This window comes from Thioalkalivibrio sp. ALJ1, assembly GCF_000745395.1.
GTDB lineage: Bacteria > Pseudomonadota > Gammaproteobacteria > Ectothiorhodospirales > Ectothiorhodospiraceae > Thioalkalivibrio.
This window is the reverse complement of the sequence record NZ_KN050684.1, coordinates 1,187,744-1,245,414: the sequence shown is the minus strand read 5'-3', so window position 1 is coordinate 1,245,414 and position 57,671 is coordinate 1,187,744. Positions and strand designations below refer to the sequence as shown.

Annotated in this window: 50 protein-coding genes and 1 tRNA gene (2 of these 51 running past the window's edge); 15 read left to right on the top strand and 36 right to left on the bottom strand. The window is 63.3% G+C overall.

The genetic code is table 11. The annotated features are described in order from the left end of the window. From hemE to rpsU, 4 genes are all read right to left on the bottom strand, one after another. Window positions 1–959 carry the 5' portion of a uroporphyrinogen decarboxylase gene (gene hemE / locus F462_RS08110; RefSeq protein ID WP_038053151.1) on the bottom strand. 97 nt of this gene lie to the left of the window's left edge, so 959 of the gene's 1,056 nt are visible here — the first part of the coding sequence; its start codon is at window positions 957–959; its stop codon lies off the left edge, out of view. Between the two features lie 8 nt (window positions 960–967). After that, on the bottom strand, window positions 968–2,374 hold the full coding sequence (locus F462_RS08105; protein WP_038053149.1) for an FAD-dependent oxidoreductase: 1,407 nt from the start codon (window positions 2,372–2,374) through the stop codon (window positions 968–970). A gap of 77 nt (window positions 2,375–2,451) precedes the next feature. Beyond that, the gene (locus tag F462_RS08100) at window positions 2,452–2,898 is read right to left on the bottom strand and encodes a GatB/YqeY domain-containing protein (RefSeq protein WP_038053147.1); all 447 of its coding nucleotides are present in this window, start codon (window positions 2,896–2,898) and stop codon (window positions 2,452–2,454) included. 40 nt (window positions 2,899–2,938) lie between these two features. Further along, a complete protein-coding gene (gene rpsU, locus F462_RS08095) occupies window positions 2,939–3,154 on the bottom strand; it encodes a 30S ribosomal protein S21 (RefSeq protein WP_012981683.1) in 216 nt (71 codons plus the stop codon). Between the two features lie 185 nt (window positions 3,155–3,339). On the opposite strand from rpsU, the gene aroB reads away from it, so the two are divergent. From aroB to F462_RS13375, 9 genes are all read left to right on the top strand, one after another. Continuing rightward, window positions 3,340–4,449, top strand: a complete 1,110-nt coding sequence (gene aroB, locus F462_RS08090) for a 3-dehydroquinate synthase (protein WP_038053138.1) — start codon at window positions 3,340–3,342, stop codon at window positions 4,447–4,449. After that, window positions 4,433–5,623 (top strand): deoxyguanosinetriphosphate triphosphohydrolase, encoded by a 1,191-nt coding sequence (locus F462_RS08085; protein WP_038053136.1) that lies wholly within the window; start codon window positions 4,433–4,435, stop codon window positions 5,621–5,623. The genes aroB and F462_RS08085 overlap by 17 nt, the downstream gene beginning before the upstream one ends. Window positions 5,624–5,633: 10 nt before the next feature. Next, entirely contained in the window at window positions 5,634–7,460 is a 1,827-nt protein-coding gene (locus tag F462_RS08080; protein ID WP_038053133.1) for an AAA family ATPase, read from the top strand. 399 nt (window positions 7,461–7,859) lie between these two features. Then, window positions 7,860–12,323 carry a glutamate synthase large subunit gene (gltB, locus tag F462_RS08075; RefSeq protein ID WP_038053130.1) on the top strand — a complete coding sequence of 1,488 codons (4,464 nt, stop codon included), beginning with the start codon at window positions 7,860–7,862 and terminating at the stop codon, window positions 12,321–12,323. 555 nt (window positions 12,324–12,878) lie between these two features. Further along, window positions 12,879–14,663, top strand: coding sequence for a DNA primase (gene dnaG / locus F462_RS08070; protein WP_038053127.1), 1,785 nt, complete (start codon window positions 12,879–12,881; stop codon window positions 14,661–14,663). Window positions 14,664–14,834: 171 nt separating this feature from the next. Beyond that, complete coding sequence (gene rpoD, locus F462_RS08065; RefSeq protein ID WP_018140152.1) at window positions 14,835–16,745, top strand: RNA polymerase sigma factor RpoD; 1,911 nt, start codon at window positions 14,835–14,837, stop codon at window positions 16,743–16,745. 104 nt (window positions 16,746–16,849) lie between these two features. Continuing rightward, window positions 16,850–16,926: transfer RNA gene (locus F462_RS08060), tRNA-Ile, on the top strand. Between the two features lie 246 nt (window positions 16,927–17,172). Then, entirely contained in the window at window positions 17,173–18,105 is a 933-nt protein-coding gene (locus F462_RS08055) for a retron St85 family effector protein (RefSeq protein WP_038053124.1), read from the top strand. Then, a complete protein-coding gene (locus F462_RS13375; protein ID WP_081911382.1) occupies window positions 18,102–18,806 on the top strand; it encodes a reverse transcriptase domain-containing protein in 705 nt (234 codons plus the stop codon). Before F462_RS08055 ends, F462_RS13375 begins: the two co-directional genes overlap by 4 nt. Window positions 18,807–19,626: 820 nt before the next feature. Here the strand turns inward: F462_RS13375 and F462_RS08045 are convergent. Beyond that, complete coding sequence (locus F462_RS08045; RefSeq protein ID WP_038053117.1) at window positions 19,627–20,055, bottom strand: hypothetical protein; 429 nt, start codon at window positions 20,053–20,055, stop codon at window positions 19,627–19,629. A 312-nt stretch (window positions 20,056–20,367) separates the two neighbouring features. On the opposite strand from F462_RS08045, the gene F462_RS08040 reads away from it, so the two are divergent. The 4 genes from F462_RS08040 (at window position 20,368) to lnt (ending at window position 24,583) form a co-directional block, all read left to right on the top strand. Next, window positions 20,368–21,939, top strand: a complete 1,572-nt coding sequence (locus F462_RS08040; RefSeq protein ID WP_038053114.1) for a TolC family protein — start codon at window positions 20,368–20,370, stop codon at window positions 21,937–21,939. A gap of 161 nt (window positions 21,940–22,100) precedes the next feature. Continuing rightward, entirely contained in the window at window positions 22,101–22,508 is a 408-nt protein-coding gene (locus tag F462_RS08035) for a hypothetical protein (RefSeq protein ID WP_038044967.1), read from the top strand. Between the two features lie 49 nt (window positions 22,509–22,557). Further along, a complete protein-coding gene (locus tag F462_RS08030) occupies window positions 22,558–22,965 on the top strand; it encodes a hypothetical protein (RefSeq protein ID WP_038053112.1) in 408 nt (135 codons plus the stop codon). 82 nt (window positions 22,966–23,047) lie between these two features. Beyond that, window positions 23,048–24,583: an apolipoprotein N-acyltransferase gene (gene lnt, locus F462_RS08025; RefSeq protein WP_208854167.1), complete on the top strand. Its 1,536-nt coding sequence runs from the start codon at window positions 23,048–23,050 to the stop codon at window positions 24,581–24,583. Here lnt and F462_RS08020 read toward each other — a convergent pair. The 8 genes from F462_RS08020 to F462_RS07985 all read right to left on the bottom strand — a co-directional run bounded on the left by F462_RS08020 (window position 24,561) and on the right by F462_RS07985 (window position 34,593). Then, the gene (locus tag F462_RS08020) at window positions 24,561–25,745 is read right to left on the bottom strand and encodes an ABC transporter permease (protein ID WP_026280134.1); all 1,185 of its coding nucleotides are present in this window, start codon (window positions 25,743–25,745) and stop codon (window positions 24,561–24,563) included. The genes lnt and F462_RS08020 overlap by 23 nt on opposite strands. Window positions 25,746–25,753: 8 nt before the next feature. Next, entirely contained in the window at window positions 25,754–26,452 is a 699-nt protein-coding gene (locus F462_RS08015) for an ABC transporter ATP-binding protein (RefSeq protein WP_018140143.1), read from the bottom strand. After that, a complete protein-coding gene (locus F462_RS08010) occupies window positions 26,452–28,218 on the bottom strand; it encodes a PAS domain S-box protein (protein WP_208854133.1) in 1,767 nt (588 codons plus the stop codon). Before F462_RS08010 ends, F462_RS08015 begins: the two co-directional genes overlap by 1 nt. Continuing rightward, the gene (locus F462_RS08005; protein ID WP_371180496.1) at window positions 28,215–29,708 is read right to left on the bottom strand and encodes a TolC family protein; all 1,494 of its coding nucleotides are present in this window, start codon (window positions 29,706–29,708) and stop codon (window positions 28,215–28,217) included. The genes F462_RS08010 and F462_RS08005 overlap by 4 nt, the downstream gene beginning before the upstream one ends. 523 nt (window positions 29,709–30,231) lie before the next feature. After that, on the bottom strand, window positions 30,232–30,558 hold the full coding sequence (locus F462_RS08000; protein ID WP_208854166.1) for a hypothetical protein: 327 nt from the start codon (window positions 30,556–30,558) through the stop codon (window positions 30,232–30,234). A gap of 564 nt (window positions 30,559–31,122) precedes the next feature. Continuing rightward, window positions 31,123–31,824 carry a 2OG-Fe(II) oxygenase gene (locus F462_RS07995; RefSeq protein WP_081911381.1) on the bottom strand — a complete coding sequence of 234 codons (702 nt, stop codon included), beginning with the start codon at window positions 31,822–31,824 and terminating at the stop codon, window positions 31,123–31,125. A 258-nt stretch (window positions 31,825–32,082) separates the two neighbouring features. After that, window positions 32,083–32,955: a DMT family transporter gene (locus F462_RS07990; RefSeq protein ID WP_018141528.1), complete on the bottom strand. Its 873-nt coding sequence runs from the start codon at window positions 32,953–32,955 to the stop codon at window positions 32,083–32,085. Window positions 32,956–33,243: 288 nt separating this feature from the next. Continuing rightward, the gene (locus F462_RS07985; RefSeq protein ID WP_018141527.1) at window positions 33,244–34,593 is read right to left on the bottom strand and encodes an ABC transporter substrate-binding protein; all 1,350 of its coding nucleotides are present in this window, start codon (window positions 34,591–34,593) and stop codon (window positions 33,244–33,246) included. 434 nt (window positions 34,594–35,027) lie between these two features. Here F462_RS07985 and F462_RS07980 point away from each other — a divergent pair, with 434 nt between their 5' ends. Next, window positions 35,028–35,783 carry a GntR family transcriptional regulator gene (locus tag F462_RS07980; RefSeq protein ID WP_038053101.1) on the top strand — a complete coding sequence of 252 codons (756 nt, stop codon included), beginning with the start codon at window positions 35,028–35,030 and terminating at the stop codon, window positions 35,781–35,783. An 89-nt stretch (window positions 35,784–35,872) separates the two neighbouring features. On the opposite strand, the gene F462_RS07975 is transcribed toward F462_RS07980, so the two are convergent. The 23 genes from F462_RS07975 to F462_RS07865 form a co-directional block, all read right to left on the bottom strand. Continuing rightward, complete coding sequence (locus F462_RS07975) at window positions 35,873–36,664, bottom strand: sulfite exporter TauE/SafE family protein (protein WP_244270865.1); 792 nt, start codon at window positions 36,662–36,664, stop codon at window positions 35,873–35,875. 94 nt (window positions 36,665–36,758) lie between these two features. After that, on the bottom strand, window positions 36,759–38,354 hold the full coding sequence (locus F462_RS07970) for a gamma-glutamyltransferase family protein (protein ID WP_038053095.1): 1,596 nt from the start codon (window positions 38,352–38,354) through the stop codon (window positions 36,759–36,761). Between the two features lie 11 nt (window positions 38,355–38,365). Next, window positions 38,366–39,892, bottom strand: coding sequence for a tripartite tricarboxylate transporter permease (locus F462_RS07965; protein ID WP_038053092.1), 1,527 nt, complete (start codon window positions 39,890–39,892; stop codon window positions 38,366–38,368). Further along, a complete protein-coding gene (locus F462_RS07960; protein ID WP_244270864.1) occupies window positions 39,880–40,482 on the bottom strand; it encodes a tripartite tricarboxylate transporter TctB family protein in 603 nt (200 codons plus the stop codon). The genes F462_RS07965 and F462_RS07960 overlap by 13 nt, the downstream gene beginning before the upstream one ends. A gap of 17 nt (window positions 40,483–40,499) precedes the next feature. Beyond that, window positions 40,500–40,982, bottom strand: a complete 483-nt coding sequence (locus F462_RS07955; RefSeq protein WP_038053086.1) for a RidA family protein — start codon at window positions 40,980–40,982, stop codon at window positions 40,500–40,502. A gap of 39 nt (window positions 40,983–41,021) precedes the next feature. Beyond that, complete coding sequence (locus F462_RS07950) at window positions 41,022–42,014, bottom strand: Bug family tripartite tricarboxylate transporter substrate binding protein (RefSeq protein WP_038053083.1); 993 nt, start codon at window positions 42,012–42,014, stop codon at window positions 41,022–41,024. A gap of 453 nt (window positions 42,015–42,467) precedes the next feature. Then, complete coding sequence (locus tag F462_RS07945) at window positions 42,468–42,914, bottom strand: Lrp/AsnC family transcriptional regulator (protein ID WP_038053081.1); 447 nt, start codon at window positions 42,912–42,914, stop codon at window positions 42,468–42,470. Window positions 42,915–43,146: 232 nt separating this feature from the next. Next, the gene (locus F462_RS07940; RefSeq protein ID WP_038053077.1) at window positions 43,147–44,124 is read right to left on the bottom strand and encodes an electron transfer flavoprotein subunit alpha/FixB family protein; all 978 of its coding nucleotides are present in this window, start codon (window positions 44,122–44,124) and stop codon (window positions 43,147–43,149) included. A gap of 1 nt (window position 44,125) precedes the next feature. Further along, window positions 44,126–44,875: an electron transfer flavoprotein subunit beta/FixA family protein gene (locus F462_RS07935; RefSeq protein WP_018865562.1), complete on the bottom strand. Its 750-nt coding sequence runs from the start codon at window positions 44,873–44,875 to the stop codon at window positions 44,126–44,128. 50 nt (window positions 44,876–44,925) lie between these two features. Beyond that, window positions 44,926–46,560, bottom strand: a complete 1,635-nt coding sequence (locus F462_RS07930) for an electron transfer flavoprotein-ubiquinone oxidoreductase (RefSeq protein WP_038053075.1) — start codon at window positions 46,558–46,560, stop codon at window positions 44,926–44,928. Window positions 46,561–46,591: 31 nt separating this feature from the next. Beyond that, window positions 46,592–47,368 carry a ferredoxin--NADP reductase gene (locus F462_RS07925; protein WP_038053072.1) on the bottom strand — a complete coding sequence of 259 codons (777 nt, stop codon included), beginning with the start codon at window positions 47,366–47,368 and terminating at the stop codon, window positions 46,592–46,594. Between the two features lie 5 nt (window positions 47,369–47,373). Then, the gene (locus F462_RS07920) at window positions 47,374–47,724 is read right to left on the bottom strand and encodes a DUF971 domain-containing protein (protein ID WP_038053069.1); all 351 of its coding nucleotides are present in this window, start codon (window positions 47,722–47,724) and stop codon (window positions 47,374–47,376) included. Further along, window positions 47,724–47,948: a hypothetical protein gene (locus tag F462_RS07915; RefSeq protein ID WP_018175198.1), complete on the bottom strand. Its 225-nt coding sequence runs from the start codon at window positions 47,946–47,948 to the stop codon at window positions 47,724–47,726. Before F462_RS07915 ends, F462_RS07920 begins: the two co-directional genes overlap by 1 nt. 6 nt (window positions 47,949–47,954) lie before the next feature. Next, a complete protein-coding gene (fdxA, locus tag F462_RS07910; RefSeq protein ID WP_018141512.1) occupies window positions 47,955–48,278 on the bottom strand; it encodes a ferredoxin FdxA in 324 nt (107 codons plus the stop codon). A 51-nt stretch (window positions 48,279–48,329) separates the two neighbouring features. After that, window positions 48,330–49,289, bottom strand: coding sequence for a HEAT repeat domain-containing protein (locus tag F462_RS07905; protein WP_038054904.1), 960 nt, complete (start codon window positions 49,287–49,289; stop codon window positions 48,330–48,332). An 11-nt stretch (window positions 49,290–49,300) separates the two neighbouring features. After that, window positions 49,301–49,534 (bottom strand): 4Fe-4S dicluster domain-containing protein, encoded by a 234-nt coding sequence (locus F462_RS07900; RefSeq protein WP_017942684.1) that lies wholly within the window; start codon window positions 49,532–49,534, stop codon window positions 49,301–49,303. 12 nt (window positions 49,535–49,546) lie between these two features. Then, a complete protein-coding gene (locus F462_RS07895; protein WP_038053068.1) occupies window positions 49,547–51,292 on the bottom strand; it encodes a fumarate reductase/succinate dehydrogenase flavoprotein subunit in 1,746 nt (581 codons plus the stop codon). Further along, entirely contained in the window at window positions 51,289–52,080 is a 792-nt protein-coding gene (locus F462_RS07890) for a GntR family transcriptional regulator (RefSeq protein ID WP_081610840.1), read from the bottom strand. The genes F462_RS07895 and F462_RS07890 overlap by 4 nt, the downstream gene beginning before the upstream one ends. 58 nt (window positions 52,081–52,138) lie before the next feature. After that, window positions 52,139–53,017 (bottom strand): ABC transporter ATP-binding protein, encoded by an 879-nt coding sequence (locus tag F462_RS07885; RefSeq protein WP_018141508.1) that lies wholly within the window; start codon window positions 53,015–53,017, stop codon window positions 52,139–52,141. 44 nt (window positions 53,018–53,061) lie between these two features. Beyond that, the gene (locus F462_RS07880; protein ID WP_038053064.1) at window positions 53,062–54,012 is read right to left on the bottom strand and encodes an ABC transporter permease; all 951 of its coding nucleotides are present in this window, start codon (window positions 54,010–54,012) and stop codon (window positions 53,062–53,064) included. Between the two features lie 321 nt (window positions 54,013–54,333). Beyond that, on the bottom strand, window positions 54,334–55,107 hold the full coding sequence (locus F462_RS07875; protein ID WP_371180495.1) for a competence/damage-inducible protein A: 774 nt from the start codon (window positions 55,105–55,107) through the stop codon (window positions 54,334–54,336). Window positions 55,108–55,126: 19 nt separating this feature from the next. Continuing rightward, complete coding sequence (gene hemH / locus F462_RS07870; protein ID WP_018141505.1) at window positions 55,127–56,218, bottom strand: ferrochelatase; 1,092 nt, start codon at window positions 56,216–56,218, stop codon at window positions 55,127–55,129. 207 nt (window positions 56,219–56,425) lie between these two features. Continuing rightward, on the bottom strand, window positions 56,426–57,067 hold the full coding sequence (locus F462_RS07865) for an HNH endonuclease (protein ID WP_018874016.1): 642 nt from the start codon (window positions 57,065–57,067) through the stop codon (window positions 56,426–56,428). Window positions 57,068–57,415: 348 nt separating this feature from the next. On the opposite strand from F462_RS07865, the gene F462_RS07860 reads away from it, so the two are divergent. After that, window positions 57,416–57,671, top strand: the 5' end (the start) of a protein-coding gene (locus F462_RS07860; RefSeq protein ID WP_018874017.1) for an NAD(P) transhydrogenase subunit alpha. It continues 878 nt past the right edge of the window; the window shows 256 of its 1,134 coding nt (coding positions 1–256); the start codon lies at window positions 57,416–57,418; its stop codon lies off the right edge, out of view.

Below are 57,671 nucleotides of genomic sequence, written 5' to 3'. Positions count from 1 at the left end.
GTATCGCCTTCGAAGCCGTCCAGAACTCGCAACGTCTCCTCGCGCACCACCGACTCGGGCGCATACAGCACCGACGGGTCCAGATTGCCCTGCAAGGCGACCCGTTCACCGACCCGCCGACTGGCCTCGCCGATCTCGATGGTCCAGTCGATCCCGAGGGCATCCGCCCCAATATCCGCCATGATATCCAGCCAGGCCCCGCCACCCTTGGTGAACAGCGTCACCGGCACGCGACGGCCGTCATTCTCGCGGATCAGGCCATCCACGATCCGCTGCATGTACGCCAGCGAAAACTCGCGGTAGGCCCGCGGGGTCAACGATCCGCCCCAGGTGTCGAAGATCATCACCGACTGGGCGCCGGCGCGGATCTGGGCGTTCAGGTACTCGGTCACCGAGTCCGCAACCTTTTGCAGCAGGGCATGCATCGCCTGCGGCTCGCCATACATCAGGCGCTTGGTCTCGGCAAAGTCGCGCGAGCCCTGGCCCTCTACCATATAGGTCGCCAGCGTCCACGGACTACCGGCGAATCCGATCAGCGGGACCTGGCCATCCAGTTCGCGACGGATCAAGCGCACGGCGTCCATCACGTAGCGCAGTTCCTGTTCCGGGTCCGGCACCGGTAGTTTCTCGATCGCCTCCAGAGAACGCACCGGGTCACGGAAGCGCGGGCCCTCACCGGTCTCGAAGTACAGGCCCAAGCCCATCGCATCCGGGATCGTCAGGATGTCGGAGAACAGGATCGCCGCGTCGAGTGGAAACCGGCGCAGCGGCTGCATGGTGACTTCGCAGGCCAGCTCGGGGTTCTGGCACAGGCTCATGAAGTTGCCGGCCTGGGCACGCGTCTCGCGGTATTCGGGCAAGTAGCGCCCGGCCTGACGCATGATCCAGATCGGCGGCCGGTCCACCGGTTCACGCAGTTGGGCACGGAGCAGACGGTCGTTCTTCAGTGAATTGGGCATCAAAAGGCTCAAACGCCGAGGTATTCGAGGATGCCTTCGGCGGCCTCACGGCCTTCGAAGACAGCGGTGACCACCAGATCCGAGCCGCGCACCATGTCGCCGCCGGCGAAGACCTTCGGGTTTCCGGTCTGGAAGGCATGCTCGCCCGCGACCTGCACGCGACCGCCTTCATCGATACCGATCTTGTAGTCGGCGAACCAGTCGGAGGGCGACGGGCGGAAACCGAAGGCGATCAGGACGCGATCGGCGGGGATGATATGTTCGGAGCCGGGGACCGGCTCGGGTCGACGACGTCCGCGCTCATCGGGTGCGCCCATCTGCGTACGCACGACCTTCACACCCTCGACCTTGCCGTCGCCGACGATCTCCACCGGCTGCACATTGAATTCGAATTGCACGCCCTCTTCGCGCGCGTGCACGACTTCCTTGCGCGAACCCGGCATGTTCTCTTCGTCACGCCGGTAGGCACAGGTCACTGAGGCCGCGCCCTGGCGGATGGAGGTGCGATTGCAGTCCATCGCGGTATCGCCGCCGCCCAGCACGACTACGCGCTGACCAGCCATGTCGATAAACTCGCCGCCATCGTCCTGCGGCCAGCCCATCACCTGGCGGATATTGGAGATCAAAAACGGCAGGGCCGGATACACGCCCTCCAGATCCTCGCCCGGGAAGCCGCCCTGCATGGCCGTATAGGTGCCCATGCCGAGGAACACAGCATCGTATTCCTCCAGCAGGGCATCCATCGCGATGTCGCGACCGATCTCGGTATTCAGGCGGAATTCCACGCCCATGCCCTCGAGGATCTCGCGGCGGGTGCGGATGACCTGCTTTTCCAGCTTGAACGGCGGGATGCCGAAGGTCAGCAGGCCGCCGATCTCCGGGTAGCGATCAAACACCACCGCCTGCACGCCGTTGCGCGCCAGGATATCGGCGCAGCCAAGCCCCGCCGGACCGGCGCCGATCACCGCGACGCGCTTGCCAGTCGGCGTCACATCGGACAGATCCGGGCGCCAGCCGGCCTTCAGGGCCTCGTCGGTGATGTATTTCTCGACCGAACCTATGGTGACTGCACCAAAACCGTCATTCAGGGTGCAGGCGCCCTCGCACAGACGATCCTGTGGGCATACGCGGCCGCACACTTCGGGCAGGGAGTTGGTCTTGTGCGAGAGCTCTGCGGCGGCGAACAGGTTGCCTTCCTCCACCAGCTTCAACCAGTTCGGGATGAAGTTGTGGACCGGGCACTTCCATTCACAATAGGGGTTACCGCAGGCCAGGCAGCGGCCGGCCTGTTGCCCGGCCGTCGCCGGATCGAACTGACCGATAATCTCGCCGAACTCGTGAATCCGGATCTCGGCGGGAGTCTTCTGGGGATCCTGGCGCGGAAGGTCCAGGAACTGCATCGGATTGGAAGCCATGGAACACTCGCTCCGACGGAATCGGGGTAGGGGCCGAAAAGCGGCCCGGGGAGTTCGACCGGAGAGCCGGCCCGTGGTCAGGGCTGCAGGGCGGCGCGGACCTTCTGGCTCACCTGCCCCATGTCCGCGCGCCCGAAGACCCGGGGTTTCAGCACGCCCATCACGCGGCCCATATCGCCTGGAGCGCTGGCGCCCGTCTCGGCAATCGCCTCGCTCACCAGCTGGTCCAGCGCGGCCGCATCCAGCGGCTCGGGCATGTACGCCTCGATGATCACCACCTCGGCGGCCTCGCGCTCAGCCAGATCCTCACGACCACCCTTCTGGTACTGGTCGATGGAATCGCGCCGCTGCTTGAGCATCCGATTGAGGATCGCCAGCACGGCGTCGTCGTCAGCATCGCGACGTTCGTCCACCTCGAACTGAGAGATCTCGGCCTGGATCATGCGCAAGGCACCCAGGCGTTCCTTCTCCCGGGCTCGCATGGCGTTCTTCACGTCATCCTGCAAGCGCGACTTGAGCGTCATCTTGGGGTCCTCGGGTCCGAGCACAAGCCCGAACAAAGGTTCAGTACAGACGCACCCGACGGGTCATATCGCGGGAATTCTTCTTCAGCTGACGCTTCACGGCCGCCGCGGCCTTGCGCTTGCGCTCGGTGGTCGGCTTTTCGTAATACTCGCGACGGCGGACTTCCGCCACCACACCGGCTTTTTCGCAGGTGCGCTTGAAACGGCGCAGGGCAACCTCGAAGGGCTCATTCTCACGAACTCGTACGTGCGGCATACAATCTCCGAAACGGATGCAGGATCATCTCGATCAAAACAGAATCAACAAAACAGGCCGCCAAACACTGCGGGCGACCATGCAGAACTCCCTATGGTAATCCAACCTGCACCGATTGCAAAAGTCCGTGAAGCGATCCGCAGCATCCGACCACACCGGCTTACGCCGTCGCCGGGGCGCACGCTATGATGGCCCGCATGGAAAACCTGAACGTAGAACTGGGTGCGCGCAGCTACCCGATCCACATTGGACCGGGCCAACTGAACGAGCCGCAGCGGCTGCGCCCCGCAGTAGAAGGCCGGCGCGTCGCCGTGGTGACCAACACCACGGTCGCCCCCCTGCATGGTGATACCCTTCGCCGCAGCCTCGCGGATTGCGGCATCAGCGGAGAGCCTCTGTGGATCGAGCTCCCCGATGGCGAACAATACAAGACTATGGCCACGGTCGAGACCATCCTGACGCGCCTGCTGGAGGCACGCCTGGATCGCGGCAGCCGCATCGTCGCCCTGGGCGGCGGCGTGGTCGGTGACATCGCCGGGTTCGCCGCGGCGATCTACCAGCGCGGCATCGACTTCGTGCAGGTCCCGACCACCCTGCTCGCCCAGGTGGATTCCTCGGTAGGCGGCAAGACCGGGGTCAATCACCCACTGGGCAAGAACATGATCGGCGCCTTCCACCAGCCGCGCGCGGTCATCATCGATACCGACACCCTGAAAACCCTGCCCGAGCGCGAGCTGCGAGCGGGTCTTGCGGAGGTCATCAAGTACGGCCTGATTCGCGACGCCGAATTCTTCACCTGGCTGGAAGAACACATCGATCGCCTGCGCACGCTCGATCCGGAAGCGCTCGCCTTCGCCATCCGTCGCTCCTGCGCCTGCAAGGCGGAGGTCGTCGCCGCCGACGAACGCGAGGGCGGCATCCGCGCCCTGCTCAATCTGGGCCACACCTTCGGCCACGCCATCGAGGCCGGCATGGGCTACGGCGAGTGGCTGCATGGCGAGGCCGTCGGTACCGGCATGGCCATGGCCGCACGCATGTCGGAACGCATGGGTTGGCTGGACCGCGTCAGCCGCGAACGCGCCGAGGCCCTGATCCAGCGCGCCGGCCTGGCCCTGGAGCCACCCGCCGCCGTGACCCCGGATCGCTTCCGCGAACTGATGGCGATCGACAAGAAGGTTGCCAGCGGTCGACTGCGCCTGGTGCTGCTGCGCGGGATTGGCGAGGCCGTCCTGACCGACGAGTTCGACCAGACCGCCCTGGACCACACCCTGCACGAGCATGCCCGTGTTGCCTGAAGCGATAGCCACACCTAGCGTCGCCGCCCCCGGCCTGGCGCCCTACGCGAGCGACCCCGCGCATTCACGCGGTCGCGCCCAGGGCGAACCGGCCCCGCGCCACCGCAGCGACTTCCAGCGCGACCGTGACCGCATCGTTCATTCCAGCGCCTTTCGCCGCCTGGAGTACAAGACTCAGGTCTTCATCAGCCATGAAGGCGACCTGTTCCGTAATCGTCTGACCCATTCGCTGGAGGTCGCCCAGATCGGGCGCTCCATTGCCCGTGCGCTACGCCTGAACGAGGACCTGGTCGAGGCCATTGCCCTGGCGCACGATCTCGGCCACACCCCGTTCGGGCACGCCGGGCAGCACGCCCTTAATGCCTGCATGCGCGAGCACGGCGGTTTCGAGCACAACCTGCAGTCCCTGCGCATTGTCGACCTGCTGGAACGCCACTATGCCGACTTCGACGGCCTCAATCTGACCTTCGAGACGCGCGAGGGCATCCTCAAACACTGCTCACCGGACAAGGCCCGGCAGCTAGGCGAGATCGGCGTTCGCTTCCTGCAGAAGGAACAACCAAGCCTGGAGGCCCAGCTCACCAACGTGGCCGACGAGATCGCCTACAACAACCACGATGTCGACGACGGCCTGCGCTCGGGCTTGCTGACCCTGGGCGACCTCGCCGAGGTCAAGCTGTTTCGTGGGTGCCACGAAGCGGTACAGGCCCAATACCCCGGTCTGGAGCCCCGCCGTGTCCAGCACGAGACAGTGCGGCGCATGATCGATGCGCTAGTGGGCGACCTGATCGCGACCACCCAGGCGGCCATCGACCAGCAGCGGCCGCAAAGCCCCGATGATGTGCGCCGCGCCGACACCGCGCTGATCCGTTTCAGCCCGGAGATGCACGCGCAGGCACGTGAACTGAAGGCCTTCCTGCGCGAGAACCTCTACCATCACCACCAGGTACACGGCGTGATGCACAAGGCCCGCCAGCTGATCCACGACCTGTTTGCCGCATTCGAATCGGAACCGCGCCTGATGCCCGAGCACTTCCAGCGCCTGGCCGATGAGATGGCTGCACACGATCCGCACGGGCCGCAGCGCGCGATTGCCGACTACATCGCTGGTATGACGGATCGTCATGCCATCCGCGAACACCACCGCCTGTTCGATCTCGGCTCCCTGACCTGAAGGCCACGCAATGGCGCTCTCCGAACAATGCCTGGAACAACTCGGCCTGCACACGCCGCCGTTTGACGAAGCCCCCGACGAGACCTTCGTCTACAGCGACCCGTTGCTGGACGGCCTGCTGGAGTCCGCGCGGGCGGCCCTGAACGAACCCGGCGCCGTCGTCCTGATGACCGGTGAAAACGGCTCCGGGCGCAGCCTCCAGCTAATGCGCCTGCTGGCGATGCTGCCCGAGCCATTCGATCTGATCGCCTTCCGCGCGCGGATCAACACCCAGTTCGAGTCGGTCGACAACACCATTCGTAACTATCTGCGCTCGAAGAATGCCGATGACCCCGACCGTGCCCTAACCGAACTGCTCGCCGACCGGGTGACGGATGGCGCCGACCCGGTGATCGCGATGGACGATGCCCATCTAGTCGGCACCGATATTGTCAACAACCTGATGCGCATGCGCAGCGAGGTCCTTGCCAAGCATGGGCGCGCCCCACGCATCGTCCTGGTCGGTTCCACCGGGCTGCTGCGCCGGCGCCTGTACCTGCCGGACCCGTCGGACGAAGATCAGGTCACCCGCATCAGCCTGCGCGCGTTCAACCTAGAGCAGACCGCGGCCTATCTGCGTCACCGCCTGCAGGCCGCTGGCCTGGCGGACCCCGACCGCTTGCTGGACACGGACGCCGTACATCACCTGCAAACCACCAGCCAGGGTCTGCCTGGCAACCTCAACCGCGAGGCCAATAGCTTTCTCGAGCGCCAGTGCCGTAGCGAGCGCCGAGCTGGCGCGGCGGCCGCCAGTAGCACGGCACCGGGCGTGGCCGCTGGCGCCGAAGCCGAAGCCGACAGCGCCGAGTCCGAACCACTCGCGGGCGACGACGCCCCTTCGAACCTCGCCCCGGAAACGGTGGAACCCTCGTTCGTGGCCACCCGCGACGACGAGACGACCACCGCCGAGCCAGGCCTGCACGCCAGCCGCGAGCCCGACGACACCGAGTTCACCCCAGCCGCCGAGGCCCTGGCCGGATCCGCAGTGCAGGACACCCCGGAAACGCCAGCGAGCCCCGACGGCTTCGAGCCCGATAGCGGTATCCCGGCGCCCCCAGCGCCGGAGAACGTCGCGTTCTGGAATCAGCGCTGGTTCGTACCGGCCGTCGCCATCACCGTGGCCCTGGGTATCGCAGCCCCGGTCGCCTGGCAGCTCCTGGAATCGGAGCCCACCACGGCCGACGGCGAAATCATCGAGCTCCCCCTGCCCGAGCCGCGCATGGCTGAATCCGAGCAGGACGAGACGCCGGAGCGACCGGCGGACGACGAAGTCGTGGTCGCTGACCCGCTGGATCTACCTCCACCGGCCGAAGCCGAAGCCGAGTCGCAGATCGAGCCGGAGGCGCCCGCCGAGCCCGCCGAGGCAGAACCGGCCACGGAGCCAGATCCCGAACCGGCGCCGGAACCGGAACCAGAGCCTGAACCCGAGCCAGAGCCAGAGCCAGCTCCGGAGCCCGACCCGGCCTCGGATGATCTGGCAGAGGCCGACGCGGATGCCGCCCGCCTGCGTGATGACCGCAGCTGGCTGAGCAATCAAGACGGCAGCGGCGCCACGATCCAGCTACTCGCCGCACAGGACATGGCCGCCGCCCGAGCCTATGCCGACCGGCACGAACTGGGTGGCATTCGCTACATCCCAACCCGTGTCAACGATCGCGAATTCGTGGTCATCCTCGCCGGCGTATTCCCCGACCGTGCGGCCGCCGAACGGGCGGTTGAAGACCTGCCCGAGGCCGTCCGCCGCGACGAACCCTGGATCCGCTCCATCGGCTCTGTCCAGAACGTCGTACGCGACTGACCTGGGACAGGCCCCTTACTCACCACGTAGCACACGAAAAAGATCAAGGGCGATTCACAGGATGGAGGGAAGGTCGGAAGGTAAACAGGAGCTGAGGGGCTTGTTGCTGGATACAGGTGGTTGCTACTTGATGTTGAGCGCAGCCAAAAATCAGTAACCCTTCCTGCCTTCCAATCTTCCTGTGAACGCTTTATCAGGGTTTCTTTGTGGCTTCGTGGTTCGCGCCCTGCCGGGCTTTACCTGCGCGGGTGTCGTGCCTACTTGACCGGCCCCGGTTTGCCGGGAGAATGACGGTTCGGCTATATTCCTGCGCCTTTTTCCGTGTTCTTTTTCCAGGGACGGCCCTGACAACGTACCGCGCCCGCGTACGGCCCCGCGCGCTGCGACCGGAGTTCACCGATGCGACAGAACCAATTGAACGGCACCCTCTACCGCCCCGCATTCGAACGCGACAACTGCGGCTTCGGCCTCATTGCGCATATGGACGGCGTGGCCAGCCACTGGGTGGTGGACACCGCGATCAAGGCCCTGGAACGCATGACCCACCGCGGCGCGATCGCCGCCGACGGCAAGACCGGCGACGGTTGCGGGCTGCTGATGAAGACCCCCGAGGCCTTCCTGCGCACCCTGGCATCCGAGTCGAACATCGAGCTGGCCGAACGCTTCGCCGCCGGCATCGTGTTCATCAACCCGGCCAAAATCGACGAAACCCGCAGCGCCGTGGAGAACGCGATCGAACGCGGCCCGCTGAAGCTCGCCGGATGGCGCGAAGTCCCGGTGAACCCGGAAGAGGCCTGCGGTGACGAGGCCCTGAAAAGCCAGCCGCATATCCTGCAGGTGTTCATCAATGCACCAGCGGACATGGACGCGGCCGATTTCGAACGCGCCCTGTTCGTAGTGCGCCGTCGCGCTGAGATCGCGATGGGCGACGACCCGGTGTTCTACGTGCCCAGCCTGTCTTCCCAGGTGGTCTCCTACAAGGGCCTGGTGATGCCGGAGAACCTGCCGGTGTTCTACCGCGATCTGCAGCGTCCGGAGCTGGAGACCGCGATCTGCGTGTTCCACCAGCGCTTTTCCACCAACACCTTCCCGCAGTGGGGGCTGGCGCAACCGTTCCGCTTCCTCGCCCACAACGGCGAGATCAACACCGTGCAGGGCAACCGCAACTGGGCGGTCGCCCGCCAGCACAAGTTCGCCACCGAGAAGCTGCCGGAGCTGGCCGAGCTGGAGCCACTGGTCAACCTGGAAGGCTCCGACTCGCAGAGCCTGGACAACATGCTGGAAGTCCTGCTCGCGGGCGGCATGGACCTGTTCCGTGCGATGCGCCTGCTGGTCCCGCCGGCGTGGCAGAACGTCGCGCACATGGACTCCGACCTGCGCGCCTTCTACGAATACAACTCCATGCACATGGAGCCCTGGGACGGCCCGGCCGGGATCGTGCTGACCGACGGCCGCTACGCCGCCTGCACCCTGGACCGCAACGGCCTGCGCCCGGCGCGCTACGTGATCACCAAGGACCGCCACATCACCCTGGCCTCGGAGATCGGCGTCTACGACTACGCCCCCGAGGACGTGGTCACCAAGGGCCGCCTGAAACCCGGGCAGATGCTCGCGGTGGACACCGAGTCCGGCGAGTTGCTGCAGCCCGAGGACATCGACCGCATCAACCGCACCCGCCAGCCCTACCGCCAATGGCTGCGCGCGCACGTGAAGCACCTGAAGAGCCAGCTGGACGACAACCAGCTGTTCTCCGGCGAGCCGATGCCCCCCGAGCGCCTCGAGACCTACGAAAAGCTGTTCGACGTGACCTTCGAGGAGCGTGATCAGATCCTGCGCGTGTTGGCCGAGGCCGGTCAGGAGGCCGTGGGCTCGATGGGCGACGACACCCCGTTCGCAGTGCTGTCGCAGCACACCCGTTCGCTGTACGACTACTTCCGCCAGCAGTTCGCCCAGGTCACCAACCCGGCGATCGACCCGCTGCGCGAGAGCATCGTCATGTCGCTGGAGACCTGCTTCGGCCGTGAGCAGAACCTGTTCGAGGAGACCCCGGACCACGCCCACCGCCTGGTATCCGACTCCCCGGTGCTGTCCGAGGCCAAGTTCCGCGAGCTCTGCAACCAGACCGAAGACGCCTTCCGCGTCGAGCGCATGGACCTCAACTACGACGTCCACTCCAGCTCGCTGGAAGACGCCGTCAAGTCCCTGACCGACAACGCGGTACAGGCCGTTCGCAACGGTGCCGTCGTATTGGTGCTGTCCGACCGCGGCATCGACCCGGAACGCCGCCCGATCCCGGCCGCGCTGGCCGTGGGCGCCGTACACCACGCCCTGATCCGGGCCAAGCTGCGCACCGACGCGAACATCGTCGCCGAGACCGCGACCGTGCGCGACCCGCACCACTTCGCCGTGCTGCTGGGCTATGGCGCCACCGCGATCTACCCCTACCTGGCCTACTCCGCGCTGCACGGCATGTGCCAGTCCGGCGAGATCCCGAACGCCGACCCGCTGACCCTGGCGCAGAACTACCGCCGCGGCATCAACAAGGGCCTGTTCAAGATCCTGTCGAAGATGGGCATTTCGACCATCGCCAGCTACCGCGGGGCGCAGCTGTTCGAGATTGTCGGTCTGGCCGACGAGATCGTGGATACCTGTTTCACGGGTACCACCAGCCGCATCCAAGGCACCCGCTTCGCCGACATCGAGGCGGACCTGGAGACGCTGTCCAAGCGTGCCTGGAACCCGCGCAAGAGCGCCGGCCAGGGCGGCCTGCTGAAGTACGTCCACGGCGGCGAGTACCACGCCTACAACCCGGACGTGATCCAGACCCTGCACCGCGCCGTGCAGTCCGGCGACTACGGCGTGTACAAGGAATATGCGGACCTGGTGAACGAACGCCCGGTGACCGTGCTGCGCGACCTGCTGAAGGTGCGCGACGACATCGAGCCGATTGATGTCGACGAGGTCGAGCCCGAGACCGACATCCTGCCGCGCTTCGACTCCGCCGGCATGAGCCTGGGCGCGCTGTCGCCGGAGGCCCACGAGGCCCTGGCCACCGCGATGAACCGCCTCGGCGGGCGCTCCAACTCCGGCGAGGGCGGCGAGGCCGTCTCCCGCTACGGCACCGAGCGCATGTCCAAGATCAAGCAGGTGGCCTCCGGCCGCTTCGGAGTGACCCCGCATTACCTGGTCAACGCGGAGGTGCTGCAGATCAAGGTCGCCCAGGGCGCGAAGCCCGGCGAGGGCGGCCAGCTGCCGGGCCACAAGGTCAACAAGATGATCGCGGAGCTGCGCTACTCGAATCCGGGCGTCGCCCTGATCTCGCCGCCGCCGCACCACGACATCTACTCCATCGAGGACCTGGCGCAGCTGATCTTCGACCTCAAGCAGGTCAACCCGAACGCGCTGGTCTCGGTGAAGCTGGTCTCCGAGGCTGGAGTCGGCACGATCGCCGCCGGTGTGGCCAAGGCCTACGCCGACCTGATCACCATCTCCGGTTACGACGGCGGCACCGGCGCCAGCCCGCTGACCTCGGTGAAGTATGCCGGCACCCCGTGGGAGCTGGGCCTGACCGAGACCCACGCAACCCTGCGCGGCAACGACCTGCGCGACAAGGTGCGCCTGCAGACCGATGGCGGCCTGAAGACCGGCCTCGACGTGATCAAGGCGGCCATCCTGGGTGCGGAGAGCTTCGGCTTCGGCACCGGTCCGATGGTCGCACTGGGCTGCAAGTACCTGCGCATCTGCCACCTGAACAACTGCGCAACGGGTGTCGCCACGCAGGACAAGGTGCTGCGCATGAACCACTTCATCGGCCTGCCCGAGATGGTCATGCACTACTTCCAGTTCGTCGCCCGCGAGACCCGCGAGTGGATGGCGAAGCTGGGCGTGCGCAGCCTGACCGACCTGATCGGCCGCACCGATCTGCTCGAGGTCCTGCCGGGCGAGGCGCCGAAGCAGCAACACCTGGACCTGAACGGTCTGCTGGCCAGCGGCGATCTCGACGACAAGCCGCGCTTCTGCAAGGAGCCGAAGAACGAGCCGTTCGACAAGGGCGAGTTGGCCGAGAAGATGGTCGCCGAGATGCTTGAGGCGATCGAGAACAAGGCCGGTGGCGAATACCGTTTCGACGTCGCCAATACCGACCGCTCGATCGGCGCGCGCCTGTCCGGCGAGATCGCCAAGCGCCACGGCAACCAGGGCATGTCCGATGCCCCGATCACCGTGCGCATGAAGGGCACGGCCGGGCAGAGCTTCGGCGTCTGGAACGCCGGTGGCCTGCACCTGTACCTGGAAGGCGATGCCAACGACTACGTCGGCAAGGGCATGACCGGCGGCAAACTGGTCATCCGTCCGCCGGAGGGCTCCAGCTTCGCCAGCCAGGACACCACCATCATGGGCAACACCTGCCTGTATGGCGCCACCGGCGGCAAGCTGTTCGCGGCCGGCCAGTGCGGCGAGCGCTTCGGCGTGCGTAATTCGGGTGCGCTTGCGGTGGTGGAAGGCATCGGCGACCACGGCTGCGAGTACATGACCGGCGGCGTGATGGTGGTGCTGGGCAACACCGGCATCAACTTTGGCGCGGGCATGACCGGTGGCTTCGCGTTCGTGCTGGACCGGGAGAACGACTTCCCCGACCGCATCAACAACGAGCTGATCGACCTGCATCGCCTCGACATCGAGGACATGGAGGCGCACCGGAACTACCTGGAGGAACTCATTACCGAGTTCGTGCACGAGACCGACAGCGCCTGGGGCCGCGAGATCCTGGAACGCTTCGATGACTACCAGGGCTCGTTCTGGCTGGTGAAGCCCAAGGCCTCCGAGCTGAAGGGCCTGCTGGCCAACCTGCGCCAGGCCGCCTGATCCGCCACCCGGCGGTATTGCAATGCGGGCCCCTCACGGGGCCCGTTTTGTTTGCAGTGCCAAAAAACCCGTCATTGCGAGCGCAGCGAAGCAATCTCCAGGACTGCCACCAGAACACAGCATCAAGCGATTGCTTCGCTGCGCTCGCAATGACATGGCAGCACCCGGACACCCTCCCGCGACCGGAGGCTGACGGATACCGATTGCTTCGTCGCCCAAGGCTCCTCGCAATGACGGCGAAGTAGAAAGCAGCGTCGTCACGAGGAGCGAAGCGACGTGGCGATCTCCACGGGTAACCCCAGCGTCCGCCCTGGAGACCACCGGGACTCGCCGCGTCGGCTGCGGTGTCCCTCAATGACGGGGAGGTAGAAAGTAGCGTCATCGCGAGGAGCGAAGCGACGTGGCGATCTCCACGGGTAACCCCGGCGTCCGCCCCGGAGATCGCCGGGGCTCGCCGCATCGGCTGCGGCGTCCCGCAATGACGTGTTGCGGCCCGACCCTGGGCTATCATGCGAACCTGACGACGAACACCCCCGAGGAATACCCGGCGACACCATGGCAGGCCTCATCCCACAGGCATTTATCGACGAGCTGCTCGAGCGCAGCGACATCGTCGAGGTGATCCAGCGTCGCGTCAGCCTGAAAAAGGCCGGGCGCGAGTTCGCCGCCTGCTGCCCGTTCCACGGCGAGAAGACCCCTTCGTTCTACGTCTCCCCGCAAAAGCAGTTCTATCACTGCTTTGGCTGCGGCGCGCACGGCACCGCCATTAGCTTCCTGATGGAGTACGAGAACCTCAGCTTCCCCGAAGCGATCGAACAGCTGGCCGACCAGGCCGGCCTCGAGGTGCCGCGCGAGGCCGACGGGGACGATCGACGCGAGGCCCACGCGCCGCTGTATGACGCGTTGAACGCCGCCGCGGAGTGGTACGTGCAGCAGCTGCGCCAGACACCGAAGGCGGTCGAATACCTCAAGAACCGCGGTATCGACGGCGCCACCGCTCGGGATTACCAGATCGGCTGGGCGCCGCCCTCGGGGCTAATCGAAACACTGAAGCCACGCTTCACGCCACAGCAGCTGGTGGATGCCGGCCTGGCCGCGCGACGCGACGACGGCGGCATTCGCGAGCGGTTCCGGGCGCGCATCATGTTCCCGATCCGCGACCGGCGCGGCCGCATCACCGGCTTTGGCGGGCGCCTGATCGAGGATGGCGAGCCGAAGTACCTGAATAGCCCGGAGAGCGAGGTCTTCCACAAGGGCCAGACCATCTACGGCCTGTTCGAGGCGCGCAAAGCCGGCACACGACTGGACGACATCGTCGTGGTTGAGGGCTACATGGACGTGGTCGGCCTGGCGCGCGCAGGCTTTCGCCGTGCGGTGGCTTGCATGGGGACCGCCCTCACCCGCGCCCATCTGGACAGCCTGTTCCGCCAGGTCTCGCGCATTACCCTGTGTTTCGACGGCGACGCCGCGGGCCGCCGCGCGGCCTGGCGCTCGCTGGCCGAGGCCCTGCCCGCAATCCAGGGCCTGCGCGAGGTGCGCGTGCTGTTCCTGCCGGAGGGCGACGACCCCGACAGCCTGGTCCTGCGCGACGGCCTTGCCGACTGGGAAGAACGCCTGGCCGAAGCCCTTCCTTTGTCCGAGACCCTGGTGCGTCTACAACGGGACGAGCACCCCACCGATACCGCCGAAGGTCGCACCCGTTTCGCCCACGCGGCCATGAAACTGGTGGCCACCACCCGTGACCCCTTGTTCCGGGATCAACTGGTAGAGCGCATCGGGCAGGAGACCGGGCTTAGCCCGGAACGCCTGGAGCAGGTCCTGGCCGAGCAGCCAACCCCACTCGGGCGCGCCGCTGACACCGGCCCGGACCGCGACCTCCCGGCCACCTCCCAGGAAAACCGGGGCGGTGCCAACGGCGAAACCCCGCCCGCCCTGTGGGGCGCCCTGCTTGCGCGCGTGCTGCAACATCCGGAGCTGGACTGGAACCAGCCCGAATTCCGCCAGCTCGTCGAACTGCCCGGAGTCGCCGCCACCACGCTGCGCGACCTGCTTGCGGCCCTGGAGGAGAACCCGGACCGCCACACGGCCGGTCTGCTGGAGCGTTTTCGCGAGCAGCGTCACTTCCAGCGCCTGATGGCACTGGCTCACCAGGAGCTGGAGGACGGCGAGGAGGCCGTCACCCGGCAGACGGCGCTGGACTGCGCCCGGCAGCTCCTGCGTCAACACTATCGTTCCCGAATTCGTGAACTGACTCGCCCTGGGAGCGAACTCGGCACGGAACAACGCGCCGAGCTCACCCGTCTTACCGAGCAGCTACAGAGATTCGACGCGCCTCGATAGCCTGGACGCACCTTGAAGCGGCGCCATTTGCCCACATGATTCAAGGCATGGAACCGGCCGCGCAGCGCCCATTGACCGGAGAATCGGTCGGGCAGCCAGCAATATAAGAATCTTCTGCTACAATGTAGGATTAATTTTTGGCCGACTCGACTTCCCTCGGAGTACTGACGAATGAATCGTGAAGAGCAGCAATCCCAGCTCAAGGAACTGATTGCCAAGGGCAAGGAGCAGGGATACCTCACGTACACCGAGGTGAACGACCACCTGCCCGACTCGATCATCGATTCCGACCAGGTCGAAGACATCATCGCGATGATCAACGACATGGGCATCGCGGTGCACGAGCAGGCCCCGGATGCCGACAGCCTGCTGCTGTCCGACGGCTCCGTCTCCGCCGACGAGGACGCCGAAGATGCCGTGGCCGCGCTGGCCTCCGCTGACAGCGATTTCGGTCGCACCACCGACCCCGTTCGCATGTACATGCGCGAGATGGGCACGGTCGAGTTGCTGACCCGCGAGGGCGAGATCCGCATCGCCAAGCGCATCGAAGAAGGCCTGATGCAGGTCCTGTTCGCGCTGGCCCATCATCCGGGTGCGATCGAACGATTGATCCACGAATACGACAAGATCGTCGAGAACAATAGTCGCCTGACCGACCTGGTCATCTCCTTCATCGACCCGAGCGACCATGCCAATGGCGAAGCCGTGGCTCGGGGACTGGTCACGCCGGAGCAGTCTCAAAAGGCGCAGGACGAACTGAAGGCCGCCGCCGCGGCTGCAGCCGAGCAACAGGCCGCGGCCGAACTGGACGCGATCGTCGACGAGGTGGAAGACGCCGAGGATGACGAAGAGGCCGCCGAGCCGGTGGATACGGGACCGGACCCGGAAGAGGCCCGCGCCCGTTTCGACAAGCTGCGCAAGCTGCACGCCAAAGCCAACAAGGCCTTCGAGAAAGGCAACCGCGAGGCCTACGCCGCCGCGCGCGAAGCCACCGCCAAGTACTTCATGGAGTTCAAGCTGGTCCCGCGCATGGTCGACCAGCTGACCACCCAGTTGCACGGCAGCATCGACCACATCCGTCGCCACGAACGCCGGATCATGGACCTCGCCGTGGGCCAGGCGCAGATGCCACGCAAGGCGTTCATCGACAGCTTCCCGAAGAACGAGACCAACACCGGCTGGGTGAAAGAGGCCTGCAAGGCCAAGGGCAAGTACACCACGGCCCTGGCCCAGCACGAAGAAGAAATCGTACGCCTGCAGAAAAAGCTGGCCGAGATCGAACACGAGGCCAGCCTGAACATCTCCGAAATCAAGGAGATCAATCGCCACATGTCGATTGGCGAGGCCAAGGCCCGGCGCGCGAAGAAAGAGATGGTCGAGGCCAACCTGCGGCTGGTGATCTCCATCGCCAAGAAATACACCAACCGCGGCCTGCAGTTCCTCGACCTCATCCAGGAAGGCAACATCGGCCTGATGAAGGCCGTGGACAAGTTCGAATACCGTCGCGGCTACAAGTTCTCGACCTACGCCACCTGGTGGATTCGTCAGGCCATCACCCGCTCCATCGCGGACCAGGCCCGCACCATCCGTATTCCGGTGCACATGATCGAGACCATCAACAAGCTCAACCGTGTCTCGCGTCAGATGCTGCAGGAGATGGGCCGCGAAGCCACACCGGAAGAGCTGGCCGAGCGCATGGAGATGCCCGAGGACAAGATCCGCAAGGTGCTCAAGATCTCCAAGGAACCGATCTCCATGGAGACCCCGATTGGCGACGATGAAGACTCCCACCTGGGCGACTTCATCGAAGACGAAAAGGTCGCCTCGCCGTCCGAGTCCGCCGCACAGGAAAGCCTCACCGAGGCCACCCGCGAGATCCTGTCCACGCTGACCCCGCGCGAGGCCAAGGTCCTGCGCATGCGCTTCGGCATCGACATGAACACCGACCACACCCTCGAGGAAGTCGGCAAGCAGTTCGACGTCACCCGCGAGCGCATCCGTCAGATCGAGGCCAAGGCCCTGCGCAAGCTGCGCCACCCGACCCGCGCCGAACTGCTGCGCACCTACACCGACGCCGAGTAACCGGCGTCCCGGCCGAACGGCCGGAACCTGCCCTGCCGCTGCGGCGCCATCGCTCCCTTTCCGGGTAGAATGGCGCCGCAGTCGTTTGTACCCTCCCCGATTACGGGCCTGTAGCTCAGTTGGTTAGAGCAGGGGACTCATAATCCCTTGGTCGTCGGTTCGAGTCCGACCGGGCCCACCATCTTTTCAATTACTTACACTCCTACCTCTCTCCCGCTCTTATCCATGTAGGCGATTTGTAGGCGCCCACCAATTTCTACCGGCCTCATTTTGCTTGGCGCGCCCACACCCTTTTGATACCGTGAAGGTGCCTAGCATTTTGGCCTCCGGGCCAACGAAGCGTGAGTCACGTTTCGCCTAAGCACTGCCTGTCAGCTCCTTTACACTGATCCTTGCTTGCAGGGTCAGCGTCGCGTCAAGGTAGGCAATGTTCTCGGGTGACTACAAATCGACCAAAAGCACTGCATATCGCACCATTAGTCTCCTAGAACAGACCATCGGTCAGCGGCGGGTTGCCCTCCAGGACGGCGGGCCCCGCCTCATTTTCTTGTGCGGCGCAAACAAGCTCGACCAAACCCTCTCAGAAAGGCGAGTTGCGTTGCGCGCATTTATCCAGACCCACGTTCCAAACTCTCACGTAATAATCGCAGAAGACTTTTTCCGCGCACGTCTTCAACATCCCAAACGCGGCAAACGCGCCAGAAACCTATTCGACATCGAGAAAGACCTCTCGGACATCTCCGACCACATACTCATCGTCCTAGAGGGCGAAGGCGCTTTCTGTGAACTTGGCGCGTTTTCACACGAAGAGCTACGAAAGAAACTGCTCATCGTAAACAACTCCGCGCACGCCCAATCGAATTCGTTCATCAACCTCGGCCCGATTGCGGCAATAGAAGCCGCGACCCCCTATCCTTCCGTGGCCTGGTACCCAATGGAACCGCACGGCAAGGAAGAAGGCGACGGGATTGCCCTAACATTCCCCCTTCTCATCCGAGCAATAAAAAAGACTGGTTCCTCACGCACCAAAAAAATAGGCAAGGACGCCCTCGATCCATCCATGGGGCCCAGCAAGGTTCGCCTACTGTTCTTGCATGACCTCATTCGGATTGCAGGACCGATTACTTACCCATCACTTATCGACCTACTGAAAATCCTCTTCGGAGAAGAGAAACGCTTCGACCCTGTCCGGGAGTCTGTCGCCCTCCTAATATCGCTCGGGTTAATTGAATATGAGCATCCGGGGCCTATTAAATCAAAGACCGACCACCTTTTTCTTGATTTCGGAGAGGATCCGCACGAACTCCAAATGAAGTTCGCCATGATCCGGATGCGCGATGCCTGCCGGGGCGAATCATGAATATGATACTCGGGACTATTGCTGCGGAACTTGAAATAGAAGAGAGCGACCTAAGAAAGTCGTTAGATTCCGCGGCCGAACGAAAAAGATACGTCAAGATTCCGAAAAAATCTGGAGACGGGTTCCGAAGGCTAGTTATCCCACCACAAGAACACAAACTTATTCAGTATTGGACGACACAGAACATCCTCTCTAAGCTTGCGCTAAGCCCGCATGCTACAGCATTTCACAAGGGTGCCTCAGTAGTCGAAAATGCCCGGCGGCATGCCGGTGGTATTTACTTTGTTAGAATGGACATATCCGATTTCTTCCCGTCAATTGAATCAGCAGATTTAATCAAGTTCCTTTTGTCAATCGATAGCTCTAACCCAATCATTGGGTCAGCAGATGATCGAACATATATGGATACCCTATTCCACGACGGACGATGCGCAATTGGTTACCCAATCTCGCCTCATGTAGCAAACTTAGTCATGAAGCCAATTGACGATGCTATCGCCGATCGACTCAACGAAGAGAGCGATCTTCTAGGAAATCCTGTTTATACGCGATATGCTGACGATATTACGATCTCTATTTCAAGAAAAGGTTTCAAAAGTGACGTTTTAGATATCGTTCGCACCGCGATACATAATGCAAAATCACCATCGTTGAAAATAAACAATAGCAAGACGAAGTTTGGTAGCCGACTACGGCGGTAGCGCATTCGTTACAGGTCTTCGAATCTGCAAAGATGGCCGTCTAACACTCCACCGGAAATATAAGGATCACGTGCGACTTCTCGCTCAGATTTTTAGCAGGGGAGAACTTTGTCGGACCGAGATCGAGCGATTGAAGGGGCATCTATTTTATTGCGCGCACGCAGACCCCCAGTTTTTCAATAAACTGATAACCAAGCATTTTGAGTCGCTCGGACCACTCATCGAACGAAAGCCGGCAGCCCTTATCTCCGACCGTTTGGAGACGGATGAGTAACCCCCAGGTAGTCTAGTAGACCCATGAGGTCCAAGCACAAGGGGTGGCTCGTACAGTTATTGAAAGAACTCCAAGGCGGGACGCCCTAGGGGCGCCCCGCTGTGCTCCGAAGGTCCCAGGTGTGGGTTCGCGTTTCGACGCAGACATCCGAGGCCGGCGCTTCGACGCCCAGCACCTGATTACCCTTCTCTTCTCCATACGCGCCGAGCTCGTCACTCCAGACTTTCATTAAGGTCAGTGGGCAACGGCGCAGTTCCTCTACGAAGCGGTCCCATTGGCCTGCGTCGGCTGCGAGCGCGGCGGATCGGATGGGATCTTCAGCATCCCCTCGAAGGCGACAGACGTAACTCTCGCCAGATGCCTACGGCCGGGGTTCCGTAGAACGCGAACTGGCGAATACGCCAAGCCGACGCCCATGCCTGGACCCGTTGTGCCGGGGTGTCTGACACTTGTCCGACAGGTTCGTCTTCGCCCAAAGGGTCAGACCTTGCCTTTTGCCTCTCTGGTGTAGGTGGGTCAAAAGGCAAAGCCTACCCCGACTTACGTTCAGGCTGTCTCGGCGGTGATGAGGCCTCGCTGGAGGTCGACGGTGATCCGTTGGCCCTCGATGACCGTGGCGCAGGCCAGCAGGAAGATTTCCACGAACTCGTTGCGCTCCTCCTCAGGCATCTCCGAGGAGGTATTGGAGCCATTGAAGGTGCCGAACATGGTGTCGTGGGCGCCAGCCGAGTACAGGATCAGTCGCTGCATGGCGGCCTGGTCGTCCGGCGATGGCGCGGCGGTGTCCAGGACCGGCTCGTCCAGCTTCTGCTTGATGGTGGAATAGAGATGGAACAGGTATTCCGCCGCGCTCTGGCGCCCCCGCCGATCCTGCAGGGTAAATTCGGCGGAGACCGCCTGGCCGCTGCGGGCACGCAGCACGATGTGTTTCGGTTCCGGCTGATCGTCGGCGTACGGGTTCAGGATGTTGGCCACGATGTATCCAGAAGGGTATGGACGAATGGCGTGCCAGAGTACGAGACCGCCTTCGCGATTTCCATGACACCGCCTTCGCTTGCGCTTCAAGCCGACAGGTACCGACGTGCGCACTTCGCGCTGCGGTCGGGTCGAGGATCGGGATCCATTCCCGATGATGGTCAATGCCGGCACCCCTGCGGCCGGTCGAGCCGCAGCTTTACTGCATAAGGGTCGGCTTGGGATACTGCCTGCATGGGATGGCGCGCAGGTTTGCGGGCGGTCGCCGGAAACTCACCCGCTGATCGAGATCGCGCTCCCCTCCCGCCAGCCATGCGTTTGTTCAAACATCCTGCCCTCTTCGGCTGCCTCCTGGTCCTGGCGACGACCGCCGCGGCTGACCCGGCGAATCCTAGCGACCCGGACCGGGCAGTCGCGGCGGCCGACTCCGCAATTGAATCGCGCATGCGAGCCGGGAGCGCGCCCCTGCGCCTGACGTTGCGCGAGACCTTGCAGGTCGCGCTTGCCCGCAATCCGTCACTGCGCGGCGCGTACCTGGGCCGTGTGGTCGACCAGGCCAATCTGGATCTGGCCAACCAGGCCTTTCACCCCCGGAGCGCCGTGACGCTTCAGGCTCGCGAGCAGCGTACAGCGGGCGCGAACGGCGTGCGGACCCGCACCGCCAGTGTCAATCCAAGTGCCAGCCTCGCGCTTCCCACCGGCGCGCAGGCGGGCCTGAACTGGCGGATTGAACGGGTACTCGAATCCGACGCGCCCAACACCCCGCCAGACAGCGCCTCCGCAGTCACGCTGGAGATCACGCAGCCGCTATTGCGCGGTGGCGGTCTGGAGATTGGCCGGGCGCCGGTGGAACGTGCGCACCTGAACGAGGAACAGAATGCACTGGCCCTGGAGTCCCAGGTCATCAGCACCCTCGCCCAGGTAATTCAGGCCTACCGCAACCTGATCCTGGAAAACCAGCGGGTCGAACTCGCCGAGCTCGCCCTGGAAAGAAGCCGCCAAGAGCTGGAAAACCGGACGGAGCTGGTGGAACGCGGTCGGCTGGCGGCGGCGGATCTGGCCCCGGCGCGCGAGAGCCTTGCGCGCCAAGAGCTACAGCAGGCGCAGACCCAGGAGCGCCGGGATCAGGCCGAGCTCGATCTGATTCGACTGATTGGGCTGGAACCCGGGGTGAGGCTCGAGCCGCGGGACGCGATTGATGTCCACGACATTGACGGACTCCTCGCCGATACACCCCCCCTCGAACGCGCGATGGATACGGCACTGGATCGGAGTCCGGAATTTCGCCAATCGCTGGTCACGCAACGGCTTACTGCTCTCGATCGAACGCTGGCCGAGGACGCCAACCGTTGGCAACTGGATGTGTCCGCCTCGGTCGAACTGCGGGGCGATAGCCCGTCCACCACTCGAGCCATCGAGCGCGGCTTCGAGGAGTCTCCTGGCCACTCCCTGGGCCTGCGCCTCAGCATCCCCTGGGGAGACCGGCACACGCGTCAACAACGCCTTGGCGCGGCACGAGTGGAGCAGCGTCAGGCACGCCTGCGGACCCAGGAACTCCGAACATCCATCCGCATTGAGGTCGAACGTGCCCTTGGGGCGCTGGAGAGCCGGCGGGATCAACTTCATCTCGCCGAACAAGCGCTGGATCTGGCACAACAGGCTGTGGCGATCGAGCAGGAAAAGCTCGCAGTCGGGCGTTCCTCGGGGTTCGAGGTCGAAAGCGTGGAGCGCGAGCTCCGGGAGGCGGAGCAGGCGTTGCTGGATGCCGCCATCAACTACCAGAACGCCCAGACCGACCTGGATCAGGCGATGGGCATCGTGCTCGAACGCTGGGATCTGGCGATCCCATCCAGGACAACAGACACATCCGCATACATCGATTGAGATCCTCATCGTGGCTCGGTCATCCGGCGTATGCCCGGAGGCTTCATCCCCGCCCAAAACACCCCGCCTTACGCTGGACTCACGCCATATAAAGGTGTCGGCACTGCCCATGCTAGGCTGGCTCGCATTCAACGGCGAACAAGCACGGAGGCCACGTCCAAATGATCCCTCTACCGATACGACGCGCCTTATTGCTGAGCATGACATTTGCCTTGGTGGCTACCTCGGGATCCAGCCTGGCCTCGAACACCAGCAGCGCCAACGTAGGTGACGTGCTGCGCGCGGGGGACCAGACCCGCGTAAAGGCCTTGATCGGCTCCACCGGCTGCATGGAACTGCGGGGCCTGAGCGATAGTGAGGTGCAGGGATATCAGATCATCGAGTCCTACCGTGGAGGCCTCACGACCACGGTCAAGGACCGCGATCGGGAGCGCTGGCGCGAAGGCGAGACGAAACGGTTCGACTTCCGTAACTCCGCAATCATGGTGCTCTCTGGCTCCGTGGAGATAACGGAGATCAACCGTAGCGGCGGCGGCTGCCCCGATCGCCTCGGACTGCGCGTCGGCTGATGGCCACGGCAGGGCAAACCTGCACCCCCACCCCAACCCGGTATCCGCAATGAATCCAATTTCTCGCCTGTTCACCGCTGCGGTCGTGCTTTCGCTCGCCTCGGTGACCCTCTCCTCTGCGGTCGCCTCAGGGGGTGGCAGCTCCGCCAATGAAGGGGACGTCCTGCGCAGCGGCGACAGCGTGCAGCTCGCCACGCAAAGCTTCGCCACCGGGTGCATCGGATTCCGCGGGCTTGCCGACAGCACCCTGCAGGGATACGCAATGGTGATGGACCCAGACTCGCACATGGAAAGTCTCACACTCACAGCCCGCGACCGGGAACAGTGGCGCGAAGGCGAGAGCAAGCGGCTGGATTTCAGCCACCGTTCGGAGGTTCACGTTGTCTCCGGGCAGGTCGAGATCACCGAGATCAACTACAGCGGCGGCGGCTGTCCGAACCGCCTCGGCATACGCTAATCCGCCAAGCAGCTCCGCCACACCCACCGTTACGGCACCCGTGATCCAGCGGTCCGCCCTGTCCGCACTCGTGCGTGCGGGCCTGCTGGCAGGTTCCGCGGTTCTCTTTCACCTGAGTTTTCCGGAGGGCCCCCTGCCCGGGGCCTTCGTCCTGATATCCATTGCTCTTCTGGGGCTCGCCTTGCAGGGCCTGACCATCGGCGCATCCGCTGCGGCCGGCCTTCTGGCGGGCCTGGGCTACTGGCTGCCATCGCTTGGATGGGTCGTATCCGGCACCGAAGCCTGGCTCGGCTTCCCATGGATCCTTGGCAGCCTGATGGTGCTGGGGCTGGCGCTCCTGCACGCAGCACCCTACGCGCTGTTCTCCGGTGCCGTCGCCGCACTTGCACTGCGCCTGGAACGTCCCGCTGAGGCCCTGCTCGCAGCGGGGCTGCTGACGGTGGTCCTGTCCTTCTCGCCGCAGGTCGTTCCCGGACATTTTGCCTACGCCCTGCTCGCCCACCCCCTGCTGGCACAAGTCGTCGATCTGGGCGGCATACCCCTGTTGCTCTTTTTCTCGGCCGCGATCGGCTTTCTCGCCGCCGGCATGCTGATCGCGGTGAGTCGCCACACGCTTACCCCAGTCGCGCCAGTACTGCTCGGCTTGCTGGTGGTGACCCTGCTGGCCTACGGGAGCCTGCGCCTGGATGCACTGGAACGGGCCGCTCCGGAACACAGCACCCGGTTGGGCCTGGTACAGCCCAATATCCCGGTACATGTGCGGCGCGACGACATGCCGATGGCCGATCGAAACAACGACATCGACACCGCCATTGCGCAGACTCGCAAGTTGCACAAGACCGACCCGGATCTGGATCTGGTGATCTGGCCCGAGGCGGCCATGACGCTTCAGGCGGCTCCGCAATCCTGGGGGCATCGCGCCCTTGCCGCCCTGGCCGACGAGATCGGGGTACCCATACTGGTCAACGGGACCGAACACCGGGATGACCCGGCCCATGGCACTCACAACGTCGCCCTACTGTTCGAGCCTGGGGCCGGCCTGTCCGGGACCTACCGCAAACGCAAGCTCGTGCCATTCGGCGAATACCTGCCGTTCGAAGCGCAACTACCCTGGCTACGCGAGCGCCTGCCACATGCCTCACGCTTCAGCCCGGGACACCCGGAACCGTCCCTGACCGGGCCCGACGGGGTGCACCTGGCCCCGACGATCTGTTTCGAGAGTCTGTTCGCCAACCTCGTGCGCGAGAACCTGTCGGGGCAAGCGGGGATCATCGTGAACATCAGCAATCACGCCTGGTTCGGTTCGCCGCGCGCCGCGGATGCGCACCGGGCCATCGCGCGCGCACGCAGCCTGGAGAACCGCAGTCCGTTGGTCATGCTGCACAACACCGGAGGCGGGGCTGTCTTCGACGCGACGGGCCGAGTGGTGCCAGGTAGCGAGACGCCTCAGTGGCGGAGCACGACCCAAAGCATCGTGGTCCACACCGTGGCGGAGCGCCCTTTCTACCAGCGCCATGGCGACCGCTTCATTCACGGCCTGGCCGTGCTGGTCCTGCTGGCCAGCCTCCATCGTGGCTGGCGCCGGCGGGGACGCTCTACTCGCTACGCAGTGCGATGATCGGATCCAGCCGCGAGGCCTGCAGGGCGGGGTAATAGCCGAAGGCAATCCCCGTCAGCGTGGAGACGGAAACGCCCAGCAGTACCGCCATGGGTGCCGCCACGAACGGGTTACCAGTGAAATGGGCAAAGGCGATGGCCACCCCGGTTCCCAACGCGGCCCCAATGACACCGCCCAGCAGACACAGCATGACCGCCTCGACCAGGAACTGGCGACGGATGTCGGCATTGCGGGCCCCGATGGCAAGCCGAATGCCGATCTCCTTGCGTCGCTCGGTGACCGATACCAGCATGATGTTCATGATCCCTACGCCCCCCACGATGAGCGCAATACTGCCGATCGCGCCCAGCATGATCGTGAACATGCGGCTTTGCTGCTCCATGTTGGCCAGCAACTGTTCGGCACTATTCACCTCGACGGGCAACCCCGGGGCGCGCTCCTCCACCCAGGTCTCGATGGTTCGCGCCAGTTCCTGATGGTCGGCCTGTGGATGCACACGCGCCAGGATGCCTTCCAGCTGGTTATCGGCATCGAAACGCTGCAGGGCCTCGATCGGCAGAAAGATCGTCCGGTTCGGGGAGATCGGACTCACCCCGCCGCCTCGTGGATACGGCTCCAGGATTCCGGCCACCGTCATGGTGTAGCCGTCCAGCCCCACTCGGTCACCCACTTCCAGCGGCTGGTTGGTTTGCGCGGCATAGTTCGATGCCACCTCGGAACCGACCACACCCTGGAGCTCCACCCCATCCAGCTCGGAGACCCAGCGCCCGGCGGCCAGGCGCACCCGCAAGAGCCCCTGTAACGCCTCGGTCGCCCCCGTCAGCCGGACATTCTGGGTCTCCGCGCCCGCTCGCAGTTGCGCACTCGCAGAATCAAATGGCGCGACTTGAATCAATTGCGGCAGGGCCGGCCCCAATGCCCGAGCCAGTGCAAGGTCCAGCTGGTTACGCGCGGGGTCGTCCTCATCCGTGGCGTAGCGCTGTCGGATATTGATGACATTGGTCCCCATCGCGCGAAACTGCTCCAGCACCGCGTTGTGCATGATGGACCCGACATTCAGCATCGCGATGACCGAGGCCGTGCCGATCACGATCCCCAGTAGCGCCAGCAGGGAGCGCTGCTTGGTCGCCACAATATTGCGGCTCGCCTCGCCCAGGAGCAGCCCCAGCCTCATGCCGGCACCTGCTCCGGGCCGGCGACCACACCGTCCCGGATGACCAGTTGCCGGGGACACTCCCGTGCGATGGCCGGGTCGTGGGTGATGATCACCACGGTCACGCCTTCGCCGTTCAGCTCGTGGAACAGATCCATGATCTCGCGGCCCACACTCGAATCCAGCGCACCGGTGGGCTCATCCGCCAACACCACGGAAGGGTTCCCCACCAGTGCACGCGCAATCGCGACCCGCTGGCGCTGGCCGCCGGAGAGCTCGTTGGGTCGATGATCGACCCGATCACCCATGCCGACTCGACCTAGGATCTCGCGCGCACGGCGACGCATCTCCCGCTTGCTCACGTCCTGATACAGCAGCGGCAGCCCCACGTTATCCAGGGCCGTCAGTCGCGGCAGCAAGTGAAAGGTCTGGAATACGAAACCGATCTGCTGATTGCGGTAATGCGCCAGGGCATCGGGCGCGAGTTGCAGCACGTCCCGACCCTCGAAAAAGAAATCACCCGAAGACGGGCGTTCAAGCATCCCGATGATGTTCATCAGCGTGGACTTGCCGGAGCCGGAAGCCCCCATCAGCGAGGCCAGTTCACCCCGGTGGATCTCGAGTTGAACTCCGCGCAGGACGTGCACATCGGTGGGTCCGACGCGATAGGAGCGATGGACGTCTTGCAGGCTAACCAGCGGTTGCGCCGCGGACATCAACCTTCACCACCGGGTGGCAACAGCCGGTCTCCGGGTTCCACGCCGCTTCGCACCTGGACCCCATCGTATCGGGACCGGCCGAGTTCCACGGCGACCCGCTCGGAGCCGTTGGATGTCTGCCGCAGGACCCAACGCTCCGACCCGCTCCCGCCCAGATAGGCATGGGGCACGACCACCGCATCCGAATCCTGCTGCGTGATCACATCCACGGAGGCGGACATCCCCACCCGAATCCGTTCCAGGTCCTGGTCGTCGAGGTCATCAATACGCACGATCAGGCGGAACGATGGCAGACCTCGTCCGCTCCCCTCCTGCGCTTGCGAAGACACATAGGACACCCGGGCCGGCATCGGGTCACCCCCGCCTCGCACCACGTTCACCCGGGCCGACTGGCCCGCCTGGACGTCATGGATATCCAGCTCATCAACGGTGCCTTCGATCTCCAGGGAAGACAGGTCGCCCACCGCCAGCAGGGCGGCACCACTGGACACACGCCCCCCAGCCTCTACCCGCTCGCCGTCATCCCGGTCCTCGCCAAGGGGCGCCAGAACGACGCCATCGACCGGGGCATACACGCGGGCCCCCTCACGCTGGCGTTGTACCTGCTCATACTCCGCGCGCGCGTTCTCCACCTCGACGCGCGCCCGCGCAATCGCCCGCTCACCGCCCTGACGCGAGGTCTCCGCAAGGTCTTCTCGCGCGGCCTCGACCCGCACTCGGGATTCTTCCACTCGCTCCCGGGCCGCCCGCAACTCGCGCTCGGGAACGATGCCACGTTCGAATAGATGCTCGACATCATCCAGTTCGCGCTGATCGTTACTCAAATTGCGTTCGGCCTGCCTCAGACTGCGGCGTGAACTGGCCATCTCGCGGCCCTGCTCCCAGTCCTCCAGGTCCTCAAGCTCCGACTCGGCATCCGCCAGGTCGCTGCGTGCACGCCGATAGCGGATATCGATTTCGGTCGAATCGAGTTCCAGCAGAAGATCACCCTCGTCCACCCGCTCGCCATACTCAACGTGACGGGCCACCACGGTGGACTCGAAAGGACTGACCAGCGTAATGACATCGCCCGGACGAAACCGCCCGGAAAAGCTCGTGGTGCTTTCCACCGCGCGCGATTGCACCTCGAACGCTCCGGGCTGAGTGGCGTCGACGACCGGGGCATCGCTGGCACCAAATTCGGGCAACGCGGCGTTCGGAATGGCCCAGTACCCAGCACCCGCAAACACGGCCACAACGGCGGCCGTCATCATCAGCCGCATGCGGCCGGAACGGCGGTACGCCTGCTGCAAGGCCTCGCTGTTCGCCTCGATTTCCAGGAAGGCGTCCTGCAATTCCTTGTGTTTGCCGCGCAGCTCATCGGAAAGGCTCTGCTCGGCCTGACGTGCCTGCTCCAGGTCGGTCACATCCGTAAACACCGCGAGCACGGCGCGCTCGCCCCCGGCTTGCCGGGGCGCCAGATAGGAGGTGGTCAATTTCAGCGAACGTACGTGCCCACCCACGCTGATGGACACCATCTGGTCGGGCTGCATCACACCGGAATAGACCGCCTCGAACAAAGCATCGACGAAGGCCGCGTAGCCCTCTTCTCCGATAAACACCTCGGCCAGGCTGCGTCCTTCTGCCTCATCGGCCCGTAACCCGAGAATCGCCGCCCCGGCGGGATTCAAGGTTGTGATCGCGCCAGAGGCGTCGACGACCAGCACCCCGTCCGCCATTGAATCCAGGATCTGCTGACTCAACATAACTGGACTGTCGCTCATGGCATCACTCCCGCTTCAGGGAGCGACAGCCCCCAGCTATCCAGCGTGGTCCCCAGCGCCCGGTCCAGCGCAGTCTGCGCATTCAGATACGCAATCACGGCGTCCAACAAGCTCTGTTCGGCCTGCTGGAGGTTCTGTTCGGTTGCATTGACCTGGAACGACGTCGTCCGTCCCACCGCCAGCCGCTCACGCTCGATCTCCAGGCTTTCGCGCGCCAATTCCAGCGAACGCTGCGCCAAGCCCAACTGTTGCCAGCGACTGTTCAGATCATTCAGGGAACGCTCCACTTCCAGCTCCAGCTCGACCTCTCGTTCGGAGAACTGGATTTCCGATTGCTGCAGGCGAATGCGGGACTCAAGCAGCCGAACCGGCCGCTCCGGATCCAGGATCGGGATCTCCAACTCCAGCCCCAACGCATATCCCGGACGCTCGTCAAGCGTCGAACCGGTGGCCTGCCGAGCGCTTCGCCCGGTCGCCCCGGCATCCAGCGAGGCATTCAGATCGAGTCTCCAGAGGTGTTCATTCTCGGCCAGCATCTGCCCGATCGATTCGATCTCGCGCGCGATCCGCAGGCGCAAATAATCCGGACGGTTGTCACGCGCAATCGATGTGGCCGCTTCCAGCGAGGGAGATCGAACGCGAAGGCTCTCAAGCGCCTCCAGCTCGACCGTGTCACGCAGACGAAGGCGCGTGTCACGCCCCAGGTTGAGCAGTCGCAGGAGCTCCAGCCGCGACTGATCCACGGCGTCTTCGGCCTGGCTAACACTGAAGCGCTGATTGGCCAGGCGCGACTCGGTCTGCACCAGTTCGTTGGCTGCCATACGCCCTCGCTCCACCAGCGCACGATTGCGTTCCAGCTGTTCAACGGTGCGCTCCAGGGATGCTATCGCAATCTCCAGGCGCTGCTGGCCCTGCAACAGCGCGCGATACGCCGCAATCACACTATCGATGGTCCCGACCACCGTCTCTTCCAGCCCCAGGGCACTCGCGGTTTCCTGCAAGCGGGCAATCTCCAGCGGAGCCCGACCCACCGCCAGGCCGCCGCCACGCAGTAACGGCTGATTCAGGTCCAGCGAAAGTTGAGAGCTGCGCGAGGTTTGGATGGCGGGCTCATCCAGGCCATGGTCCTGGTCAAGATTCCAGCTGAAACCGATCCGCCCCCCGGTCGGAAGTTCGGTATCCAGGGAGGGCGAGAGGGTGCTCGAACGCTGAGTATCGGCATCGTCCCCGGGCGCGCGGTTCTGCTGGGCGCCCAATACGATCGTACCCTGCGGCCGAAATTGCGCCTCGGCCACCGCCAGATTCAACTGATCCACCACGCGATCCAGATACGCGCTTTGCAGCTGGGTATTCCGCCGCAGGGCCAGGGCAATGGCCTCGGCCAGCCCCAACTCCAACTCGCTGCCCGACAGTGGGGCAGGCTCGTATTCGTGGACATTGAAACTACCTGCAGAAGCAGCGGCCGTGGGCATCACAACCCATGCGGACACTGCAAACGCCAAGCTGGCCAGCACACCCGTGACCCAGCATGCTGGCCAGCCTCGCGTGTCACCTAACACGTGCGGTTCGTTTAGATCCGAGACCTAACGTCGTTCCCGAGTGCACAGCCAACCGGTTTGGGACGAATACTCACTACTGCTGGCACCACTGCTGAGCCGTTCGGCATGATGCTCGCGCAGGTACGACTCCAGATCCGAGTTGCTCACATTTCCAAAATACTGCCCGAAGTTCGCACCGGTTGCGCCACTACCACAGCCACTTCCGGTACTTCCTATACCCACGCACACACAAATCGTAGAAGCGTTCGCGGTCGCGCCGAGCATCACCCCACCGAGCAGCATCATCGTAGCCAGTCGCTTTTTCATCTTTTCTCCTAATTGTCGAATCCATCAGACAGCCGTTCAGCTTCCCCCGTGAAAGGGCGAGGGCCTCAACGGTGCCGCGGTGCCGTTGTAATTGGGTTCTGCATACGTTTGCCTGGAAGCTGCTCGACAGCCGCGAAGCGGAGGCGGCTCACGGCCACCGGCAAGACTTGGAGCACTCGACCCGGTGGCTCAGTTCATCCTGATCGTCATACCAGGTGATCTCGACTTCACTGGAGTAGTAGGAGGCATATCCTGGCAACGACATCCGAACCGAATTCAGGTCGCCCCCGTCCAGTTGATACGCGTAGTTCCCATACCAGCCGTCCCAGACGAATTCCTCGCTGGCGCCGGGGGCAAGCCTGAACTGCCGTTGTTCATAATCCGCCGATCCGTGCAGGACCGTAATGGTCCCCTGCAGTGCCTCACTGGAGCGGTTCTCGAGTCGCAGCTCGGAAACCTCGTCAGCCGTGGCCATTCCCGCCGAAATCGTGGCCATCCCAACCGCAGCCACCAGCGCCCACCGTGTCACTCGTCCCATCCATCACCTCTCGTGTCGATCGGAACCGCGCAACGACCGCCCCGATGTCATGATCGCCCGAGCCTAACCAGGCGCCGTTCGAGCGGTATCAGATCACAAACCGTGATTCAGTTCAGATTTCGCCCTAATGCGGCTAACGGAAAGCTCACGCTTCCGGCGAGTAACCGCACCCAGACGGAGGATCCGGCGCGAGCCCAAGCTCTAGGGAGACGCTGATTGAATCGCACGTCCGCGCTCGAGTCGCTTTTGCGTGCGAACAAGGCGCGGTGACTGCCGTGCAGTCACTCTGCACAAGGGAACCGCAACGCTGTGCGCGCGCAAAAGCGGCCGAGCCCCTGCTTTCAATGGCTTGTGGGGTTGGTGCCCCCTGTTCCCCCGATCCTGCGTTGCGCCCCGAATCCATCAGAAACGGGCGGGTAGAACCACTACCCGCTGCACGACGCGCCTTGTCTCGGAAAACAGGGGGCACCAACGCGGACGTGCGATTCAATCAGCGTCTCCCTAGAAGCGATTGAGACTGGCAAAGGGGCCGGCAGGATCGCGAACACGCATCCAGGAAGCGATGCTGGCGCGCCAGCGGCGAGTCGGGAGGACGGCGTGGGGTACGTCCTGGCTGAGGAACATCACCAGGGTGCCGGCGCAGGGCTGGATGCGCTGGATCTCGCGATCGTCCTGGTCGTAGATGGCCAGCTCCCCGCCATCGCGGGCGCGCCAGTGTCGGTTGAGATAGAGCACCAGCGACAGGCGACGGCAGTTGCTGGCCTGAAAGGCATCCACATGGCGGGCGTAATGAGCGCCCGGCGGATAGAGGGCAAAGTGGGACTCGGTCTCGAATAACCCCGGGATCAAGGTACGACTGACCTGCAGGCGCACCTGGTCCAGCGCCGCCACAAAGGCCTGCTGCGCCGGGCTCGCGCCATCCAGCCAGTGGATCCAGTCCCCGCGGGTGGCGAGATCCCGGCGGCGGCCGCTTGCGCGGCCAATCCTGGCGCGCTCGAGCCGACTACTATCGCGCAGGGCATAGAGCTCGTCGCGCAGGGCATCGACCAGCCCTTCCTCCAGGAACCCAGGCCAGACCACAGGCTCACTGGCAGCGAGCCGATCCAGCCAGTCAGGCACAGGAGCGGTGCCGAGCCCGCACTCTGCGGGCGTTACTGCAAGGGATACGCTACCGGGAGCCGCGATCGGCGGGGTGGGCACCACACCGACGGGCGCCGCTAATTGAGTTTTCAAACCCTTATAGCCTCGTTCAACGTTGCACGGGATGTGCGGTCAGTCAGGTCGGTCCCGGGCAGGCTCAGCACCCGCCAGAGCGGCCCAATCGGCCGACCGAAACGACCGATGCCCCGACAGACCCTCCACCCAGCACAACCATTGCTTATACACCAGAACGGACCGTGAGGCTGACAAACGTCGGCAGGGTTCGTTGTGGTTTCTCGAGGCCGATGCGAGGCCCAGCGGTTACTGTCCGTCAGATTTCAAGCCTTCGGAGTTTTCCAACCTCCTCGGCTTGGCGACCACCAGCGCGATACCACCCAGAACGGCTATGCCCGCGAGCACCAGGCGCAGCGTCAACGGTTCTGCCAGAAGACCGATTCCCGCGATCGCGGTGATCACGGGCACGCTTAGCTGGGCGACCGCGGCGGTAGAGGTCCGAATGAGCTTGAGCGCGGCGTACCAGACCGCGTATCCCAGTCCGGAGGCCAACGCGCCCGATGCAATGGCCAGCAGAACTCCCGGAAGGTCCAGAACGGCACCGGGAATGAATGCGAGCGCTACGACCAGGGCGGGTAAGCTCGCCAAGAGGAAATTCGCGGCCGTTACCCGGGTGGGGTCACCGCCTGCGCTCGCCCGCAGCGTGTAGACACCCCAAGCAACACCAGCCGCGATCATCAGTGCAGCAGGCATCGGCGGTGGCGCCGAGAGTCCGGGCGACAGCAACCAAATGAGCCCCGCGAGCGCCAGGGCAAACCCGGTCCACTGGCGTGACGTCAAACGTTCGCCGGTCGCCAGATACCAACTGACCATGGTCACCTGGACCGCGCCGAACAGCAGCAACGCCCCGGTCGCGGCCGTCAACGAGATATAGGCAAACGAAAACCCAATGGCGTATACGAATAGCGCCAGGGCCGAACCCCAATTGCCCCGTCCTTCGGGAAGGGCCGGCTGGGCGCGAACGATCAGCCATAGGATGATCGCACCGGAAACGAGCCGGATCGCGGTGAAGCTGACCGGATCGATGGAAGTCGACGTAAACGCGGCGCGCGTCAGAATGGAATTGGCAGCGAACGCAATGAGCGCCACTGACATCAATATGACAACGCGTACCGGCATCAGCGTCGGATTCCTTTTAAGTGAAGGGAGGATGCGATGCATCCACACCCAGCGGGATCGACAAAGGCCGAACAGCCCGGATGATAGCGTGACGAGCAAGGTATGGCGCCGAAAATGGCACCGCGAGTTCAGAGAGGCGTAGAACCCTGAATGGGTCCCTCGGCTTCACCGCTACGAATGCGACCCGCCAATCACGTATCAGGAACAAAAAAGCCATGACCGGACAGATCGGCCATGGCTTCCTAACACAAACGAGCGGGAAAACCCGCTAAGCAAAAAGATAAAACACTAGTAACGAAGGACGGCCAGCTCGACAGTGGAACCACCGTTCTCACTGGCATATTCCTCGGCGTCACCAGCCCGCATGAAGGCGACGTAGTCGTCGTCGGTTTCCACAAAAGAGGCGACATGGCCGAACAGCTTCAGGCCCGTACCGTGGTCGTACACATACGTCGCACGAACTTCATCGGAACCGGATTCCTCGACCTCTTCAACCGCGGCCAGCATCTCACCAATGGAGTCGTACTTGATGATGCCCTCTTCGGCAAACCAGACCTCGGCCGGCGGAAGCCCGCCTGCGCCCGGTTCGGAGCGGGTGATCTTGCCTAGTTGCTCCTCGTAGTCCTTGCCCTGAGCCTCGTAAACCGCGCGGACAAAGCTGTCGTCCACCCAGCGATCAAAGTCTAGATCCGGGACCGAACGCTCCCGCTGCAACGTGGAGTGGTGATACTTGAGCGCATCGACCCACTCGGGCTTCAGGGTCGGATCGACCGAGGTAATGCCACCCTCGCTAAAGTACAGGTACAGGACCTCTTTCTCGATCGTGGTCCACTCTTCCAGCTTGGTCGCCGCCCGCTTGGGGTCTTCCATGATCCATTCCTGAGCCTCCATGGTCGCCGCGATGTACGCCTCGACCACACGCGGATGCTCTTCCGCGAAGTCATCCCGCACCACGGTCCCGTGGAAGGTCGGCTGGCCAACCTCGCTGCCATCGAAGACCTTGCGGCCAAAGCCGCGATACTCCATGACCTCGGACCAGGGCGTGAAATTCGCATGGGCATCGATGTTGCCAGTGCGGATATTCGCCACCCCGACCGGTGGCCCCTGATCCCGAAGTTGCACGTCATCCGCAATGCCGGCCTGGCTCAGGGCGTCCAGGGTCATACCCCAGGCGGCACTGCCGAACGGCGTCGAAAGCTGCTTGCCGGCAAGGTCTTCCAGCCGCTGCGCAGGGGAATCGACGGGGACGACGATACCGTTGCCCGTCCCACGGGCGTTGTAACCCGTCATAGCTACGAAAAGGGACTCGGCACGACCCGTGTTCTGGAAGGTCGCACCGTTCACGATGAGCGGGTAGTCACCCATGACCCCGAACTCGAGCTGCCCGGCGATCATTCGGTTGGTGATCGGCGGACCGGAGTCGAAATCCGCATACTGGACGACAAAATCGACGTCCTCGTACCGGCCATCCGTCGGCAAATGTTCCTCGAAAAGACGCAGGCGTTCGACGACGACCCCGCCCGATACCGTATTAGTGACCTGACTCTGGTGCCCGACCCGGATCTGGATCGTCTCGGCCACCGCGGCCCCGGAAAAGGCCGCGATTGCTACACCGGCAACAATTGGCTTCCAACGCATGGTTCTTCTCCCAAAAAAGTGTCCGCCAAAATGGCGCATCCAACGTTTGACCAGTCGACTGCCCCCGGCGCGGGGGCTTGCCTGTACTAACAGGCCATGACTGATCTACCGGATACGCAGCAGGTTCCGTGCCGTAGCGAGCAATCGAGAGAAAATTGACTTCAATTAACTGTTTTTAAAGTTTTATCTTTTTCTCCCCGTAGCGCATTGGCATCAACCATCAATCGCGATACCGCCCCAAGCTGGGGAATCCCTGCGCCATTGAAGTGCCGTATCACTGGATTAAGCGTCGGCAAGCATGACAAGCAATACACCTTCCGTACGCAGCGCTCCCACCGCCAGCCTCACCACTCAGCCACTCCATCCGTTCCACTACCCATCTCACTCCTTCTATGACACGATATGATGAGCCGAATCTAGGAACGAGACCGCCCATGGAATCCAGCACTCCGGACCGCCAAACGCTTCAGGAATCTCCGCAACCCCTATATGTCCAGATCAAGGAGACGTTGCGTCAACGGATCCTCGACGGGACCTACCAGCCGCACCAGAAGCTTCCATCCGAGAGCGAGCTTACCCGACGCTTCGGTGTCAGCCGCATTACCATTCGCCAGGCACTGCGTGACCTGCACAACGAAGGGCTGATTTTCAGCTCGCAGGGCAAAGGCAGTTTTGTCAGCAAGCCGAAGGCGGTGCAAAACGTACGACGCCTGGAAGGCTTTGGCGAGGCCATGGCGGCCCAGGGCTACGAAGCAACGGCGCGGGTGGTTTCGATCGAGGAAATGGTCCCACCCAAGAATGTGCGCGACGCACTTGACCTCGGGGGCGCAACAAGCGGCTCGGTGGTCGAAGTGAAGCGGGTGCGCTACCTGAACCGAGTGCCGGTTTCACTGGAGATCAGCTATTTCCCATTGGATGTGGGGCGCCCCTTGTTCAATCAGGACCTCTCGGGCGATATCTTCCCGATCCTGGAGAACCTCTCGGGCATCCCGCTGGGTGCAGCCAACATCAGCATCGATGCCGGGCTTGCGAACAGCGAAGTACAGAAGGAATTGGGCCTGTCGGAAGCCGACCCGGTTCTACAGGTGGAACGTCTAACCCACGATCGCTCCGGACGGCCCATCGACTACGAGTTCCTGTTTTTCAGTGGCGACTCATTCAAGTATCGATTCGAGATCGATCGATCCTGAATCGACCGGTCGCGGCAACATCCGGGCATACCCTTGCAACCACAGGGCCCCGGTTAGAAGGGGTCCGGTAACAACCATGGGCGCATGGCCTAGATACTCACGCGGATCATGTTGAGCGCGACGAGCAGCAGGAAAAACCCGAAGACCTTCTTGAGTGGCCGGGGATCGAGGGCGTGAGCCAAACGCACTCCGATCGGCGCACTGAGATAGGCAATGCTGACGATGCAGGCAAACGCGATCAGGTTCACGGCGCCGATGCTCCCGGGTGGCTGATGGGCCGGCTCGACGTTGACGAGCATGAAACCAAGCGCAGCCGGCCCCGCAATCAATATCCCCATACCTGAGGCCGTCGCGACCGCACGGCGCATGGATGTCCCCAGGGCCGTCATCAGGGGAACCGAGAGCGTGCCACCCCCTATGCCCATGATCACGGACACCGACCCGATCACAGGGGGTGCCGTTCTAATAACGGCGCCTTCGGGAAGATGCGTGATGATCCGAAACCGCAGGTCTCCGACCAGCAGATGGACCGCAATCAACAGGGCCAGCACCCCGAAAATCACCTGCAGCACCTCGGACGAGAGCTGCGCCGAGATCCAGACCCCGAGAATTGCCCCACCAATGATGCCGGGGCTCCAGCGCCGAAGGATAGCCCAGTCCACCGCCCCGCGCGCATGATGAAGAAAGGTGGATCGTGCCGAGGTGAACACGATGGTGGCCAACGACGTCCCCAGACAAATCTGCATGAGCTGCTCACTGGAATAATCCAGCAGCGAAAAGATATAAAACAGGCCGGGCACAAGGACAATTCCACCGCCCACTCCCAGGAGCCCCGACAAGATGCCGGCGATGCCGGCCAGCACCACGAGCAACACCGCCATCCAGACGATCAGACCGGGATCAGGCACGGATCAGATCCCGGAACGACAGGGCACGTGGCCCCACCCGCTCGGGCATCCGACACAACGGCTCGGATTAGTAGCCAAGGGCACACCCGTCCTTGCGGTGATCGGAGGCACCCACGAGCGTCCCGGCCGCATGGTCCATCCAGATGGCCTGCGAACCGCCAATCGGACGTGGTGGGAATATCAACCGATGGCCACGATCTCTCAAACCCTCCAGCACTTCGGGACGAAAGGTGGACTCGATTTCGACCATCCCCTCTCCCAGAATCGGGAACAGGCGTGGCAGGTCCATGGACTCCTGCAAATCGAGCCCGAAGTGCAGCAGGTTGGACAACATGTACGCGTGTCCAGCTGACTGGTAGTGCCCGCCCATCACTCCGAACGGCATCACCGGCCGACCTTTATGCGACAGCATGCCCGGGATGATGGTGTTCAATGGACGCTTGCCGCCATCCACCTGGTTTGGGTGCCCTGCCTGCATGCTGAAGCCCTGGCCACGGTTGTTTAGGAGCACGCCATGCCGTGGCGTAAGGATGCCGCTACCAAAATTCAGGAACAGCGAGTTAATCAGGCTGACCGCATTGCCGTCACGGTCCACCACGGCGATATAAACCGTATTCCCCGCCACCGGAGACAGCGGCTGGACGGGCACGGAGGCGGCGGAATCGGGATCCAGGCTTTGACGCATCCGGTCCGTGTACGAGTGCGCGAGCAATTGCCCAAAACCGGCTTCCATGGCATCCGGTTCGGCGACCCACTCATCCCGCGCGGCATAGGCAATACGGGCAGCCTCGATAAAATAATGGAGGCGTTGAGGGTCCAGCGGATCACCGCAGCCTGCCTCCAGTGGCTCCAGCATCTGCAGCAACATGAGCGCGATAATGCCCTGCCCATTCGGGGGGCACTCGTGAACCTCGTATCCCTGGTATGTCGTGGAGATCGGGTCGACATACTCCCCGCGAGCGAGCGCGAAATCCTCGAGCGAATGGAACCCGCCCAGTTCGCTCAAGACCGACACCATCTCCTCGGCCACGGGCCCGTCGTAAAATCCGGATGCCCCCTGCTCCGCGATTCGCTCGAGAGTTCTGGCTAGTTCGGGTTGCCGATGAACGGACCCCACTGCAGGGGGCTGGTCGTCGGGCAGGAAACGTGACCGGGTGGGTGCATGGGTGCGCAGCAACTCCTGATGGCGGCTCCAGTCCCAGTGAACCCGGGGCGAGATGGCGTACCCATCCCCCGCCAGACGGATCGCGGGGGCCAGGATTTCACGCATGGAAAGGCGCCCATGATCGGCCGACAGCCGACACCAGGCCTCAACCGATCCCGGTATCGTCACAGCATGGGCAGAGGTCCGCTCGACGTCTGCCAGACCCATGTGCGCAAGTCGCTCGAGACTCGCAGCTGCCGGCGCGCGCCCCGAGCCGTTATAGGCCACGGGACGTTCGGATCCGGCCGGCCAGATCATTGCAAAGCAGTCCCCGCCAATACCCGTTGACCCTGGCTCGACTACACACTGCACGGCGCAGGCCGCCAGGGCCGCGTCCATCGCATTGCCACCATCACGCAAAACCTGCAGCGCTTCGGCACTGGCGAGCGCATGAGAGGTCGCCACCATGCCGCTGGTCGCATGCACCGTGGAGCGGCCGGGTTGCTCGAAGTTTCTCATCCTCTACCTCGTTACGATCTCAAGGAGTGAATGGCACTGGATTCGGTGCGGCCCCGAAGCACGCTACGCACACCCGCCACCACCGCCATGAGCAACAGCAAGACCGTCGCGGCCAGGAAAAACATGCTGATCCCACTGGAAACAAAGTATTCCGCCTCGCCCCGGCCCAGCTGAATGGAACGGCGGAAGTACCGCTCCAGCATCGGCCCCAAAATGAAACCAATCAACACCGGCGCCATCTCGAATCCGTAGCTCCGCAGGAAGACGGCGATCACGCCCAGCATCAGTGCGAGTCCGACATCAAAGGGGCTGTTGTTGACGCTGTAAACACCAATGCAGAGCAGCACGATGATCATGGGAAAGAGCATCTGGTAGGGGATCTTGAGAATCTGCACCCACAGCCCGATCAAGGGGATGTTCAGAATGATCAGCAGGAAACTGCCAATCCAGAAACTGGCGATCAGGGTCCAGAACATCTCGTTATTCTGAGCAACAAAATTGGGCCCGGGCGTAATGCCATGAATCATCAGGGCCCCCAGGATCAGTGCCATCGTGGCACTACCCGGTATACCCATCGACAGCGTTGGAATGAAGGCGGTCAGCGCCGCGGCATTGTTGGCCGATTCCGGCGCACTAATGCCCGCGATCGCGCCCTTTCCAAAGCGTTCCCGGGTTCGTGAAACCCGTTTCTCCACCGCGTAGGCGACGAAGGACGCAATGGTCTGGCCGGCCCCGGGGAGCGTCCCCAGGAACGAGCCAACGGCCGTGCCCCGAACCATGGGAAAACCCGAAGCCCGTAGATCCTCGCGTGTCGGGATCATCGACTTGAGACTGACCTTCGCGGTAGCGAGATGCCCGGAACGCATGACCATGGAGCGCATAATCTCGGAGATCCCGAACAGACCCATCGCCAACACGATCAGGTCAATCCCGTCGAACAATTCGGGTATGCCAAACGTGAACCGGGCGACCGCCGAGTTCTGGTCCATCCCAATCAGTCCGAGCAGCACGCCAACGGCCACCATCGCCAGTGACTTCGCCGTACTGCCGTTAGTGATGGTCGATGTCGCCACCAGCCCGAACAGGATCACCGCAAAGTACTCGGCGGGCCCAAAATTCAGCACCAACCGCCCGAGCGCCGGAGCCGCAAAAGTCAGGAAGAAGATCGCAACCGAAGACCCCACCAGAGAAGCCACTGCCGTAATAAACAGGGCCACGCCCGCGCGCCCGGAGAGCGCCATCGGGTGCCCATCCAGGCAGGTCACCGCCGAGGAAGGCGTACCCGGGATGTTCAGCAGAATCGACGTGATGGAGCCGCCGTACTCGGCGCCGTAGTAGACACCAGCAAGAAGGATCAGGGCGCTGGCCGGCGGCATGTAGAAGGTAATCGGCAGGAGCATGGCGATGGCCGCCATCGAACCGATACCGGGGAGTACGCCGATGAACGTCCCGAGCGTAACTCCGAGAAGAACATAGAGAAGATTCTGCAGCGTGAAGGCCGCTTCGAAACCACCGGCAAGGCCGATCAGAACATCCACGGCATGTTCCTGGGGAACGCGCGAAAGTGCAGATCAAGCAGGACGATGAATACGATCCAGATCGCCGCCGTATTGAAGGTGGCAAGCGCCACCGCCGAAAGGGGCCGGAAAGGCGGGCGTGCGATGGACGAAATCAGTGACGTCACGAACGCCGCAACAACAAGACCCACGCTCGGTAGCAAAGCCATGAAGGCCAGCACCCCACCCGATATCATCAAGATCCCGCGCAGCCCCTGCCAGTCCAGGTCCAACTCATCCAGCCGAGGCTTGATGCCGGGACCGAACATGCCCCATATCAACAGGCCACCTGCTATGAGCAGCGCCACAGCCAGCACGAGGCCCGGGACCATTCCCGGACCTATCCGTTGCAACGTGCCAATCGGAAGCCTTTCCAGGCCGAGAATGAACGGTGCGCACACCAGCAGGAGCAAGAATCCGGAGCCGGTATGGGTATTGAACAACCAGCCCCAGCTCAGCCGATTCCACAAACGCTCCGCCACGACGGCAACATCGATATACGTACCCGCATAGGCCCGAGCCTGGAATTTCGGGCGCTCAGTAATCTCACTTCTCATGGCGTCATCGAACATGGCGTTTACCTGCGTGATCAATCCGGATCGATCTGTACAACCATTTCGGTCTCGATAGGGGCCTGGAAAGCCAGACCCGCCACCACCACGATGGCCCGAGCGTGCTGGCCGCGCTCCGGGCCCAGGACCTCGACCAGAAGATCGGAAGCCCCGTCCGCAACCCAGGGGCCTCGGTCAAATCCCTCGACCCCATTCACGTACCCATTGATCTTCACAATCCGCTTAATGCGGTCGAGATCACCGAGATATTCCTTGAGCCAGGCGAGGTGATTCAGGGCGCAGCGACGCGCCGATTGATAACCCTCTTCGTCACTGATCTCACGTCCCAGCTTTCCGGGCTTGGGGATCCTGTCGGCACCTCTTTCGTCCTTGACGGTGCCGAGCGTTCCAGAGACCCACACCAGGTCGCGTACCTGCACGCAGGGAATGAAATTGGCAGGGACAGTACGCGTTTCCGGCAGATCGATTCCCAATTCCTGTAAGCGCTTTTCGGTATACATGTCGGTTTACCTGAGACCCTTCTTCAGGGAGGTATCGGTCTACTGCGAGCCCTTCAGTCCAGCGTCTTCGAGAACGATGGCCCACTTCGCGATTTCATCGGCAACATGGGTTTCAAACTCGCTCGCCGTCGAACCGATCGTTACAAAGCCCTGCGATTCAAGCGTCTCGACCACATCGTCGGACTTCATGGCCCACTGAAAAACCTCACTCAACCGCTCGACGATCGCATCCGGTGTATCGGCGGGCGCCTTAATTCCCCACCAGCCATAGGTCTCGAAATCGTCCAGACCCGATTCCATGGCGGTCGGCACGTCAGGCAACAGGGTGGAGCGCTCCTGGCTCGTGACCATGACAGCATGCAGGTCGCCACTTTCAACGAAGCCTTTACCCGAAGAGATGTTGTCGAACATGAAGTCGACGCGACCCGCAATCAGATCCTGCAGGGCCGGGGCGCTGCTCTCGTAGGGGACGTGCTCCATCTCCACCCCCAGGGTGCTCGCGAAGAATTCAGCCGCCAGGTGCAGCGGACTGCCGATACCGGAGGAAGCGAAACGCAGGGTGTCGCCTTCAGCCGCTGCGATCAGGTCATCGAGAGACTCGATACCCGAATCGGTGGGCACCAAAACCAGATGAGCCTGAGAGGCCAGAAGGCTGACCGGCGCGAAGTCCTCGATCGGATCGTAGGGAAGCGACGCAAACAGGGACGGCGTCACCGCGTGGGTGGCGAAGTTTGCAAACAGCAGGGTGTAGCCATCGGCCGATGCATTCGCCACGGTATTCGAAGCAACTGAACCACCCGCGCCCGGACGGTGTTCAATCGAAAAGCGCTGGCCAAGCTCTTCCGAGGCCTTGTTGGTGGCGATTCGCGCCAGATTGTCAGTCGCTCCACCGGGACCCAGTGGAAGGTAGACAGAAATCGGGCTGTCGGGATAGTCGGCCGCCGCCGACGGAACTCCAGCCATGGCCCCAACCAATGCAAGGCTCAACACAACGCCTCGCAGGTTCAGTCGCGCAAACTCAGGGATCTTCATTGGTCAAGTCCTCTCATATGTAAAAACGGTCGCGATCGAAAATGCACGGCAGCAAAACCCTCAACCAACCGGAGGTGCGGGATGTCATGCGTTCTTGATGCGCAATTAAGTTATTGCAAAGGGTGTGCCATTCGAATGAAAAATTGCAAGTTACTGAATTTAATACGTATTTAAGTTATCGAATCGAAGCACAGAATCCACAAAGGGGCATGCGGCGGGAAGATACAATTGCAACTTGGAGAGGGGTCGAAACAAAAAACGTCAAGCACGGAATGGCAGCCGGACGAGTTTCGGTTGGGAAGAAACAACCAAAAAGCTCTTTTGTCGAGTTCGGTCAAGTGAAGGCGTGCGTCCAATGTGGTGCAAAGCGCACCATTCGAGCGCAGCAACACAACCGGCCGAAGAAACAATCTGGGAACACTGTTCTTATAGCACTCAGGACTGGGAGGCAGATTACAGGCGGGCGCCACCGCGGCGGTTCTTGATCCGCTTCAGGAGTGTCTGGCTCTCGACACTCGAGACATCCGGCTGCGTGGAAACCTGTGATTGAATCAGGCTGTAGAGATCGTCATAGGAATCCACGAGTACATGGACGTGCAGGCTGCGCATGTCGGTCATGATGTAGAGACTGACCACTTCGGGCTGCTCGGCCAGATGTCGGGCCACTTTCTCCAGACCCTTGGGGACTACCTTAATGTCCAGAAAGGCGGAAACCGACTTGCCGAACTTTTCCGGGTCCACGATCGCGGCGAACTTCTCGATGACCCCTTCATCCTGAAGTTGCTGCACCCGGTGCTGCACATGCGCACGACTCACACCCAACTGGCGTGCGATCTCGGCGAATGACACGCGTCCATCCGCGACCAACAGGCGAACGATCTGTGCGTCCAGGGAATTCACGCTTGCCCCTCCAGCCATTCAGTCGACGTGGCCGACGACCTGTTCATGAATGTACCTGATCTGGCGTCCAGTCGGGTCAGGGCACAGTCGGTTCGCGCTCGCTTTGGGTACCGAGATACGTGAACGGCGTCGCCTGCCGTAAGGGCTTCGGTCAGAAGAGGCGCACCTAGCCGGTGCGCCCGGCTGGCAGGCATACAGGGACACCCACCCTCCGGGCCGGCCGGTACCGACATCAACCCTCGGCGAGTTCTGGCTTGGCCTCGCTTCGCAGCTGCCGAATCTTCTCGTGAAACTCCGGCAGGATATCGAACAGGTCGCCGACCAGGCCGTAGTCGGCCACGCCGAAGATTGGGGCATCCGGATCCTTGTTGATGGCGACGATGACCTTGGATCCGGTCATGCCTGCGAGGTGCTGAATGGCGCCGGAGATACCCACCGCAATGTATAGCTCCGGTGCGACCACCTTGCCGGTCTGTCCCACCTGGCAGTCGTTGGGGGCATAACCGGCATCCACGGCTGCACGCGAGGCGCCCACGGCGGCGTTCAGATCCGCTGCCAGCTCCTCCAGCAGACGGAATTTCTCCAGGCTGCCGAAGGCTCGCCCCCCGGACACAACGATCCCGGAGGATTCCAGTTGCGGCCGGTCCGACTCGTCGAGTTGGAGTTCGACCTCGCGGGACTGGGCCTGGGTCTCACCGACCTCAATGCGTTCCAGTTGGGCCTCACCGCCGCCCACCACCTCTTTGGCGAACGCAGTCGGGCGTATGGTCAACAACTTGTGCGGCTCCAGCACCCGCAAGGTTTCGTTGGCATTGCCCGCGTAGATCGGGTGCACGAACGTCTCCGCGTCCTGGATCACGGTGACATCCGAGACCATCTGGATGTCGACCAGCGCCGCCACCCGGGGGAGCAGGTTTTTCCCGAACGTGGTCGCGGGCGCCAGCACATGACTGTAGTGCTCGACATGTCCCGCCACCACCCCGGAAAGATCTTCAGCAAGGCCGCCTGCCAGATGGGGCGCCTCGGCGAGCAGCACACGGCGGACTCCGGCCATCGAGGCGAGGCTTTCGGCCGCCGCCGCGGGGCGTGCCCCCGCTACCAGGACGTCGATGGGACCGTGCAGTTCGCGGGCGGCCGTCAGGGTGGACAAGGTGCTGGCGGCCAGTGTCTCCCCTGCCGTCTCCGCTACAACCAGTATCGTGTTCGTCATCTCAGATCACCCCCGCTTCGTTGCGTAGCTTGTCCAGCAGTTCGTCCACGTCCGCGACCTTCACACCCGCCTCGCGGGGAACGGGCTCGGAAACCTTGACCCGCTCCACCCGCGGACGCATATCCACGCCCAGGGCCTCGGGCGTGCGCTCCTCGATGGGACGTTTCTTCGCCTTCATCATCGCTGGCAGCTTCACGAACCGGGGCTCGTTGAGTCGCAGGTCCGCTGTCACCACGGCAGGCAGGTCCAGTTCAACGGTCTGCTGCCCGCCATCGATCTCGCGTGCTACCCGCGCCCGGCCCTCTTCGATGGTCAACTCGGATGCGAAGGTACCCTGGGGCCAGCCGAGCAATGCAGCGGTCATCTGCCCGGTCTGGTTGGCGTCATCGTCGATCGCCTGCTTGCCAAGAAGCACCAGGTCGACCGCTTCCTCGCGCGCGACCGCGGCCAGCAACGCGGCCACGTTCAGGGGCTGAGGCGATTCCGGCACATCGATCCGGATCGCGCGATCCGCGCCCATTGCCAGGGCGCTGCGCAGAACCTCCTGACTGGCCTCGTCACCCACAGTCACCGCCAGCAATTCGCTGCAGATACCAGCCTCTTTCAGGCGTACGGCCTCCTCCAGCGCAATCTCGTCGAAGGGATTGGCGGACATCCGGACATTTTCCGTCTCGACACCGCTACCATCCGACTTCACGCGGATATTCACGTTGTAATCGATCACGCGTTTTACGCCGACCAGTACTTTCATCGCATTCACTCCCGTTGACTTTGCGGCCCGGCAATCGGCCTCAATGCGGCCTACATGCCCGAATAAATCGGGCCCTCACCGCCTTGCGGTACCTGCCACTGGATATTCTGGGTGGGGTCCTTGATGTCGCAGGTCTTGCAGTGCACGCAGTTGGCTGCGTTGATCTGCAGGCGCGGCCCCTGGTCGCCATCGACAATCTCGTACACCCCGGCCGGGCAGTAGCGTGTCTCCGGCGCCCCGAATTCGGCCAGGTTTACCTGGATGGGGACGTCGGGATCACGCAACCGCAGATGGCAGGGCTGATGCTCGTCATGGTTGGTGTTCGAAAGGTGCACCGACGACAACAACGGGAACGTGAGCTCCCCGTCCGGCGCCGGATATTCGATCGGCGAGGCCTCCGACTGGCGCTGTAACTGGTCGTGATCCGCGTGCTGGGAGAACGTCCATGGCGCACGGCCACCGAACAGGTAGGTGTCTGCGGCGGCATACGCCAGCCCGCCCCACAATCCCCAGCGGGCAAAGGCGGGGCGGATATTGCGCGCGCGCCGAAGCTCGGACCAGACCCAGGAATCCGCCAACACCCGGTCCACGCCAGTAGCCACCGCCGGCTCGGATGCGTTCGCCCAATGCTCGAACACCGCCTCCGCCGCCAGCATCCCGGACTTCATTGCGGTGTGGGTGCCCTTGATGCGCGCCACGTTCAGCAGGCCCGCGGCATCCCCCATCAGCATCCCGCCCGGGAATTCCAGCTTGGGGCAGGACTGCACCCCTCCTTCGACCAAGGCCCGCGCACCATAAGACAGGCGGCGACCGCCCTCGAGATGGCGGCGAATCTCCGGATGGGTCTTGAACCGCTGCATCTCCTGGTAAGGCGAGAGGTTCGGGTTGGTGTAATCGAGCCCAATCACGAACCCCACAGAAACGCGGCGCTCGTCGAAGTGATACAGGAAGCCTCCGCCGTAGGTCCGGGCGTCCAGGGGCCAGCCGACCGTATGCACCACGGTGCCCGGCCGGTGGACGGATTCATCCACTTCCCAGACCTCCTTGACGCCAATCCCGTAGGTCTGCGGATCGGCATCTCGATCCAGTTCGTAGGCAGCAATCACCTGCTGGCTCAACGATCCACGGCAGCCCTCCGCCAGCAGGGTTCGCCCGGCCACGATCTCCACACCGGGCTCGTGCTGCGGGCCGGGCGTACCGTCCGGCTGCAAGCCGGTCTCCGCAGTGGCAACGCCCCGCACGGAACCCTGTTCGTCGTACAGCACCTCGGCCGCCGCGAAGCCCGGGTAGATGTCCACCCCCAGTGCCTCCGCCTGCTCGCCCAGCCAGCGGCACAGGTTGCCCAACGAGCCCACATAGTGGCCCTCGTTGCGCAATGCAGCCGGGGTGGGCAGTCGCAGGCTTCCATGCTCGCGCAGCAACAGGAAGTGATCGTCGACGGCAGGCGTTTTTAACGGCGCTCCTAGATCGCGCCAGTCGGGAATCAACTCGTCCAGTGAGCGCGGATCGATCACCGCACCGGAAAAAATGTGCGCCCCGACCTCGGGCCCCTTTTCCAGTACGCAGACCGAGAGGTCGTCCCGGCCCTGGTCCTGCGCCAACTGGCGCAGCCGGATCGCGGCCGCGAGACCCGCAGGCCCCGCACCGACGATGACCACATCCATCTCGATCTGCTCGCGTTCCATGGTGATCTCCCGATCAGTCGGCGCCGCCGGATTACTGCTCGACAAAGGCCCGCTCGATCACGTACTCACCCGGTACACCCGTCTTGGGCGAAGCGGTGAAGCCCATCTGATCCAGCAGGTTCGACAGGTCCTCGAGCATCGCCGGGCTGCCACAGATCATGGCGCGGTCCTGTTTCGGGTCGAGCTGCGGCAGACCGAGGTCTTCGGCCATCTTGCCGTTCTCGATGAGGTCCGTGATGCGGCCCTTATGAACGAAGTCCTCGCGCGTGACCGTTGGGTAGTAGAGCAACTGCTCCTGCGCGAGCTCGCCGAGGTATTCGTGGTTCGGGAGCTCCTCGGTCAGGTATTCCTGGTAGGCCAGCTCGCTCTTGAAGCGGACACCGTGGACCAGGATCACTTTCTCAAAGCGCTCGTAGGTCTCCGGATCGCGGATGATGCTCATGTAGGGCGCAAGTCCGGTACCCGTACCGAACAGATACAGGTTCTTGCCCGGCAGCAAATCGTGGATCACCAGCGTGCCGGTGGCCTTGCGGCTTACCAGGAGCTGGTCGCCCTCGTTTATGTGCTGCAGACGCGAGGTCAATGGACCATCCGGCACCTTGATGCTCAGGAACTCGAGGTATTCCTCGTGGTTCGGGCTCACGATGCTGTAGGCCCGCAGCAAGGGCTTGCCCTCCACCTCGAGGCCGATCATCACGAAATGGCCGTTCTCGAAGCGCAGGCCCGGATCGCGCGTGGTCTTGAAGCTGAACAACGTGTCATTCCAGTGGTGCACGCTCAGCACTTCTTGTGGGTCACAGGCTGCCATGGGGTCTACCTCCCAGATTCGAGTCGGGTTGTGTTTCCATCATTGATTGAATGGGCCGGGGCCCGGGCGCTGCTGATCTCCCACAGATAGCGCCACGGATAGATGCCCTGCTCGTGACCATCGGAGAACACGAAACGCACCCCGCTGACCCCGAACGGAACGATGTCGACCACGTCTATCTGGGTGGCATCCGTTACCGGCTCGTCCCTGCGCCGCGCCACGGTGCAATGGGCACAGCGACAGGCCAGGCGCAATGCCTCGAAGCGTTTGCAGGTGACCTCGCCGGACGACCAGCAAAACTGAACCTCGCCGGTCTGCCCCTGCAGACGGATCTCGTCGGGCGGTTGCATGCTCATTACGCGCTACCTCCGGCGGCCATCGGGCCGCCTTCCACAGGACAGGTTCGGGCGAGTTCCGCGAGCACGGTCTCCTCGATCACCAGGGTGGTGACCGGCGGCCACAACAGGGGGTTGTCCGGGTCGTCCACCGGACGCGCCCCGAGCAGGGTGGCCACGCCGGTCAGCCACGCCCCCAAAAAGGCGCCGCGCGTTACCCAGCTTGTAATGACAAGATGCGACATAATGACTCAGCGCTCCAGCTCGGCCAACTTGCCCGTGCGCTCGATCCACTCTTCCGCGTCGGGCAGCGGGTCCTTTGCCGACGTTATTACCGGCCAGATGGCCGCCAGCTCGGCATTCAAGTCGAGGAGGTGTTTTTGATCCTCGGTCAGCTCGCCTTCTGGCTGGATTGCCTCGGGCGGACATTCCGGCACACACAGGTCACAGTCGATGCACTCCACCGGGTCGATCACCAGCATGTTGGGACCCTCGTGGAAGCAGTCCGCCGGGCACACCTCGACACAATCGGTGTACTTGCACCGGATACAGTTTTCATTCACTACGTAGGTCACGGTCGTCTCCGTTCGGCTGCAGGGAACACTCGGGGAAACACGCGCGGCGAATCAGCTCGCCACGCGCAATTTCGACTGGGCCCACAGGGCGGTCTTGCGGACATCGGGGTCGGGGTCGTCCAGGGCGCTTTCCACATACGCGCTGGCCCGGGCGTCACCGATCTCGCCCAGCGCGCCGACCGCGGCCTTGCGCAGATTCGACACCGGGTCATCGGTGCAAACACCCACCGCCTCGACCGCCTTCGGATCACCCAGGGTGCCCAGCGCCTCCACGGCCTTCTCGCGCACCTGCCAGAAGGCGTCGCGGGTCGCCTCGATCAGGCTCTGGAGTGCGGCGCGCAGGCGCAGCTTGCCGATCATGGAGGCCGCCTCGGTTCGAACCTGCCAGTTTTCGTCTCGCAGGCCACTCAGCAACGCATCCACAACGGAGTCGGGATCGCCGTACGACAGGGCACTCACCGCCACCCGCCGAACATCCGGGTCGGAATCCTCGCGGGCTCGCTCCATCAACACCGGAAGATTGGCCGGCGACCGCAACCACCCGAGCACAGAGACCGCCTCACGGCGCACCCCCGCATCGGAATGTTGCAGCATGGCCAGGGCGGGTTCGCAGCTCTCGGCGAGCCGCATGGGCTTGAGTGCCCCGAGCACACCGATAATGACGAATGGGTCGTCGCTGCCCTTCAGGGCATCCAGCAACGGCTGGGCCGCGTCGGTGTCTTTCAGGTCCGCCAAGGCGTGGGCGGCGGCATTACGTACCGCCTCGTCGCTATCGCTGAGCGCCGCGAGCAGGGCATCGGCAATATCGGCCGACTCAAACTCGTCGACGACCTTGGCCGCCTCTCGGCGGACCGAGGGGTCGGGGTCTTTCAGGGCCTGGGTCAACAGGTCGGCCGCTTCGGGCTCCGCACTGTCCACCAGGGCCAGGACCCCGACGCGGCGCATCTCCACGTCGTCGGAGCCCAGCTTGTCGGCAATGTCCTGCAGTTCAGGATCGTCATATTCGCTCATCAGGTTCACCTTCAGCTCAGCAGATACGGAATGTTCACAGTGACTGCGTCGGTCGGGCAGTCTTTCTCGCAAGGCATGCAGTACCAACATTCGTCGTAATGCATATGGGCCTTGCCCGTGACCTCGTCGATCAGCAGGACATCCAGCGGGCAGACGTCGATGCAGACCCGGCACCCCTTGTCGGCGATGCACTTCTCTTCATCGACCACCACCGGGACGGTCGTCTTGTGGTTGGCTACAGGCATGTCACTTCCCCTTTATTCAGCCGGGACTTCATCGGTGTTTTCGATCCGCATGGACTGGTAGGCCGACAGCTCGTCGTCGTCCAGCGGGATGATGTAGGGATCCACCGCACGCGTACCGGTACGCATTGCCCCGTCCTCGCCCTTGTACAGTCGGCTGTGACAGAACCAGTTCTCGTCGTCGCGCTCGGGGTAGTCGATGGAGTAGTGGTACAGCCCCCAGCGGGATTCCTTGCGCGCCATCGAGGCGCGCGCCGCCATCTCGGCGCAGTCGACAATCGCATGCACCTCGAGGGCACGCAGCAGTTCGTGGGGATCCCGCGCGTGGAGCTTGGCCAGGTCCTCGCGCACTTGCAGGATGCGGCTGAGCCCGATCTCCATCTTCTTGGTGACCTTGGGCGGCTGCAGGTAGTCGTTCACCAGGCGGCGCACCTTGTACTCCATCTGCTCCGGCGGAATGCCGTCCTCCGCGTTCAGCGGTGCCATCACTCGTTCGAGTTCCGCCGCAATCAACGACTCGTCCAGTGGTGCGTCGGTCCAGTCGCTGACGTAACGCGTCGCGCTCTCGCCGCAGATCTGGCCGTACACGAACGCGCCCAGCATGTAACTGTGCGGCACCGAGCCCATGTCCCCGGCCGCATAAAGGCCCGGCACCGTGGTCTCGCCGTGTTCGTTGATCCACACCCCGGAAGCCGAGTGGCCGCTACAGAAACCAACCTCGGAGATGTGCATCTCCAGCATGTGCTCGCGATAGTTGGTACCGCGCCCGGCATGGAAGCGTTCTCGCGACGGGCGTTCGTTGGTATGCAGAACCGTCTCGATCTCCTGGATGGTCTCCTCGGCGAGGTGATCCACCTTCAGGTAGACCGGGCCCTTGCCCCCTTCCAGCTCGCGGTAGAACTCCAGCATCATCTGGCCCGACCAGTAGTCGCACTCGATGAAGCGCTCGCCCTGGGCATTCGCCGTGTAGCCGCCCAGCGGGCCGGTCACGTAGGCACAGGCCGGACCGTTGTAGTCCTTCAGCAACGGGTTGATCTGGTAACACTCCAGGTTCGCCAGGTCGGCGCCGGCGTGGTAGGCCATCGCATGCCCCTCGCCCACATTGGTCGGGTTCTCGTAGGTGCCGTACAGATAACCGGAGGTCGGCAGGCCCAGGCGTCCCGCGGCGCCGGTCGCCATGATCACGGCCTTGGCGCGGATCAGCAGCGGCTCGGAGGTGCGAGTGTTCACCGCGAAGGCCCCGGCGATCTTGCCGTCGCGATCCTTCAACAGGCGGGTGGCCTGATAGCGATTTTCCACCTTGACCCGGTTACGGCGCAGGCGTCGATATAGGATCTTCTTGACGTTGTGGCCCTCGGGCATGGGCAGCACGTAGCTCCCCATGTGATGGACCTTCTTCACGTCGTAATCGCCGGTCTCGTCCTTCTGGAAGTGCACCCCCCAGGAGTCCAGCTTCTGGATCATGTCGTAGGAACGCTCGGCATAGGCCAGGACCGCCTTCTGATGGACGATGCCGTCATTCGCCGTGGTGATCTCCTTTACATACTGCTCGGGCGTGGCCCGGCCCGGGATGATGGCGTTGTTCAGGCCATCCATCCCCATGGAGATGGCGCCGGAGCGTTTCACGTTGGCCTTTTCCAGCAGCATCACGCTCAGGTCGGGGTTTTCCTCCTTGACCGTCACCGCCGCCAGCGGCCCGCCGGTCCCGCCGCCGATCACCAGGACATCCATCTCGACTGTTTTGATTTCGTTGACTTTCATAGGTACTCCTCATTGGGATCCGTACGGAACTTGCAGTTGAAGGTGTCTTCGCGGAACGACAGGCACTCCACGTCAAAGGCACGACCGCTGCGGTCGAGAAAGACACGGGTGAGTTTCAGGACAGGGGCCTCCACCGAAAGCGCCAGCGCTTTCTGGACCTCAGGCTCCGGGTGACAGGCCTCGATTTCGATACGGGCACTCCGCACCCCGAGACCCAGGCGATTCTTGAGAACGGACAAGGTGTCCACCGTCAGGTCCCGGCTAAATACCCGCCGACCGATGGCCAGGGGCAGAAAACTCTCGCTGACCATCACCGGCTGTGAGCGCAAATACTGCACCTGGCGAATGCGGGTAACCGAGTCGTTGGGCGCCAAGCCCAGCTCACGCGCCACCCGCGAAGGCGGGGTCATCTCCTGCATGGAAAGCAGGCGCACATCGGCCTCGCCGATCTGGCTGGTCACCGTCTCGCCGAAGGCCTCCATGCGCCGCAGCTCCTGGCTGACCCTCGGCCGGGCGACGAAGATTCCACGCCCCTGCGCCGTCACCACCAGGCCTTCGGCACACAACTCGCGAAGCGCTCGACGCACCGTGATTCGGCTGACCCCGAAGGCCTCAATCAACTCTTTTTCAGTGGCCAGGCGCTCGTTTGGCGCGCGCACACCCTGAAGGATCTCGCGGCGCAGGCTGTCGCGGACCCAGCCGTAGAGCGGTCTGGATCCGCCGGACCGGCTAACGGGACGCGGAGGTACCGTGCTTGCAAGCCCTATTTGGCGGTGTATATCCAGCATATGTACTATCCTATCATAACAAGTAATGAGGAGTAAACGGATCCGTGCCCATTTGGCTCTAGACCGACTGCCCCTGCTGTTCGAATGCCCGTGTCGTCTCAGCCCGAATCAGGTCCAGGCACTGTTTTTTCAGCTCGACGAATCGGGGCTCGGTCACCACCTCGTGGGTACGCGGGTGCGGGATGTCGACACGAATATCCTTGATTAACCGTCCCGGACTGGCGCTCATCACGATGATCCGGTCCGCCAGGAACACGGCCTCCTCGATGTCATGCGTAACGAACACGATGGTGGTGTGAAACTCCTGACGCAGATCCACCAGGTTTTGCTGCATCATCGCTCGGGTCTGGGCATCCAGCGCCCCAAACGGCTCATCCATCAGCAACACGTCGGGGTAGTTCGCCAGGGCGCGCGCGATGCCGACCCGCTGCTGCATACCCCCGGACAATTGCGCCGGAAAGTGGTTGCCATAGGCCGAAAGGCCCACCATCCCGAGAAAGGTGCGCGCGATACTGTCGGACTCGGTTCTGGAGTGCCCGGCCATCCGGGGGCCAAAGGCGACGTTCTTGCGGACACTTTTCCAAGGGAACAACGAGTGCTGCTGGAACACCATGCCGCGTTCCGGACCCGGTCCACGAACCCGTTTACCATCGACTTCGACACGCCCTGCCGTCGGCGCGACGAATCCGGCCACCGCATTCATCAGGGTCGATTTGCCGCAACCCGAAGGTCCTAGGAGGCAGATGAATTCGCCCGGTTCGATCTCCAGGTTCGCGCCATCCACCGCTAGATTTCGGCGCCCATTGGTATTGAACTCGATGGACACATCGGAGATCTGGACTCGGCCCGCCTCGGGGCGACCCGCCAGCGTCCCACCGGGTGCAGATTTCTTGCGTGATGGCCCCTCACCGAAGGCCCAAAGGTTTCCAATTCTCATTGCGCGATCCCGTTGCTTACATGGTTCGAAATTGGGTCGACTTCCTAACGCTGCCAGCGCAGGAACGGCCGGGCGCCATAGCGCACCAACAGCGTGGACAGAGTTCCAAGGAGGCCGATCGTCACCATCCCGACAATGATCTGCGGGTACTGAACCAGTGAGTAGGAGCTCCAAGTGAAGTAGCCGATGCCGTACTGGCCACTGATGATCTCGCCCGCTAGCAGCGAGAACCATGCGATGCCCATGCCGATCGCCATACCCGCCACGATGCTGGGCAAGGCCGCCGGCAGGACGACATGGATCAAGATCGAGGTACTGGAGGCCCCCAAAGCACGGGCGGCCCGCACGAGATCCTTGGGCGTCTGATCCACCCCGTGCATGGTGTTCAGCACGATCGGAAAAAATGCCCCGAGAAAGGTGATAAAGATGATGCTGCTCTGTTCTGTGGGGAGCATCAGGATCGCCAGCGGAATCCAGGCCACCGCCGGAATGGGCCGGAAGATTTCTACATAAGGCGAGAACACATCCTCCACAAAACGGTTACGACCCATGAAAACGCCAAGCGCGATGCCGGAGATCGTAGCCAACCCGAAGGCGATCGCGACCCGCTCGACGCTGGCACCGACATGTCGATAGAAGATGTCGGAAGACAACAGATCCAGCAGCACCGCACCCACAACACCGGGTCTAGGGACATTCTCGAAGTTGAGGAGCAGACGGAAGTCATTGACCGAGGCCAGATGCCAAAGACCGATTAGCACCAGAACCGAGATCGCCCGGACGCTGTAGCGTGCCCACCAGGTACCGCCTAATACCTTGAGGCGCTCGCCGATAGACGAGTCACCCGCCTCGCCAAGCGAGGAACTGCCCGCTCGAGGGACTTCCTCCGACGCAGGCGCGGCATCCGTGGCCTGGGCCGTCGCAGTCGTATTGTCGGGCGCGGAAGGAGCGGTCTCCACCGGCTCGTCTGCTACTGGCACCGTCTTATTTGTCATTCGAAACCCCTTCCCTCGAGGCCATCAGGTCTTGCCCAATGGATTGATCTGTCACGCCACCACTCAACTTGTTCTGACGTGTTCTTACGCCCTGAAGTGGTTGCAGCATCCATGCCAATGCCCAAGGGGCATCGAGAAAGGGGTTTAAGGTGCTGTTTCTAGAGGGACGCCGAGGTAGAGGAAAAAAGGGATCCACGAGCCGACGCGGGTCACGTGCATCACGCACGGGCGAACACGCCCCAGGACGGGGCACGCTAACCCGAAACTGCGAGGCTTATAATGACAAGTGCAGCCAGAACCGGAGCCCGCGGCCGCTGGGACCTAGTGGGTCAAGAAGCCCGCCTCGATCAAGGACTGGCGTAGCCGCGCGTGGGCCTCGGTGACGCGGGCGCGGGGGCCACGCACGCCCAACTCGACCCGCGGCGCGGTGCGGTCCATTCGGGGCAGACAGGAGATGCGCAGGTCCGGGAATGCGGCCTCCATGGCCTCAAGCACCGGCACCAGGGAGCTCTCGGTGGTGTTCTGCAAGATCAGGCTCTCTTCCACTGAACCCGCTTCCGCGTTGCGCTGGGGGAAGCGCTGGTCCAGTACCCAGCGCGCCATGGGCTCGGCCATGGAGGGGAATCCGGGCACGCAATGATGCCGCTCGCAGCTGAACCCTGGCACACCGTTGATCGGGTTGGGTATCAGGCTGGCACCTTCTGGCAGCTCGGCCATGCGGATGCGATGCGGATAAGCCTCGTCCCCGAAGCGGCGTTCCAGCAGATCAACAAACTCCGGATGACGCTGGAGCGGTCGTCCCAGCGCTTCGGCCAGGCAGGCACGGGTGCGATCGTCCGGGGTCGCGCCGATACCGCCGAAGCTGAACACCTCGGCGCCGCTTGCCAGGGTCTCGTGGAAGGTCCGCGTCAGCAGGCGGGCGCTGTCACCCACGATCCGGATCCACGACAGCTCCAGGCCCTTCTCGGCAAGCGCCTCGGTCAGATGGGCTTGATGGCGGTCGCGGCGCTTGCCGCTGAGCAGTTCGTCGCCAATGATCACGGCGCCGATCTCCAACGCATCCGCATCCCGTTCGACCATCACGGGTCCGTCCATCGCCCCGGCCTTCACCACGTTACTGTTTGGCGCCCAGCGCGAGCGCTCGCTCGCGGGCGGCGGCGCGCGCCTCGGGGGCGTTGTCCGGATCGTTGAGCCACGGCGTCAGGTGCTGGCGCAGCAGCCCGGCCAGGAAATCGAGGTGATCCGCGCGGTCGTTCAGGGCCGGGATGTAGTGGAAGCGTTCGCCACCGGCTTCCTGGAAGATTTCGCGATTCTCGTCGCCGATCTCCTCGATGGTCTCGAGGCAGTCCGCGGAGAAACCGGGGCAGATCACGTCCACCGACCGCACGCCCTGCCCCGGCAGCGCCTCCATGGTCTTGTCGGTATAGGGCTGCAGCCATTCCTCGCGACCGAAACGCGACTGGAAGGTCACCTGCCACTGATCGTCGTTCAGCCCCAGCGCCTGCGCCAGCTTGTGCCCGGTGGCATGGCAAAGGCAATGGTAGGGATCGCCCTTGAGCAGGTAGCGCTTGGGGATACCGTGGAAGGACATCACCAGGCGATCGGCCTGACCCTGTTCATTCCAGTGCTCGCGAACGCTGTTGGCCAGCGCCTCGATGTAACCGGGCTCGGCGTCGTAGGCGGCGATGAACTGCAGGTCCGGCACCCAGCGCCAGCCCTTCAGCACGTCGGCGACGGCATCGAAGGTGGAGCCATTGGTACTGCCCGAGTACTGCGGATAAAGCGGCAGGACCACCACTCGACGCACGCCCTGGCGCCGCAGCTCGTCGAGACCGGCGGCAATCGACGGGTTGCCGTAGCGCATACCCAGCGCGACCGGGACCTCACCGACCTGTTCGGCCAGGCGCTGGCGCACGCCTTCGGCCTGGCGTTTCGAGATCGCCAGCAGCGGCGAACCCTCATCCGTCCAGACGGTGGCGTACTTGGCCGCGGAACGCTTGGGACGGATATTCAGAATCACGCCGTTCAGGATCAGCCACCAGATGGGCCGTGGCACCTCGACCACACGCGGGTCCCAAAGGAACTCCTTCAGGTAGCGGCGCAGCGCAGGGGCAGTGGGTTCGTCCGGCGTGCCGAGATTAGTCAATAACACACCGACACCGCGCGCCTGGCCGTGGCGATAATCCGCTTCTCCGAAGTACTTCATGGGGCTCCTTGCAGACAATAGGGGGAGTCGACTCCGTTCGGAGTCTCACCGGACCGAATTGGTTCAGCCCGGAACGGGCTCAGGATAGCGCGCGATGACCAAGGGCACCTCTGCGCGAATCGCACGTCCGCGTTGTTGCCCCCTGTTTCGGGGGGGGGGGCAGGGCGCGGCGTTGTGGCTCCCTTGAGCAGGATGACTGCTCGGCAGTCAACGCGCCTTATTCGCACGTAAAAGCGACTCGAGCGTAGACGCACGATCCGTGCAGAGGTGGCCTACACGTCCCCGCAGCGGGCTTGTGCGCGGGAAGTGGGCCTGCAGGAATTCCATCTGGTCGGCCAGTACGCGCTTGCCCTTGAGGAAGATGTACTCCGCATGGGTGGGCGTGAATGGGATCGCCAGCAACTGCATGCCCGCCTCCTCTGGCGTGAACCCGGCCTTGTGGTTGTTGCAGCGCTTGCAAGCCGTCACGACGTTGTTCCAGGTGTCCTCACCGTTCTGGCTGATCGGCGTGACATGGTCGCGGGACAGGTCACACTCGCGGAAGGAATTGCCACAGTAGAGACACAGGTGGGCGTCGCGGCGGAAGAGTGTGGTGTTGTTGAGCGGGGGGATGTAATCGTTGAAGCGGGACTGACGGGTGCCGTGCGTAGCGATGATCGAGTTGACTTCGACCCTTGATTGCAGCCCGGTTCGCGCGTTGATACCGCCGCGCATGCGATAAAGCGGACTCCCACAGGTGTAGGCCACCTGCTCGGTGTAATAGAGGCGCACGGCCTGCTCCAGGCCGATCCACTCCAGCGGCATACCCGCAGCATCCGTGCGCAGGACTTGATGCTCGGTCGGCAACATGACCTCGTCCCGTTTCAAGGAAACACGGATTTGCTCACGCGTCTCGCTCGGTGACCGGCGAGTGAACAAATCGATGCCTCCTTCGGTGCTCGTCTGACAATAAACAGCCCTGAAGAACAAAGCAATTACAACACCATGACCCGCGGTATCGAAGGTTCGCTGGGCCCGGCATAGCCCCCCGGACGCTGTGGACACGGTTTAAGCGCCAGGCTGATTCCGCTACACTCGCGGGTCGTTTTTTGTGCGGCATGGCTCGGTTCGAGCGTGCAGCATCCGATTTCACCACCCGCGAGCGCGGCTGATCGTCCGGTAAGGAGTACGCGGACGTTTGGCCCGGGGAGAGAGCGCATGGCAATCAAATTATCCGTTCCCAAGGAGTCCGCCAGCGGCGAGCGCCGCGTGGCCCTGGATCCGTCGGTAGCGGCCAAGTTCAGCGATCTGGGCGTCACCGTGCAGCTGGAGAAGGGTGCCGGCTCCAATGCCCAGTTTCCGGATGCGGCCTACGAGAAGGCGACCGTAGTCGATACCGAGACCGCTTACGGCCAGTCGGACCTGATGGTTCGCGTGGCACCGCCGACGGTTGAAGAAGTGAACCAGCTGCCGG

Excerpts from the sequence above, each read along its gene's own strand:
- F462_RS08105 (WP_038053149.1), bottom strand. The coding sequence starts at position 2,374 with ATGGCTTCCAATCCGATGCAGTTCCTGGACCTTCCGCGCCAGGATCCC.
- F462_RS08100 (WP_038053147.1), bottom strand. The coding sequence starts at position 2,898 with ATGACGCTCAAGTCGCGCTTGCAGGATGACGTGAAGAACGCCATGCGA.
- rpsU (WP_012981683.1), bottom strand. The coding sequence starts at position 3,154 with ATGCCGCACGTACGAGTTCGTGAGAATGAGCCCTTCGAGGTTGCCCTG.
- aroB (WP_038053138.1), top strand. The coding sequence starts at position 3,340 with ATGATGGCCCGCATGGAAAACCTGAACGTAGAACTGGGTGCGCGCAGC.
- F462_RS08085 (WP_038053136.1), top strand. The coding sequence starts at position 4,433 with ATGCCCGTGTTGCCTGAAGCGATAGCCACACCTAGCGTCGCCGCCCCC.
- F462_RS08080 (WP_038053133.1), top strand. The coding sequence starts at position 5,634 with ATGGCGCTCTCCGAACAATGCCTGGAACAACTCGGCCTGCACACGCCG.
- gltB (WP_038053130.1), top strand. The coding sequence starts at position 7,860 with ATGCGACAGAACCAATTGAACGGCACCCTCTACCGCCCCGCATTCGAA.
- dnaG (WP_038053127.1), top strand. The coding sequence starts at position 12,879 with ATGGCAGGCCTCATCCCACAGGCATTTATCGACGAGCTGCTCGAGCGC.
- rpoD (WP_018140152.1), top strand. The coding sequence starts at position 14,835 with ATGAATCGTGAAGAGCAGCAATCCCAGCTCAAGGAACTGATTGCCAAG.
- F462_RS08055 (WP_038053124.1), top strand. The coding sequence starts at position 17,173 with ATGTTCTCGGGTGACTACAAATCGACCAAAAGCACTGCATATCGCACC.
- F462_RS13375 (WP_081911382.1), top strand. The coding sequence starts at position 18,102 with ATGAATATGATACTCGGGACTATTGCTGCGGAACTTGAAATAGAAGAG.
- F462_RS08040 (WP_038053114.1), top strand. The coding sequence starts at position 20,368 with ATGCGTTTGTTCAAACATCCTGCCCTCTTCGGCTGCCTCCTGGTCCTG.
- F462_RS08035 (WP_038044967.1), top strand. The coding sequence starts at position 22,101 with ATGATCCCTCTACCGATACGACGCGCCTTATTGCTGAGCATGACATTT.
- F462_RS08030 (WP_038053112.1), top strand. The coding sequence starts at position 22,558 with ATGAATCCAATTTCTCGCCTGTTCACCGCTGCGGTCGTGCTTTCGCTC.
- F462_RS08015 (WP_018140143.1), bottom strand. The coding sequence starts at position 26,452 with ATGTCCGCGGCGCAACCGCTGGTTAGCCTGCAAGACGTCCATCGCTCC.
- F462_RS08010 (WP_208854133.1), bottom strand. The coding sequence starts at position 28,218 with ATGAGCGACAGTCCAGTTATGTTGAGTCAGCAGATCCTGGATTCAATG.
- F462_RS08000 (WP_208854166.1), bottom strand. The coding sequence starts at position 30,558 with ATGGCCACGGCTGACGAGGTTTCCGAGCTGCGACTCGAGAACCGCTCC.
- F462_RS07990 (WP_018141528.1), bottom strand. The coding sequence starts at position 32,955 with ATGCCGGTACGCGTTGTCATATTGATGTCAGTGGCGCTCATTGCGTTC.
- F462_RS07985 (WP_018141527.1), bottom strand. The coding sequence starts at position 34,593 with ATGCGTTGGAAGCCAATTGTTGCCGGTGTAGCAATCGCGGCCTTTTCC.
- F462_RS07980 (WP_038053101.1), top strand. The coding sequence starts at position 35,028 with ATGGAATCCAGCACTCCGGACCGCCAAACGCTTCAGGAATCTCCGCAA.
- F462_RS07975 (WP_244270865.1), bottom strand. The coding sequence starts at position 36,664 with ATGGCGGTGTTGCTCGTGGTGCTGGCCGGCATCGCCGGCATCTTGTCG.
- F462_RS07970 (WP_038053095.1), bottom strand. The coding sequence starts at position 38,354 with ATGAGAAACTTCGAGCAACCCGGCCGCTCCACGGTGCATGCGACCAGC.
- F462_RS07960 (WP_244270864.1), bottom strand. The coding sequence starts at position 40,482 with ATGTTCGATGACGCCATGAGAAGTGAGATTACTGAGCGCCCGAAATTC.
- F462_RS07955 (WP_038053086.1), bottom strand. The coding sequence starts at position 40,982 with ATGTATACCGAAAAGCGCTTACAGGAATTGGGAATCGATCTGCCGGAA.
- F462_RS07950 (WP_038053083.1), bottom strand. The coding sequence starts at position 42,014 with ATGAAGATCCCTGAGTTTGCGCGACTGAACCTGCGAGGCGTTGTGTTG.
- F462_RS07940 (WP_038053077.1), bottom strand. The coding sequence starts at position 44,124 with ATGACGAACACGATACTGGTTGTAGCGGAGACGGCAGGGGAGACACTG.
- F462_RS07935 (WP_018865562.1), bottom strand. The coding sequence starts at position 44,875 with ATGAAAGTACTGGTCGGCGTAAAACGCGTGATCGATTACAACGTGAAT.
- F462_RS07930 (WP_038053075.1), bottom strand. The coding sequence starts at position 46,560 with ATGGAACGCGAGCAGATCGAGATGGATGTGGTCATCGTCGGTGCGGGG.
- F462_RS07925 (WP_038053072.1), bottom strand. The coding sequence starts at position 47,368 with ATGGCAGCCTGTGACCCACAAGAAGTGCTGAGCGTGCACCACTGGAAT.
- F462_RS07920 (WP_038053069.1), bottom strand. The coding sequence starts at position 47,724 with ATGAGCATGCAACCGCCCGACGAGATCCGTCTGCAGGGGCAGACCGGC.
- F462_RS07915 (WP_018175198.1), bottom strand. The coding sequence starts at position 47,948 with ATGTCGCATCTTGTCATTACAAGCTGGGTAACGCGCGGCGCCTTTTTG.
- F462_RS07905 (WP_038054904.1), bottom strand. The coding sequence starts at position 49,289 with ATGAGCGAATATGACGATCCTGAACTGCAGGACATTGCCGACAAGCTG.
- F462_RS07900 (WP_017942684.1), bottom strand. The coding sequence starts at position 49,534 with ATGCCTGTAGCCAACCACAAGACGACCGTCCCGGTGGTGGTCGATGAA.
- F462_RS07895 (WP_038053068.1), bottom strand. The coding sequence starts at position 51,292 with ATGAAAGTCAACGAAATCAAAACAGTCGAGATGGATGTCCTGGTGATC.
- F462_RS07890 (WP_081610840.1), bottom strand. The coding sequence starts at position 52,080 with ATGCTGGATATACACCGCCAAATAGGGCTTGCAAGCACGGTACCTCCG.
- F462_RS07885 (WP_018141508.1), bottom strand. The coding sequence starts at position 53,017 with ATGAGAATTGGAAACCTTTGGGCCTTCGGTGAGGGGCCATCACGCAAG.
- F462_RS07880 (WP_038053064.1), bottom strand. The coding sequence starts at position 54,012 with ATGACAAATAAGACGGTGCCAGTAGCAGACGAGCCGGTGGAGACCGCT.
- F462_RS07875 (WP_371180495.1), bottom strand. The coding sequence starts at position 55,107 with ATGGACGGACCCGTGATGGTCGAACGGGATGCGGATGCGTTGGAGATC.
- hemH (WP_018141505.1), bottom strand. The coding sequence starts at position 56,218 with ATGAAGTACTTCGGAGAAGCGGATTATCGCCACGGCCAGGCGCGCGGT.
- F462_RS07865 (WP_018874016.1), bottom strand. The coding sequence starts at position 57,067 with ATGTTGCCGACCGAGCATCAAGTCCTGCGCACGGATGCTGCGGGTATG.